The organism is Caldanaerobacter sp. (assembly GCF_049701115.1).
GTDB lineage: Bacteria > Bacillota > Thermoanaerobacteria > Thermoanaerobacterales > Thermoanaerobacteraceae > Thermoanaerobacter.
Window position 1 is genome coordinate 115,344 of the sequence record NZ_JBNATX010000002.1, and the last position, 57,671, is coordinate 173,014.

General features: G+C 37.7%; 64 protein-coding genes, 1 pseudogene and 1 other annotated feature (2 of these 66 cut by a window edge). Of the genes and pseudogenes, 10 read left to right on the forward strand and 55 right to left on the reverse strand.

The annotated features are described in order from the left end of the window. From ACPLVE_RS01885 to ACPLVE_RS01900, 4 genes are all read right to left on the reverse strand, one after another. Positions 1-303 carry the 5' portion of a PqqD family protein gene (locus ACPLVE_RS01885; RefSeq protein WP_424609322.1) on the reverse strand. 45 nt of this gene lie to the left of the window's left edge, so the window shows 303 of its 348 coding nt (coding positions 1-303); it begins with the start codon at positions 301-303; its stop codon lies off the left edge, out of view. 50 nt (positions 304-353) lie between these two features. Further along, positions 354-2,297, reverse strand: a complete 1,944-nt coding sequence (locus tag ACPLVE_RS01890; protein WP_424609324.1) for an OPT family oligopeptide transporter — start codon at positions 2,295-2,297, stop codon at positions 354-356. Positions 2,298-2,422: 125 nt separating this feature from the next. Further along, positions 2,423-3,670: a UDP-N-acetylglucosamine 1-carboxyvinyltransferase gene (gene murA, locus ACPLVE_RS01895; protein ID WP_424609325.1), complete on the reverse strand. Its 1,248-nt coding sequence runs from the start codon at positions 3,668-3,670 to the stop codon at positions 2,423-2,425. A gap of 9 nt (positions 3,671-3,679) precedes the next feature. Then, complete coding sequence (locus ACPLVE_RS01900) at positions 3,680-4,414, reverse strand: YwmB family TATA-box binding protein (RefSeq protein ID WP_424609326.1); 735 nt, start codon at positions 4,412-4,414, stop codon at positions 3,680-3,682. Between the two features lie 336 nt (positions 4,415-4,750). On the opposite strand from ACPLVE_RS01900, the gene ACPLVE_RS01905 reads away from it, so the two are divergent. Continuing rightward, positions 4,751-5,047: a hypothetical protein gene (locus tag ACPLVE_RS01905; RefSeq protein ID WP_424609328.1), complete on the forward strand. Its 297-nt coding sequence runs from the start codon at positions 4,751-4,753 to the stop codon at positions 5,045-5,047. Positions 5,048-5,062: 15 nt separating this feature from the next. Here the strand turns inward: ACPLVE_RS01905 and wecB are convergent, their stop codons facing one another. The 30 genes and pseudogenes from wecB to ACPLVE_RS02055 form a co-directional block, all read right to left on the reverse strand. Beyond that, on the reverse strand, positions 5,063-6,214 hold the full coding sequence (gene wecB / locus ACPLVE_RS01910; protein WP_424609329.1) for a non-hydrolyzing UDP-N-acetylglucosamine 2-epimerase: 1,152 nt from the start codon (positions 6,212-6,214) through the stop codon (positions 5,063-5,065). 21 nt (positions 6,215-6,235) lie between these two features. Further along, entirely contained in the window at positions 6,236-7,276 is a 1,041-nt protein-coding gene (locus ACPLVE_RS01915; RefSeq protein WP_424609331.1) for an MraY family glycosyltransferase, read from the reverse strand. Between the two features lie 54 nt (positions 7,277-7,330). After that, positions 7,331-7,774, reverse strand: a complete 444-nt coding sequence (locus ACPLVE_RS01920; protein ID WP_424609332.1) for a deoxycytidylate deaminase — start codon at positions 7,772-7,774, stop codon at positions 7,331-7,333. A 13-nt stretch (positions 7,775-7,787) separates the two neighbouring features. Beyond that, a complete protein-coding gene (gene upp / locus ACPLVE_RS01925; protein ID WP_424609334.1) occupies positions 7,788-8,420 on the reverse strand; it encodes a uracil phosphoribosyltransferase in 633 nt (210 codons plus the stop codon). Between the two features lie 21 nt (positions 8,421-8,441). Further along, on the reverse strand, positions 8,442-8,888 hold the full coding sequence (gene rpiB, locus ACPLVE_RS01930) for a ribose 5-phosphate isomerase B (protein WP_424609445.1): 447 nt from the start codon (positions 8,886-8,888) through the stop codon (positions 8,442-8,444). A 57-nt stretch (positions 8,889-8,945) separates the two neighbouring features. Continuing rightward, positions 8,946-9,350: pseudogene (locus ACPLVE_RS01935) on the reverse strand (low molecular weight protein arginine phosphatase); the annotation flags it as partial. A gap of 1 nt (position 9,351) precedes the next feature. Next, entirely contained in the window at positions 9,352-10,410 is a 1,059-nt protein-coding gene (locus ACPLVE_RS01940) for an L-threonylcarbamoyladenylate synthase (protein ID WP_424609336.1), read from the reverse strand. A 23-nt stretch (positions 10,411-10,433) separates the two neighbouring features. After that, a complete protein-coding gene (locus tag ACPLVE_RS01945; protein ID WP_424609338.1) occupies positions 10,434-11,153 on the reverse strand; it encodes a ZIP family metal transporter in 720 nt (239 codons plus the stop codon). Between the two features lie 228 nt (positions 11,154-11,381). After that, the gene (gene prfA / locus ACPLVE_RS01950; protein WP_424609340.1) at positions 11,382-12,452 is read right to left on the reverse strand and encodes a peptide chain release factor 1; all 1,071 of its coding nucleotides are present in this window, start codon (positions 12,450-12,452) and stop codon (positions 11,382-11,384) included. Positions 12,453-12,555: 103 nt separating this feature from the next. Continuing rightward, complete coding sequence (gene prmC / locus ACPLVE_RS01955) at positions 12,556-13,392, reverse strand: peptide chain release factor N(5)-glutamine methyltransferase (protein ID WP_424609342.1); 837 nt, start codon at positions 13,390-13,392, stop codon at positions 12,556-12,558. After that, positions 13,379-14,302, reverse strand: a complete 924-nt coding sequence (locus ACPLVE_RS01960; protein WP_424609344.1) for a DUF1385 domain-containing protein — start codon at positions 14,300-14,302, stop codon at positions 13,379-13,381. Before ACPLVE_RS01960 ends, prmC begins: the two co-directional genes overlap by 14 nt. Before the next feature lie 18 nt (positions 14,303-14,320). Beyond that, on the reverse strand, positions 14,321-14,899 hold the full coding sequence (locus ACPLVE_RS01965) for a thymidine kinase (protein WP_424609446.1): 579 nt from the start codon (positions 14,897-14,899) through the stop codon (positions 14,321-14,323). Between the two features lie 73 nt (positions 14,900-14,972). Next, the gene (gene rpmE, locus ACPLVE_RS01970) at positions 14,973-15,182 is read right to left on the reverse strand and encodes a 50S ribosomal protein L31 (RefSeq protein WP_011024645.1); all 210 of its coding nucleotides are present in this window, start codon (positions 15,180-15,182) and stop codon (positions 14,973-14,975) included. A 64-nt stretch (positions 15,183-15,246) separates the two neighbouring features. Continuing rightward, the gene (gene rho / locus ACPLVE_RS01975; protein ID WP_424609346.1) at positions 15,247-16,707 is read right to left on the reverse strand and encodes a transcription termination factor Rho; all 1,461 of its coding nucleotides are present in this window, start codon (positions 16,705-16,707) and stop codon (positions 15,247-15,249) included. 512 nt (positions 16,708-17,219) lie between these two features. Next, positions 17,220-18,071, reverse strand: a complete 852-nt coding sequence (locus ACPLVE_RS01980; protein ID WP_424609347.1) for a class II fructose-1,6-bisphosphate aldolase — start codon at positions 18,069-18,071, stop codon at positions 17,220-17,222. A 31-nt stretch (positions 18,072-18,102) separates the two neighbouring features. Then, positions 18,103-18,453 (reverse strand): response regulator, encoded by a 351-nt coding sequence (locus ACPLVE_RS01985; protein ID WP_424609349.1) that lies wholly within the window; start codon positions 18,451-18,453, stop codon positions 18,103-18,105. 217 nt (positions 18,454-18,670) lie between these two features. Then, a complete protein-coding gene (gene hypE, locus ACPLVE_RS01990) occupies positions 18,671-19,660 on the reverse strand; it encodes a hydrogenase expression/formation protein HypE (protein ID WP_424609350.1) in 990 nt (329 codons plus the stop codon). Between the two features lie 12 nt (positions 19,661-19,672). Beyond that, entirely contained in the window at positions 19,673-20,731 is a 1,059-nt protein-coding gene (gene hypD / locus ACPLVE_RS01995; protein ID WP_424609352.1) for a hydrogenase formation protein HypD, read from the reverse strand. Further along, entirely contained in the window at positions 20,709-20,951 is a 243-nt protein-coding gene (locus ACPLVE_RS02000; protein ID WP_424609354.1) for a HypC/HybG/HupF family hydrogenase formation chaperone, read from the reverse strand. The genes hypD and ACPLVE_RS02000 overlap by 23 nt, the downstream gene beginning before the upstream one ends. 3 nt (positions 20,952-20,954) lie before the next feature. Further along, positions 20,955-23,210, reverse strand: a complete 2,256-nt coding sequence (gene hypF / locus ACPLVE_RS02005) for a carbamoyltransferase HypF (protein ID WP_424609356.1) — start codon at positions 23,208-23,210, stop codon at positions 20,955-20,957. Next, a complete protein-coding gene (gene hypB / locus ACPLVE_RS02010; RefSeq protein WP_424609358.1) occupies positions 23,168-23,824 on the reverse strand; it encodes a hydrogenase nickel incorporation protein HypB in 657 nt (218 codons plus the stop codon). Before hypB ends, hypF begins: the two co-directional genes overlap by 43 nt. A 2-nt stretch (positions 23,825-23,826) precedes the next feature. Continuing rightward, positions 23,827-24,171, reverse strand: a complete 345-nt coding sequence (gene hypA, locus ACPLVE_RS02015) for a hydrogenase maturation nickel metallochaperone HypA (protein ID WP_424609360.1) — start codon at positions 24,169-24,171, stop codon at positions 23,827-23,829. Between the two features lies 1 nt (position 24,172). Next, entirely contained in the window at positions 24,173-24,544 is a 372-nt protein-coding gene (locus ACPLVE_RS02020) for a 4Fe-4S binding protein (protein WP_424609362.1), read from the reverse strand. A gap of 9 nt (positions 24,545-24,553) precedes the next feature. Next, complete coding sequence (locus ACPLVE_RS02025; protein ID WP_424609448.1) at positions 24,554-25,636, reverse strand: nickel-dependent hydrogenase large subunit; 1,083 nt, start codon at positions 25,634-25,636, stop codon at positions 24,554-24,556. Further along, complete coding sequence (locus ACPLVE_RS02030; RefSeq protein ID WP_424609363.1) at positions 25,629-26,006, reverse strand: NADH-quinone oxidoreductase subunit C; 378 nt, start codon at positions 26,004-26,006, stop codon at positions 25,629-25,631. Before ACPLVE_RS02030 ends, ACPLVE_RS02025 begins: the two co-directional genes overlap by 8 nt. After that, on the reverse strand, positions 26,003-26,470 hold the full coding sequence (locus ACPLVE_RS02035) for an NADH-quinone oxidoreductase subunit B family protein (RefSeq protein ID WP_424609365.1): 468 nt from the start codon (positions 26,468-26,470) through the stop codon (positions 26,003-26,005). Before ACPLVE_RS02035 ends, ACPLVE_RS02030 begins: the two co-directional genes overlap by 4 nt. 5 nt (positions 26,471-26,475) lie before the next feature. Continuing rightward, positions 26,476-27,327 carry a respiratory chain complex I subunit 1 family protein gene (locus ACPLVE_RS02040; protein ID WP_424609367.1) on the reverse strand — a complete coding sequence of 284 codons (852 nt, stop codon included), beginning with the start codon at positions 27,325-27,327 and terminating at the stop codon, positions 26,476-26,478. Then, positions 27,324-29,210, reverse strand: coding sequence for an NADH-quinone oxidoreductase subunit L (locus ACPLVE_RS02045; protein ID WP_424609368.1), 1,887 nt, complete (start codon positions 29,208-29,210; stop codon positions 27,324-27,326). Before ACPLVE_RS02045 ends, ACPLVE_RS02040 begins: the two co-directional genes overlap by 4 nt. A gap of 186 nt (positions 29,211-29,396) precedes the next feature. Continuing rightward, positions 29,397-30,887: an ATP-dependent metallopeptidase FtsH/Yme1/Tma family protein gene (locus ACPLVE_RS02050; protein WP_424609370.1), complete on the reverse strand. Its 1,491-nt coding sequence runs from the start codon at positions 30,885-30,887 to the stop codon at positions 29,397-29,399. Positions 30,888-30,915: 28 nt separating this feature from the next. Then, positions 30,916-31,422 carry a hypothetical protein gene (locus ACPLVE_RS02055; protein WP_424609372.1) on the reverse strand — a complete coding sequence of 169 codons (507 nt, stop codon included), beginning with the start codon at positions 31,420-31,422 and terminating at the stop codon, positions 30,916-30,918. Positions 31,423-31,544: 122 nt separating this feature from the next. Here ACPLVE_RS02055 and ACPLVE_RS02060 point away from each other — a divergent pair, with 122 nt between their 5' ends. Beyond that, on the forward strand, positions 31,545-31,781 hold the full coding sequence (locus ACPLVE_RS02060; RefSeq protein WP_424609374.1) for a hypothetical protein: 237 nt from the start codon (positions 31,545-31,547) through the stop codon (positions 31,779-31,781). A 264-nt stretch (positions 31,782-32,045) separates the two neighbouring features. On the opposite strand, the gene ACPLVE_RS02065 is transcribed toward ACPLVE_RS02060, so the two are convergent. Then, complete coding sequence (locus ACPLVE_RS02065) at positions 32,046-33,179, reverse strand: Mrp/NBP35 family ATP-binding protein (protein WP_424609376.1); 1,134 nt, start codon at positions 33,177-33,179, stop codon at positions 32,046-32,048. A 60-nt stretch (positions 33,180-33,239) separates the two neighbouring features. Between ACPLVE_RS02065 and sigI the strand changes: the two genes are divergently transcribed. From sigI to ACPLVE_RS02085, 4 genes are all read left to right on the forward strand, one after another. Continuing rightward, on the forward strand, positions 33,240-33,896 hold the full coding sequence (sigI, locus tag ACPLVE_RS02070) for an RNA polymerase sigma factor SigI (RefSeq protein WP_424609378.1): 657 nt from the start codon (positions 33,240-33,242) through the stop codon (positions 33,894-33,896). Continuing rightward, entirely contained in the window at positions 33,893-34,738 is an 846-nt protein-coding gene (locus ACPLVE_RS02075) for an anti-sigma factor domain-containing protein (RefSeq protein WP_424609379.1), read from the forward strand. The genes sigI and ACPLVE_RS02075 overlap by 4 nt, the downstream gene beginning before the upstream one ends. Positions 34,739-34,752: 14 nt before the next feature. Further along, complete coding sequence (locus tag ACPLVE_RS02080) at positions 34,753-35,979, forward strand: S-layer homology domain-containing protein (RefSeq protein WP_424609380.1); 1,227 nt, start codon at positions 34,753-34,755, stop codon at positions 35,977-35,979. 229 nt (positions 35,980-36,208) lie between these two features. Further along, on the forward strand, positions 36,209-36,451 hold the full coding sequence (locus ACPLVE_RS02085) for an HPr family phosphocarrier protein (RefSeq protein ID WP_424609382.1): 243 nt from the start codon (positions 36,209-36,211) through the stop codon (positions 36,449-36,451). 20 nt (positions 36,452-36,471) lie between these two features. Here ACPLVE_RS02085 and ACPLVE_RS02090 read toward each other — a convergent pair whose 3' ends face one another. The 8 genes from ACPLVE_RS02090 to ACPLVE_RS02125 form a co-directional block, all read right to left on the reverse strand. Continuing rightward, positions 36,472-37,452, reverse strand: a complete 981-nt coding sequence (locus tag ACPLVE_RS02090; protein ID WP_424609383.1) for a hypothetical protein — start codon at positions 37,450-37,452, stop codon at positions 36,472-36,474. A gap of 69 nt (positions 37,453-37,521) precedes the next feature. After that, positions 37,522-38,328: a 16S rRNA (adenine(1518)-N(6)/adenine(1519)-N(6))-dimethyltransferase RsmA gene (gene rsmA / locus ACPLVE_RS02095; protein ID WP_424609385.1), complete on the reverse strand. Its 807-nt coding sequence runs from the start codon at positions 38,326-38,328 to the stop codon at positions 37,522-37,524. Positions 38,329-38,366: 38 nt separating this feature from the next. Further along, positions 38,367-39,383, reverse strand: a complete 1,017-nt coding sequence (locus ACPLVE_RS02100) for a 3D domain-containing protein (protein ID WP_424609387.1) — start codon at positions 39,381-39,383, stop codon at positions 38,367-38,369. A gap of 136 nt (positions 39,384-39,519) precedes the next feature. Next, positions 39,520-40,284 (reverse strand): TatD family hydrolase, encoded by a 765-nt coding sequence (locus ACPLVE_RS02105; RefSeq protein ID WP_424609389.1) that lies wholly within the window; start codon positions 40,282-40,284, stop codon positions 39,520-39,522. Positions 40,285-40,294: 10 nt separating this feature from the next. Next, entirely contained in the window at positions 40,295-42,208 is a 1,914-nt protein-coding gene (metG, locus tag ACPLVE_RS02110; RefSeq protein WP_424609393.1) for a methionine--tRNA ligase, read from the reverse strand. 51 nt (positions 42,209-42,259) lie between these two features. Further along, positions 42,260-42,493 (reverse strand) — a binding site (T-box leader). 65 nt (positions 42,494-42,558) lie between these two features. Further along, positions 42,559-43,959 (reverse strand): CCA tRNA nucleotidyltransferase, encoded by a 1,401-nt coding sequence (locus ACPLVE_RS02115; RefSeq protein WP_424609394.1) that lies wholly within the window; start codon positions 43,957-43,959, stop codon positions 42,559-42,561. A 74-nt stretch (positions 43,960-44,033) separates the two neighbouring features. Then, on the reverse strand, positions 44,034-44,555 hold the full coding sequence (locus tag ACPLVE_RS02120) for a spore maturation protein (protein ID WP_424609396.1): 522 nt from the start codon (positions 44,553-44,555) through the stop codon (positions 44,034-44,036). Between the two features lie 5 nt (positions 44,556-44,560). Continuing rightward, the gene (locus ACPLVE_RS02125; protein WP_424609398.1) at positions 44,561-45,145 is read right to left on the reverse strand and encodes a nucleoside recognition domain-containing protein; all 585 of its coding nucleotides are present in this window, start codon (positions 45,143-45,145) and stop codon (positions 44,561-44,563) included. 178 nt (positions 45,146-45,323) lie between these two features. Between ACPLVE_RS02125 and ACPLVE_RS02130 the strand changes: the two genes are divergently transcribed. Continuing rightward, the gene (locus ACPLVE_RS02130) at positions 45,324-45,578 is read left to right on the forward strand and encodes an AbrB/MazE/SpoVT family DNA-binding domain-containing protein (RefSeq protein WP_424609400.1); all 255 of its coding nucleotides are present in this window, start codon (positions 45,324-45,326) and stop codon (positions 45,576-45,578) included. A gap of 33 nt (positions 45,579-45,611) precedes the next feature. Here ACPLVE_RS02130 and ACPLVE_RS02135 read toward each other — a convergent pair whose 3' ends face one another. From ACPLVE_RS02135 to ACPLVE_RS02145, 3 genes are all read right to left on the reverse strand, one after another. Further along, positions 45,612-46,478, reverse strand: a complete 867-nt coding sequence (locus ACPLVE_RS02135; protein ID WP_424609402.1) for a cation diffusion facilitator family transporter — start codon at positions 46,476-46,478, stop codon at positions 45,612-45,614. Positions 46,479-46,581: 103 nt separating this feature from the next. Continuing rightward, positions 46,582-47,409 carry a 16S rRNA (cytidine(1402)-2'-O)-methyltransferase gene (gene rsmI / locus ACPLVE_RS02140; protein ID WP_424609404.1) on the reverse strand — a complete coding sequence of 276 codons (828 nt, stop codon included), beginning with the start codon at positions 47,407-47,409 and terminating at the stop codon, positions 46,582-46,584. 2 nt (positions 47,410-47,411) lie between these two features. After that, on the reverse strand, positions 47,412-48,158 hold the full coding sequence (locus tag ACPLVE_RS02145; protein ID WP_424609405.1) for a tRNA1(Val) (adenine(37)-N6)-methyltransferase: 747 nt from the start codon (positions 48,156-48,158) through the stop codon (positions 47,412-47,414). 208 nt (positions 48,159-48,366) lie between these two features. On the opposite strand from ACPLVE_RS02145, the gene ACPLVE_RS02150 reads away from it, so the two are divergent. The 3 genes from ACPLVE_RS02150 (at position 48,367) to ACPLVE_RS02160 (ending at position 51,852) form a co-directional block, all read left to right on the forward strand. Next, positions 48,367-50,544 carry a hypothetical protein gene (locus ACPLVE_RS02150; protein ID WP_424609406.1) on the forward strand — a complete coding sequence of 726 codons (2,178 nt, stop codon included), beginning with the start codon at positions 48,367-48,369 and terminating at the stop codon, positions 50,542-50,544. An 81-nt stretch (positions 50,545-50,625) separates the two neighbouring features. After that, complete coding sequence (locus ACPLVE_RS02155) at positions 50,626-51,459, forward strand: sulfite exporter TauE/SafE family protein (RefSeq protein WP_424609408.1); 834 nt, start codon at positions 50,626-50,628, stop codon at positions 51,457-51,459. 57 nt (positions 51,460-51,516) lie between these two features. Then, on the forward strand, positions 51,517-51,852 hold the full coding sequence (locus ACPLVE_RS02160) for a DUF1634 domain-containing protein (RefSeq protein ID WP_424609449.1): 336 nt from the start codon (positions 51,517-51,519) through the stop codon (positions 51,850-51,852). A gap of 11 nt (positions 51,853-51,863) precedes the next feature. Here the strand turns inward: ACPLVE_RS02160 and ACPLVE_RS02165 are convergent, their stop codons facing one another. The 9 genes in view from ACPLVE_RS02165 to ACPLVE_RS02205 are tightly spaced (at most 57 nt apart) and all read right to left on the reverse strand, a layout consistent with a single transcriptional unit that may run on beyond the window. After that, positions 51,864-52,745, reverse strand: coding sequence for a PSP1 domain-containing protein (locus ACPLVE_RS02165; RefSeq protein ID WP_424609409.1), 882 nt, complete (start codon positions 52,743-52,745; stop codon positions 51,864-51,866). A 2-nt stretch (positions 52,746-52,747) separates the two neighbouring features. Then, positions 52,748-53,719, reverse strand: coding sequence for a DNA polymerase III subunit delta' (gene holB, locus ACPLVE_RS02170; RefSeq protein WP_424609411.1), 972 nt, complete (start codon positions 53,717-53,719; stop codon positions 52,748-52,750). Between the two features lie 11 nt (positions 53,720-53,730). Further along, positions 53,731-54,171: a YaaR family protein gene (locus tag ACPLVE_RS02175; protein WP_424609413.1), complete on the reverse strand. Its 441-nt coding sequence runs from the start codon at positions 54,169-54,171 to the stop codon at positions 53,731-53,733. Positions 54,172-54,184: 13 nt separating this feature from the next. Beyond that, positions 54,185-54,514, reverse strand: coding sequence for a cyclic-di-AMP receptor (locus ACPLVE_RS02180; protein WP_424609415.1), 330 nt, complete (start codon positions 54,512-54,514; stop codon positions 54,185-54,187). Between the two features lie 12 nt (positions 54,515-54,526). Beyond that, positions 54,527-55,138 (reverse strand): dTMP kinase, encoded by a 612-nt coding sequence (tmk, locus tag ACPLVE_RS02185; RefSeq protein WP_424609416.1) that lies wholly within the window; start codon positions 55,136-55,138, stop codon positions 54,527-54,529. Next, positions 55,135-56,556: an aminotransferase class I/II-fold pyridoxal phosphate-dependent enzyme gene (locus ACPLVE_RS02190; protein ID WP_424609417.1), complete on the reverse strand. Its 1,422-nt coding sequence runs from the start codon at positions 56,554-56,556 to the stop codon at positions 55,135-55,137. The genes tmk and ACPLVE_RS02190 overlap by 4 nt, the downstream gene beginning before the upstream one ends. Positions 56,557-56,613: 57 nt before the next feature. Further along, a complete protein-coding gene (locus tag ACPLVE_RS02195) occupies positions 56,614-56,838 on the reverse strand; it encodes a sigma factor G inhibitor Gin (protein ID WP_424609451.1) in 225 nt (74 codons plus the stop codon). A gap of 48 nt (positions 56,839-56,886) precedes the next feature. Continuing rightward, positions 56,887-57,453, reverse strand: a complete 567-nt coding sequence (locus ACPLVE_RS02200) for a DNA-3-methyladenine glycosylase I (protein WP_424609453.1) — start codon at positions 57,451-57,453, stop codon at positions 56,887-56,889. Between the two features lie 10 nt (positions 57,454-57,463). After that, on the reverse strand, positions 57,464-57,671 hold the end of the coding sequence (locus tag ACPLVE_RS02205; protein ID WP_424609419.1) for an ROK family protein. The gene runs 737 nt beyond the window's last position; only the last 208 of its 945 coding nucleotides appear in the window; its start codon lies beyond the right edge, outside the window; its stop codon occupies positions 57,464-57,466.

Sequence of the window (57,671 nt, forward strand, 5' to 3'; positions counted from 1 at the left end):
TTTATTTAAATAACCTAAAAAAAGAGACAACCTTTCATATAAAGGTTCTACCTTTTCTCCAAAACGTTCTTTCAATTCCTGTCCTATTTCATATACATTTTTTTCTCCATCTATAAGCTCCCACACTGCTGTACCAATATCATCTAACTCTAGAGTAGTAACTCTGGGCTTTTTAACAAAAAGCCTTGCTACCTTCTCAATCAATCTGTCGTGATAAAACAAAAAAACAATCTTTTCTTGTTTTTTCTCCCAATTTACCTTTTTACTTTTCTTGGGAATATAGAGCAAGAAATTATCCTTCATCTCATCACTCCTTTAAATCAAGCACCCCTTCTAGAAGGGGTGCTTGATTTCTATCTCTTATCATTTTTGACAGTGTAAAAGTAGAGGAAAAGTCCTACCAGCATAAACATGAAAAGTGAGAACCACGGAGCATAAGAGGAAGTATTCGTCGCCCAACCAGAAGCGAAGTCTATACTTATCTTTGCTCCTGCAAATATAGCTATGACAAGCCCCATGAGTGCATCTCCCGCTACAAGTCCAGAAGCTACTAATATTCCTCTTTCTACTTTCTCTTTGCGCAACTGCTCATCTTTTCTATACTGCTGGTCTACTATCCATCTTATAATTCCTCCAACAGCAATGGCCGCACTGAGCTCAAAGGGGAGGTATAGTCCTATAGCAAAGGGAAGAACTGGAACATGCATCATCTCAGCCATTATTCCCATAAATATACCAGCTATTATGAAAGTCCATGGAAGATCTCCTGTCATAATACCCTTTACCACCATTGACATTATAGTGGCTTGAGGTGCAGGGATATCCTTTGTCCCAAAACCGTAAGCATTGTTTAAGAGTATTAAGACCAATCCTGCAAACACAGAAGCCACCGCTATTCCAACATAGGTAAATACTTCAATATGTTTAGGAGTACCACCTATTATAAAGGTAGTCTTTAAAGACTGAGCGTTAGCACCTGCAATGGCTGCCGCTACACACACAATACCTCCAATAGTAATGGCAATTATCATACCCTCATTTCCCACGATCCCTGCAAGTTTTAGCACAGAAGTCACTATTAGCAAAGTCGCGATAGTCATACCAGAAATTGGATTGTTAGAAACACCGACGAGTCCTGTAATTCTAGCCGATACAACTGCAAAGAAAAATGCAAATAAAACAGCCATCAAGCTTCCCAAAGCAGTAACTCCAAAAGAAGGCATAAGCCATGCCACAAAGAACACGAATGCTGCTCCAAATATCACCCATGTTAAAGAAACATCTATATCGGTCCTTTTTACTTCCTTACCTTTCATTCCAAGACCTACTATTGACTCTCTAAAAGCTTTTATGATAGTCGGAAGAGCTTTTATAAGACTTATGAATCCTCCTGCCAACACTCCACCAGCACCTATGTATCTTATATACTTACTCCATATAGCGCCCGCCGACATGTCCCTTATAAGGTCAGTAGCTGGATAAACAGGGGTAGTAAGTCCTGCACCAAAGAATTTTATTAGAGGAATGAGTCCCAACCATGCCAAAACGCTGCCCGCCAGCATGTACATAGCTACATCCAATCCCACGATGAATCCTACACCCATCAAAGATGCAAGCACATTTACACCCACTTCTGTGCTTTCAAATCTCTTGATAACCCATGAAGGGCTTTCAGACCACATGCCAAAACCGCCAGATAAAAGTTTATAAATTCCCCCTACAATCATTCCAGAAAGCACTGTCATAAATCCTGTTCCGCCCTGATTGCTTGTAACAAGCACTTCCGCCGCCGCCATTCCTTCTGGATAAATAAGTTTACCATGTTCTTCCACAGTCAAATACCTTCTCAAAGGTATAACAAAAAGCGCTCCTAAAAGTCCACCTATTAGTATTACGAAAACAATCCTAGATAGAGTAAACTGGTCTTTCAACCCCCAAAGCACAATTGCCGGAAGAGTAAATATGATACCTCCTGCAAGGCTTTCTCCCGTGGCTGCAATAGCCATTACTAGGTTTGCCTCTAAAATACTGTTTCTTTTAAAAAGTCCTTTTAAAAGTGCAGTTGCTAAAACTGCTGCAGGAATAGCCGCACTTATGGTCATTCCTGCCTTAAGACCAAGATAAGCATTAGCTGCCGCAAAAATGATGGCAAATAAACTTCCCACTATTACAGCAACTACCGTGAGTTCTGGAAGCACTTTATCAGCTGGAATAAAAGGGATGTACTCGCTTCCGTGAACACCGCCATAAGCTTCATGCGAAAGCTTCCTATTATCAGACTCTTTGGCTTTTGCCATGATTTCCCTCCTTCTGTACTTGATTAAACGTTTATTTGAAAAGAAAGTCTTTAAAATAGGCCACAATAATTATTATTCTCCAAAAGCTAAAAAAATCCTTCTAATGTTTACAAAAAATTTTTAATCTATTCTCTGTATATTTTTGCACCCAAAGCCCTTAATTTTTCCTCCATTTTCACATACCCTCTATCCACATGATGTATATTATTGATAACCGTCTTACCTTCGGCTATTAGACCTGCCAGAACCAATGCCGCGCCTGCTCTTAAATCTGTGGCTTTCACTTCTGCTCCAGTCAGATGGTCTACTCCTGTCACCATCGCGCTCCTGCCTTCAATCTTTATATTCGCTCCCATCCTTTCTAACTCGCTTACATGCATAAATCTATTTTCAAAGACGGTTTCTATTATAACACTGGTTCCTTTCGCTACCGTCATCATTGCCATCATCTGAGCCTGCATATCCGTTGGAAATCCCGGATATGGCAAAGTCTTTATATCGACGGCCTTATAATTTTTCATTCCTTTTACTCTTATTCCTCCTTTTTCTTCCTTCACTTTAATCCCACATTCTACAAGCTTTGCAATTATAGCCCTTACATGATCTACTATCACATTTTCAATAAGTACATTTCCTCCTGTCATAGCTGCTGCTACCATAAAGGTCCCTGCCTCAATCCTATCAGGTATAACGGTATGTTCTGCCCCTTTCAATTTCTTTACCCCTTCTATCCTTATGACATCCGTTCCTGCCCCTTTTATATTCGCTCCCATTTTATTTAAAAAATTAGCCAAATCAACAATTTCAGGCTCTTCGGCAGCATTTTCAATCACAGTCACACCTTCAGCAAAAACCGCTGCCATCATTATATTTTCCGTTGCTCCAACGCTCGGAAAATCAAGATATATCTTTTTACCTATCAACTTTTTCGCTCTTGCCTCCACATAGCCATGCCCAACTGTAATATCCGCTCCTAGGCTCTTAAAACCCTTTAAATGAAGGTCAATGGGACGTGCCCCTATTGCACAACCTCCTGGCATCGAAATCCTTGCATGACCTAATTTTGCAAGTATGGGACCCATAACCAAAAAAGACGCTCTCATCTTTTTAACAAGTTCGTAAGGCGCCTCCACGTCTTTTATATCCACCCTTATTTTCAACTTCCCATTTTCAAACTCACAAAAGGCGCCAAAATTTTTTATAAGCTCCATCATTACATTTACATCTTCTAGAGGTGGTATATCCTCCAGCACGATCTCATCTGCAGAAAGCAAAGAAGCAGCAAGTATTGGCAAAACGGAATTCTTTGCCCCACTTATCTTAACCGTCCCCACAAGGGGCGGACTTTTTTCAACGACAAACCTCGTCTTCATCACCCTCTTTTAATATTCTGTTCCTATTAATGGAGTTGCTACCCATATATAAGTCTTATCCTCATAAGAGCTGTATCTTAAAGCTACCTGTAAGTTTATTTTTTCATTCCCTACTGCAATGTATTCCCCTAAATTCTTGATATACCCCGAAAGGCTTATTACCTCAATATCCTCTATCCCTTCTACTTTCTTTGCTTTTAATATCTTAAATACCTCTCTAACTATACCTCTTTTTTCTTCCAAACTCAAATCCCCTTTAAAACTCCCTACAATTGAAGTAGCAATAATAGGTTTAGTTTTCACCTTTTGAAAAGCTTTTTCTATAGCCTCTCTTTCTTTTGCAAGGTTATCAGCATTTTTTAAATATTCATCTATTAAGAGATAGGTCTCTGACCTGTCATCATTTTTTATCGATTGAACTACAACCGTAACATCCCTTTCGGCGTCTCTATATTCAAAGAGTACCTGCCTTAGATCTTTATCACATACTTGTCTAAAAGAATAATCTCTTATTCTCAAAGATTCCGAAACTACTCTCAGGTAATCTTCCATATCCTTTATTTCTACAAAATCCTTCTTGAGCTTTCCCCAACCATTTATGTTGGCATATTCATATTTCGCACCAGTTGCTTTAAAAGCTTTATAAAACTTGTTTACTTCACTCGCCCCTAAAATCGGCATTTCCATTCCAAAGATTAATATGAATCCTACTATTAGTGCTATCAAAACAGCTATTTTTTTCACCCAAATCCCTCCTTAGTCAAAACTAAAAATTGAGCGGTAAAAACTTCGCGAATCCACAAGGGGGAGAATGGACTCGCTTATTTTCACCGCCCTTCTATTTTTAATTATTGACAATTGTAAAAAGTTTTATTCATATAACATTATAAATTTTTCATTACCAATTGAGGAAAATTGGACAGTTATTAGAAATATTTAGATAAAAAGAGAAAAAGTCAGATAAAGTCAGAAAAAGCTTGATTTTTGGTCAAAAAAGGTCAAAAATCAGATTTGTTTTAAATCTCATACTGAATATAATTAAAAGTAGAAGGAAAAACCTCTAAAAAGGAGGTGTAGCCTATGTTTTGGTTGATGGTACTTATCGTAGGACTCATATCCAGTCTTGTATTCCATCCTTGGTTTAACGCAAAAGCAGGAGAAGGGTATTGGGACAAACTTAACAAGATATGGGGTACTTATTGGTCTGCATTAATCGCTCATCTAGTCGGCGCATGGTTAGGTGGAGCATATCTCGGCAAATGGGGATGGATGCTTTACGATTATAATGTAATAGGCGGCTTCATCGGAGCAATAGTGATTGGTTATATCTGGTACTTAATTGCAAAAAGCCAGACAAAACAAGAAGCAAGCAAATAACATACGAAGGGGGCATCAGCCCCCTTCATATTCTTCTGGTCTTTCTTTTGAAAGTCTAAAAAAATACTTTATTGCCTTTACTATCCTTTCAGATGCTCTTCCATCTCCGTAAGGATTCACTCTATTTGCCATTTTTTTATACTCATTCCCATCCTTTATGAGAGTAACAGCTTCCTCATAAATTCTTCTATAATCTGTACCAACCAACTTGACGGTCCCGGCTTCTACCGCTTCAGGTCTTTCTGTTACATCTCTTAAAACCAAGACTGGTTTACCCAATGAAGGAACTTCTTCCTGTAAGCCTCCTGAATCTGTCATAACCATATAGCACTGGGCTAAAAGGTTATGCATCTCGTCTGTCTCAAGAGGGTCCAAAAGAAGCACATTGTCAATATCTCCCAAAATTTGGTTGACTGTGTTTTTTACTACCGGATTCATATGAACAGGATACACGAAATATACTTCTTCTCTGTAACTTTTAGCTATATCTTTAATCGCATTGCATATGTTTTCTAAAGGCTTACCCCAATTTTCTCTCCTATGAGCCGTGACTACTATGACTTTTTTGTTTTTATAATCGATTCTATTTAATCTCTCATCTTTAAAAATATAATTTTTCTTTACTGTGTAGGACATAGCATCAATTACGGTGTTTCCTGTAACGAAAATGCCTTCTTCTTCTACTCCTTCTTTTATAAGATTTAATTTAGCTCTTTTAGTAGGGGCAAAATGCAAGTCTGCTAGCACCCCTGTCAATTTTCTGTTTATCTCCTCAGGATAAGGAAACCATTTGTTAAAAGACCTCAAACCCGCTTCCACGTGCCCCACTTTTATTTTGTTATAAAAAGCCACCAAAGCTGCCACAAAAGTAGTAGTGGTATCTCCGTGAACCAGAACAAGGTCCGGTTTTTCTTTAAGAAACACTCTATCAAGACCCTCTATAGCAGCAGTAGTAATGTCAGATAAAGTCTGCCTCTCTCTCATTATGCCAAGGTCATATTGGGGGACAATATTAAAAAGCCTCAGCACCTGATCAAGCATTTCACGGTGCTGGGCCGTTACACATACTAATGTTTCAAATTCTTTTTCTTCCTCTAAAGCCTTGATAAGTGGAGCCATTTTTATCGCTTCTGGCCTCGTGCCAAACACAGTGATGATTTTTATCATTCTCTCGCACTCCTTAAACAATCAACGAGTTTGTGTTCCTTTCTTATTGCTCCTTAACAGTTCTATTTTGTTTGCTCCCCAGAATATGAATACAAGAGAAAGGGCAAGAATAATAAGACTCTTTGATTCGCTGGTAAAAGATATAAGTATGGCGCTCACACCAAGTATCAAGCTTACCCCATATAGGATAAAGACTACCTGCCTTTGGTTTAACCCTTTATCTAGAAGCCGGTGATGCAAATGCCCTCTATCCGCCTCCATAATGGGCTTTTTGTTTAAGATCCTCCTGATTATCGCAAAAAGAGTATCAAATATAGGCACACCTAACACTAAAACAGGCACCACAATAGCAATCGCCGTAGCGGACTTTATCGCTCCTTGTATCGAAATAGCCGAAAGCAAAAATCCCAAAAACATAGCACCGGTGTCACCCATAAAAATCTTGGCGGGATTAAAATTATACGGTAAAAATCCCAAGCTTGCCCCTGCGATCGCTATTGAGATAATAGCCGTCGCATACCTGCCATTCAAGAGAGAAATTATAAAAAGCGAGGTAGAAGATATAAAGGCGATTCCAGCTGCCAAACCATCCAAACCGTCAATCAAATTTATAGTGTTTGTTACTCCCACAACCCAAAGAAGAGTGAGAGAGATCGCCATCCAACTTTTAAGATAGATTACGCCATCACCAAAAGGGTTAGAGACCCAATCTATTCTGACACCACTCGATATGAGGATAAAAGCAGCGACAATCTGCCCTATAAGCTTTATTTTGGAATTTAAAGAATACTTATCATCCAACACGCCTAAAAAAACGATCGCCAAAGCACCCCATATTATACCCATCGTCTCATGAGACTTCGGTAAAAGGAGAAGTATACTAATCATAGTGCCCGCAAAAATAGCTAGTCCACCTAATCGCGGTATTGGCTTTGTATGTATACGCCTCTCATCCTTCGGAATGTCAATTGCTCCTATTACAAAAGCCAATTTTTGAGCTAATGGAGTAGTAAGAAATGCCACAACAAAAGCCAACAAGAAGGACAAAATATAAACTTTCATTTTTAAACACTCCTTTTCAAGGGCACCCCTTGTTCACCTTTACCATTAATTATTTTACCTTTTAAATCTTACTAATTCAATACCTGCCTCCCTTAAAAGTTGAAAAGCAAGTTCATCGGGGTACTCTTCTTCATAAACAATTCTTTTTACTCCCGCATTTATAAGCATTTTAGCACATATCACACAAGGGCTTGCGCTTACATAAAGAGTAGCACCTTTTGTACTCACTCCATGTAAAGCCGCCTGTATTATAGCATTTTGTTCCGCATGAACCCCTCTGCAAAGCTCAGGCCTTTCTCCCGGAGGTATACCCAGTTGTTCTCTAAGACAACCCGTTTCCTCACAATGGGGTAACCCCGTAGGAGGTCCATTGTAGCCTGTAGAAATTATGTGTTTGTCCACTACTAAAATAGCTCCTACCTGCCTTCTTATGCATGTGGACCTTGTCTTTACTACATCCACAATTTGCATAAAATATTCGTCCCAAGAGGGTCTCATTTCTATCCTCTCCTTACTTGGTCCCAAACAACCTATCTCCAGCGTCTCCTAATCCCGGAACAATGTAGCCGTGTTCATTAAGTCCCTGATCTATGCTAGCTACATAAATGGGTACCTCTGGGTGGTCTTTGTGGACTGCTCTTATGCCTTCAGGAGCAGCAATCAAGTTCACAAGCTTTATACTTTGAGCTCCCCTCTCTTTCAAAAAATGAATTGCAGCAGAAGCAGAACCTCCCGTCGCAAGCATAGGATCCACTACTATTAAGTCCCTTTCTGCAATATCAGAAGGAAGTTTGCAATAATATTCAACTGGTTTTAAGGTCTCGGGATCTCTATATATACCTATATGGCCTACTTTCGCAGTAGGTATTAACTTGAGCATCCCATCCGCCATAACCAACCCCGCTCTCAAAATGGGAATTATCCCTAACTTTTTACCTGCAATCACTTTTGTTCGAGCCACAGCTATAGGTGTCTTTACTTCTATCTCCTCCAAAGGCAGGTCTCGTGTTACCTCATAAGCCATTAACATTGCTATTTCTCCAACCAGCTCCCTAAATTCTTTTGAGCCGGTATTTTCGTCTCTTATTAAGCTTATCTTATGCTGTATAAGAGGATGGTCTATAACAAAAACATTCTCATACATAAAATAAAAACCTCCTATTTATCATTTCATGTATTTTTTCTCTATCTCGCTTATTTTTTCAATCCTCTTCTGATGCCGCCCTCCCTGGAAAGTAGCATTTAGCCATTCTTCTACCATCATTACTGCAAGCCCAGGTCCCGTAACTCTTCCGCCCATACAGAGGATATTTGCATTGTTATGCTCTTTCGCAGCTCTTGCTGAAAAAACATCCTCTACATGTGCAGCCCTGATCCCCGGCACTTTGTTTGCGGTAATCGACATACCTATACCGGTACCGCATACTAAAATTCCTTCCGTACACTCACCGGATGCGACTGCTTCTGCTACCTTAAGGGCATAATCAGGATAATCAACAGATTCCTCACTGAAGGTACCAAAATCCTTATAAGGTATCCCCTTTTCTTCTAAATACTTTTTTATAACCTCTTTAAGTGCATATCCTGCATGGTCGGAACCCAAAGCGATCATCTTCTTTACCATCCTTTCTTCAGAGAGTTTTTCAATCACTTTGTCTATCAAATCGGAAAGCTCCTTTGCCGTTTCTCTGTAGACCTCTATCGGCATGCCATAAGGGTCTTCTACATCTCCCTCTAATCCCACAAACTCTTTTATGGTGTAAATTTTGGAAGCATATTCCGGATATTGAGAAGCCAAAGTTCTCTTGTGCGAAGAAGCCATAGCAAGAATAAGATTTGCTTCTTTCAAATCTTTCTCCTTCAAGCTCTTTGACCTATGACTCGATATATCCAGACCGTAATCCCTTTTTAAGACTTCTATAGCCTCATCAGAAGGCGGAAAACCCTCAGGAGCAAATACTCCTGCCGAACTTGCTTTCCAATCCTTCCCTAATGCCTTTGCCTTAGCATTAAAAAGCCCTTCAGCCATAGGGCTTCTACAGGTATTCCCTGTACATACAAATAAAACCTTCATGTCAACTCCCCTCAGCCTCTATTTCTTTATAGCCAGCAGCCTTTTCTAACCTATTCATAATGGCAAGTCCAATTTCATCGTAGTCGAAACTCTCAGCAAATACGACATCTACTTCTCTTCTGTCGAATTCTCGCAGAACCTCAAACAAATTTTTTGCAATGCTTTCCGGTTTTTCTCTATCTCCAACGACAATAACTTCTCCTTCTTCATATTGTGTCGAAGTTTGCACTGTCGCCATTATACCAACTTTTTTGCCAATTTTCAATTGATTTTTTGCCAATTGCTTAATTTTTTTTACAACTTTATCAAGCGGACCTTTTACAATGTAAACCTCTGCCCTGGGAGAATAATGCTTGTATTTCATCCCTGGAGATTTAGGCTTTATATCCATGTCTGGCTTTTTTAAAAGAAAAGGGTCCAGCCTTACTTCTCCTAATACTTCTTGGAGCATGTTAAGCGTCACGGCTCCAGGCCTTAATATGACTGGGATTTCATCAGTAAGGTCTACCACAGTTGATTCCAAACCCACATCACACTTTCCACCATCTATTATGACATCCACTTTACCATAAAGGTCTTCAATAACATGGGAAGCATCCGTAGGACTAGGCCTTCCTGAGACATTGGCACTTGGAGCAGATATAGGTACTCCCGCTCTTTTTATGAGGAGATGAGCTATAGAATTTGAAGGCATTCTTATTGCAACAGTATCCATACCGGCAGTGTTTATATAAGGAACTTTAGAGGATTTCTTTAATACAATAGTCAAAGGCCCCGGCCAAAATTTTTGTACAAGTTTCTTGGCTTTTTCAGGAAACTCCACTGTAAGGTCGTAAACCTGATCTATAGAAGCTATGTGTAAAATTAAGGGATTATCTTGGGGCCTTCCCTTAGCAATGAAGATTCTTTTCACTGCTTCCTCATCAAAGGAATTCGCCCCTATTCCGTATACCGTTTCCGTCGGAAATGCCACAAGACCCCCTTTTTTTATGACTTCGGCTGCATAATCAATAAGCTCTATTTCTGGGTTATATCTATCAATCCTTATCACTTTTGTCATTAAAGGCACTCCTCACAAATTATTTACAAATATCTCGTTATTATTATACCACCTATGACCCCCAATATCATCCCCAAAACAGAAATTTTCCCTTTATAAATACTTCTGGCTTCGGGTATTATCTCACCACAGGTCACATAAAGCATAGCCCCTCCAGCCAAAGCAAGATCAAGTCCAATAAAGGTATCGGATATGCCGCCACTTAAAATACCTATAAAAGTACCGAAAACAGTCGGCAAACCTGTTAAAAATGTATACAGCAATACTTTGCAAGGGGAAACTCCTCCCGCAGAAAGAGGCACTGCTACCGCTATTCCTTCGGGGAAATCGTGTATCGCAATCACTAAAGCAATATCAATACCTAAAGAAGAAGAAACCATAAAACCGGACCCTACAGCAAGCCCTTCAGGAAAATTATGTAAAGCAATTGCAGCCCCAAGAAGCATTCCGCCTTTTATAAAACTTCTGTTGAATTTAGTGTTTTCTATATATTCGTCCATAAAAGAAATTACCAAGGCTCCAACGATAACCCCCATAATCCCTACAAAAATCCCGGATACCTCAAAAGCATGAGGCAAAAGGTCAAACATAACTACAGAAAGCATAAGACCTGCAACTAATCCCATTATTCCGCTAAAGAACCTGGGCTTTGGTTTTTTTAAAAAATAGGCAAAAACTCCTCCACATCCTGTCCCTATAACTCCTGCAAAAGCCCCCACTAGCATTATCTCCGAATTAGACATACAAACATCTCCTTTATTCTATAAAACAACACTCAATTTTACTTTATTAAGTCTCCTACAAAGTTATTACAAATAAAAAGTTCGCTCGACGGTAGGAGGACCATCGAGCGATCTAAAGTGTCCTCTATAGAGGACAGCTGGGGGGCTAATTTTTTAGTTTACTGCAATAAAGTATTTTTTATAAATTATACTTTATAAAATTAGTTTAGTCAAGTAGTACAAAAGAAATCAATTAAAAGCCATGGTCTTCAGCTTCTCAGCCTGGTCGTTCAAAATTAAGGCATCAATTATCTCATCTAACTCGCCATCTAAAACTTCCTGAAGTTTATAAAGAGTAAGCCCTATCCTGTGGTCTGTTACTCTTCCCTGTGGGAAATTATAAGTCCTTATTCTTTCGCTTCTTTCCCCTGTACCAACCTGTGACTTTCTAGCCTCAGCTATTTCTTTTTGCTGCTCTTTTAAAGCCATTTCATAAAGTTTTGCCCTCAAAATCTTCAAAGCCCTTTCCCTGTTTTGAATCTGAGACCTCTCATCTTGACAGGTAACTACTATCCCCGTAGGAATATGAGTAACTCTCACAGCTGAATCAGTAGTATTGACACTTTGGCCTCCATGCCCACTCGACCTAAATACATCTATTTTTATGTCGTTAGGGTTTATTTCTACATCGACTTCCTCCGCTTCTGGAAGAACCGCTACTGTAGCTGTAGAAGTGTGAATTCGACCTCCAGCTTCTGTCGTAGGGATCCTTTGCACCCTGTGAACACCACTCTCATACTTGAGCCTGCTGTAAGCTCCCTTACCCGAAATACTAAAAATTACCTCTTTAAAACCTCCAATATCCGTCTTATTTGCACTCATTATCTCAACTTTCCAGCCCTTTTTCTCTGCATACATAGTATACATTCTGAAAAGGTCAGCAGCAAAAAGCGCAGCTTCTTCCCCACCAGCACCGGCTCTTATCTCCATTATGACGTTTTTTTCATCATTAGGGTCCTTTGGCAACAGCAAAATTTTTATCTCTTCTTCAAGCTTCTCTTTTTTTTCTTCCAAATTTGAAAGCTCTTCCTCTGCCATCTCTTTGAGTTCCTCATCCTGTGAAGATAAAAGCTCTTCTGTAGCTTTTATTTCTTCTAGAACTTTTTTATACTCTCTGTATTTCAATACTATGTCCTCAATGGCCGCATGCTCTTTCACATATTTTCTCCATTCTTCGACATTGGAGATGACAGCAGGGTCACTTATCTTCTGACTGAGTTCTACATACCTATCCTCTATCGCCTGCAACTTCTCTATCATTATCTCACCTCAGAAAAAAATTATATCACATCCATAAAAAAGTGAAAACTAAAAGTTAACTCCCTTCGCCAATGAAGTTTTATTTATAATTTGTGTAATTACTTTAACCATAATATTCTCCTATTACTACCCTATCTATTCCAGCTAAATCTTTTGCTACCTGAATATTTTTAAACCCATTTTCAAGAAGAATTCCTTTCACTTCATCCCTTTGGTCATAACCTATCTCAAAGAAAATTTTACTACCCTTTTTCAAAAAAGGTCTGGCACCATAGGCAATTTCCCTGAAGAAAAAAAGCCCATCTTCTCCACCATCCAGAGCTAAAACAGGTTCTTTTTTAACTTCTTCCTGCAAAGATTCGATTTCACTCCTCTTGATATAAGGTGGATTAGAAACAATCACATCAAATTTCAAACTGTCAGGAACGTTCGAAAAAATATCACTTTTTAAAAACAGTATATTACCTACTCCAAATCTCTTCGCATTGTACATAGCAACCTCCAAAGCCTCTTCGCTTATATCTAAAGCATATACCTTGCATTCGGGAAAATGTTTGGCTATGCTAACAGCTATAGCTCCGCTTCCCGTTCCGATGTCTAATACTATGTCACCTTTTTTTATTCTCTTTAAAACCTCTTCTACCAGAATTTCTGTCTCAGGCCTTGGAATCAAAACTCTTTCATCCACATAAAATTCAAGCCCCATAAAATACTGCTTTTTCACAATATATTGATATGGAACACGAGCCTTTCTCTTTTCTATATATTCGAAAAATCGAACTATTTCCTGTTCATTCAAAGTCTCATCTCTTTTGATTGCAAGCCAAACTCTGTCAACTCCAAGAGCGTGAGAAAGCAAAAGTTCGGATTCAAGACGCGGGTTTTCACACACTCCTTCCAGTTCCCTTGCCCCTGAAGCTATTGCCTCATATACTCTCAAACTCTTTTCCTCCTTCGTCTTCAAGGACACTCTTCAAAGATGCAATCGCTACCTCTAACTGGCTATCATCTGGCTCTCTTGTAGTTATCTTCTGAAGAAGAAGACCAGGATATACAAAAAGAGATAGTATTTTATCATCGCTTTTACCAGCCAGTTTTATAACCTCATAGGAAATACCTGCTACTATCGGCAATAAGAGAACTCTGCTTGCTATCCTCACATAAAAAGAGGGCCACTTTAAAAAGGAAAAAACTATTATTGAAACTATCATGACTATAAAGAGAAAGTTGGTACCGCAGCGCGGATGTAAAGTGGTATATTTTCTGGCGTTTTCCACCGTCAATTCCTCTCCATGCTCAAGACAGTGGATAACCTTGTGTTCAGCACCGTGATATTCAAATATTCTTTTTATATCTTTCATCTGGGCAATGAATAAAAGGTATGCTATAAAAATCAGAACCCTAACAAGGCCTTCGACAAAATTTATCATTATAGCATTTTGTGTAAAAATTCTCGCATAATCTGCTACATATGTCGGTCCTACAAAGAATACAATGATCGACAAAACAAGAGAAACTATTATTGAAAAATACATCAACACATCTTCGAGTCTTTCACCGAAGATTTTTTTTAGAAAAATGTCAAATTTTGTTTCATAAGATTCACTGTCTTCAAAAACTTCTGCAGAGTAGGTCAGGCTTTTTATACCTATGACAAGGGAATCTAACAAAGCAAAAGTTCCTCTTATAAAAGGAAGAGAAAAGAATTTGTTTTTCCTGGTCAAAGGAACAGCATATTCTTTTTTTATTACTATATCTTCCCCTTTTCTTAAGGCTATGGCATAGCTTCTATGCCCCCTCATCATTACTCCTTCAATTACTGCTTGTCCGCCTATATCTGTTTTTTTCATCACTGCACCCCCATTTAGCTACTCCCGAGGAACTTCATGGCATTTTCTGCATCTCGCCTCGTAGGTCTCATGAGCACCTACCAGGATAATTGGGTCGTCATATTTAGCCGGTTTCCCGTTTATCAATCTTTGAGTTCTTGTCGCAGGATTGCCGCACTTAACACATATAGCAGTCAGCTTGTCTACAGATTCAGCAATAGCCATTATGTAAGGCGTAGGTCCAAAAGGTTCACCTCTAAAATCCATATCAAGTCCGGCACATATAACCCTTTTGCCCATATCGGCTATTTCCCTGACTACATCTACTAAAGATTGGTCAAAAAACTGTATTTCATCTATAGCCACTACCTGAGTATCTTCTTCCAAAAGTTTTAGTATTTCTGAGGAGTCTGCAACAGAAATAGCGCTTATACTGCTTCCGTTGTGAGATACTACCTTGTCAATAGAATACCTATCATCAATTGCCGGCTTAAACACTTGAACCTTTTGTTTTGCTATTTGAGCCCTCCTAATCCTCCTTATAAGCTCTTCACTTTTCCCACTGAACATCGGCCCTACTATGACTTCTATAAAACCATGATCAAGAGACCCGTATATCATAAAAACCACCCTTCTTTTAATGTCAAATTAAAAACAAAAGGTTAGAGTCTTTTTCACTCTAACCCCCAAATCATTTTTCCTCTAAATTAAACCTCTTTCTAAATCTCTCGACTCTTCCACCTGTATCCACAATCTTCTGTTGACCTGTGAAGAAAGGATGGCATTTTGAACATATTTCTACTCTAATCTCTTTCTTAGTAGAACCTGTTATAAAAGTATTTCCACAGGCACATTTCACAACAGCATCGTGATAATAGGTGGGATGTATACCTGGCTTCATATGTCTTCACCTCACTCAAGCACAAACTCATACGGTGAAATTATAACACAAGTTTCAGACAATATCAAGATTTATAAAACTGGGACCGTATCATATTCACAAACTCGGCATTTGACTTTGTCCTTATAAGCTTTTCAATAACCATCTCTGTAACTTCCTGTGGGGGTAAATTAGACATGGCCTTTCTCAAAATCCACATTGCCTCAAGCTCTTCTTGCGTGAGGAGTAATTCCTCTTTTCGAGTACCAGACTTATATATATCAATAGCAGGAAATATTCTCCTTTCTTGAAGCTTTCTATCTAGGTGCAATTCCATATTGCCCGTTCCTTTAAATTCTTCGAAAATAACCTCATCCATTCGGCTCCCCGTTTCAACTAAAGCCGTCGCCAGGATGGTTAGGCTCCCTCCTTCTTCAATATTCCTCGCTGCGCCAAAAAACCTTTTAGGTGGATGCAAAGCGGCAGGATCGATTCCTCCTGACAAAGTCCTACCCGATGGAGGTGTAACTAAGTTATAAGCTCTTGCCAGTCGTGTAATGCTGTCTAACAAAATCACCACATCTCTTTTATATTCCACCAACCTCTTAGCATGTTCCAAAACCATCTCTGCAACTTTAATATGGTGCTCCGGCAATTCATCGAAGGTAGAATACACCACTTCTCCTTTTATAGACCTTTTCATATCGGTCACTTCTTCAGGCCTTTCATCTATCAGCAACACTATCAAAACTACTTCGGGATGATTTTGAGAAATACTGTTAGCAATCTGTTTTAAAAGGGTGGTCTTGCCTGCCTTAGGAGGGGCTACAATCATACCTCTTTGTCCTTTCCCGATAGGAGCAATGAGGTCTACAAGCCTCATAGAAAATTCCCTAGGAGACGTCTCCAGTCTTAACTTTTGATTGGGGAAAATAGGAGTAAGGTCATCAAAAGGAATCCTTTTTTTAGCCTTTTCCGGATCTTCGTCGTTTATAGCCTCTACATACAAAATAGCAGAGTATTTTTCTCCTTCTCTAGGAATCCGTGTAATCCCTCTTACCTTATCGCCGACCTTTAATCCGAATCTTCTTATCTGGGATTGAGAAATATATATGTCTTTAGGACCTTGAGTGAAATTTTCTACTCTTAAAAAACCAAATCCGTCAGGCAGTATATCCAAAATACCTTCTGCTACAACATCCCCTTGAGTCTGTATAAGCTCTTTTAGCGGGTCAGAAAGCTCTTTTACTACGGGTAAATTCTCTTTCACGGGAACTTGTGGCGTTTTTACACCATCGTTACTATTGTAAAATGTAGAAGCATCCTTTCCCTCGGTCACCTTTACTTCATTCATTTTTAAACTTTCCTCGATTTGTGTATCTGTTTTTCTCTCATTTTCAATTTCTCTTTCTTTCAACTTTTCAATGATTTTCTCTTTAAGTTGCTGTTTTCTATACTTCGTAATGCTTTTAATCCCCAATTCTTTTGCAATTTCCCTCAGTACCATTAAACCTAAATTTTCCAGATTGTTAATATCAATCTCCAAAAGCGCACCTCCCAAGATATAAATTTAAAAAATTCGCCTTCCAAAACTTGGGGATAACTGAGAACGGAAACTTCACGAAGAAACAAAAAAGCTGAGAAATGAAGACGTATAATCTTCTTTTATTTTATTGTTATTTTCTCAACATGTCAAGCACTTTTTTAGCGAATATATTGATATTTTTAACAGTTTATAAAAATTTTATACAATCAAATTAAAAAGCGGGAATTAAATCCCGCTTACAGTGTGTTGACAAAGTCCTTCTTTATTTAAGTGGCATTTTGTGTTAATGCTCCAGAGTTGCAAAGCGACTAAACTAAGGCTCACTTTTCGGGCTCCGGCGGGGTGCCGGCCAATTCGCCCTTCTGGCTCAGATGGCCGCTCGCTTTGCTCGCCCCGCCTTCGCTCCTCAAGTTCGCCAAGTTTAGTTACCGCTTTGGCAACAAGTCGCATTTACACACAAAATGCCACTTCTTTATTTTGTCAACAATCTGAAAGCGGGAATTAAATCCCGCTTACGCTCTCCCAGAAGATCCAAATAAAATCATCTTCTTCTTTATAACTTCCTTCATAGCATCTTTGCAAGGCCCCAGGATTTTTCTCGGGTCATAAACCTCCTTATCCTCTTCAAGAAGACTTCTTAACCTTCCTGCAAAGGCCTGCCTTATATCCGTATCTATATTTATCTTGTTAATTCCTAGACTTACCGCTCTTTTTATGGCTTCTTCCGGAACCCCTGAAGCTCCGTGTAAAACCAAAGGTATGTTCAAAAGCTCTTTTATCCTTTTAAGCCTGTCAAAATCCAGTTTTGGCTCACCTTTGTAAGGTCCATGGGCTGTACCAATAGCTATCGCTAAATAATCAACCCCTGTTTCTCTGACAAACTGCAACGCCTCTTCTGGATCAGTCATCAACGCCTCTTTTTCATCCACAGTTATGTGGTCTTCTGTACCGCCAATTTTCCCTATCTCAGCTTCTACCGAAACCCCCATACTGTGAGCAATCTCGACAATTGCTTTTGTCCTTTTTATATTTTCTTCTAGAGGAAATTTAGAAGCATCAATCATAACAGAAGTCCAGCCGTTTCTCAAACATTTCATTATGGTAGCAAAATCTGTACCATGGTCCAGGTGAAGAGCGATAGGTATCGAAGCTTTTTCAGCCAACGTCCTTACAATGGCTGAGATTGTCTCTATTCCGGCATATTTAAGCCCTGATTCGCTCACTTGGATTATTACAGGAGATCTAGTTTCCTCTGCAGCTTCCACAATAGCTTGGGTAATCTCCAAATTACTGGTATTAAAAGCCCCAACTGCATATCCTTCCTTGTGAGCTCTTTCGAGTATTTCAATCCCTGTAACCAGCATTTCCCACAACTCCTTTAGCTTATAAAAGTATTTATACCGCCATCTCTTGTTTTAAACTTTCATATACTAATTTTTTTAACTCAAGTATATCAAAGGGTTTGGAAATAAAAGATAAGTTGATTAAAGGTTGCTCTGGTTCGTCAGCGGACATAATTATCACTTTCATATTAGGGTAAAATTTTTTTATCTTGTTTATAATTTTTATCATGTCTTTTGACATAGTTAGATCAAATATTCCTACATCAGGCGCAAAATTCTCGATCTCCTGCATAAAATGAGAGACATCCGTGTAACTCCTTACTTCGTGCCCCTCCATCCTAAAAATCTCTTCTATTAAGTTGCAAACTCCCCTATTATCATCTAATACTAAAATCTTACTCATATTTGTCACCTTTAAAATCCTTTTTAAAAGCACGCACACGATTAATAATATTCTACACAAAAATTAATATTCCTCTTTCAATTTGAAAATTTCTTATCACATTTTTATAATACCATAAAAATCAACAAATTTCTATAAAATATTGCAAAAACTTATACTATAAATTTAACTCGAGTTTTTCTTTTCATTTTATCACAAAATGACTTGCAATTCAATTTTAACATATTCTTGGAAGTAATTCTCCAATAGGTCTATCTACAATGCGAGAAGTTCCGTATACAGTCTCGATTGTCACAAGATTTGTATCAGTAACTTCTCCTATTATTTCAGCTTCCCTCCCATACTCATGAGACCTCATGATTTCCAAAGCTTCTTCAGCATAATCTCTTTCTACGATAGCCACCAGTTTACCTTCATTAGCCAGATGTAAAAAATCAATACCCATGAACTCACAAGCAGACCTCACGCTTTCTTTTACAGGAAGCTTTTCCTCATATATTTTTATACCTACTTTGCTCATCTTGGAAATTTCATATAAAACCTCCGCAACCCCGCCCCTGGTTGGGTCTCTTAGGACTTTTACAGCCTTCCCCAATGTCATAAGCTTTTCAACAAGGCCATTTAAAGGAGCAACATCGGATAAAATAGAACTATCAAACTGAAGACCTTCTCTAGCGTTCATTATTGCCATGCCGTGGTCACCTATAGTTCCTGAAATTAAAACTATATCTCCCGGACGGGCATTTTTTATAGATACATCTGCTCCTTCATAAAGCATTCCTACTCCTGAAGTATTTATAAACACTCCATCTATGCTTCCCTTTTCAACTACCTTCGTATCTCCTGCCACAATATTGACCCCGGCTTCTTTAGCTGTCTCTCCCATAGACTTTACAATTTTTTTTAAATCATCTAAAGGAAACCCTTCTTCTATTATGAAAGCAGCAGTTAAAAAGAGAGGTTTTGCTCCTCTCATAGAAGCGTCATTTACAGTTCCACATATCGCAAGTCTCCCTATGTCCCCCCCAGGGAAAAAAAGGGGCTTTACTGTGAAGCTGTCAGTCGTAAATGTAAGATTACCAAAAACAAGAGCCGCATCTTCCATCGCTCTTATATACTCATTATCAAAGGCTTCAAGGAACACCTCTTCTATTAGTTTTTCCATCATCGTTCCCCCGCCACCGTGGGGCAAAAGTATTTTATCCATCCCATTCACCTCTTAAGCACCATACTTGTAAAAAGCTGCACAAGACCCCTCTGAGGAAACCATGCACGGGCCTACAGGATTATCTGGAGTACAGACTCTACCAAAAAGAGGACATTCATTTGGGTATATATGACCTTTTAGCACATCTCCACACCTACATCCTTTTATTTCGATTTCATCTCCTATAGGTTTTATATCAAACTTCAAAGCCGCATCAAAATCCCTGTACTTATCTCTTATCCTAAGACCCGATCCTTTTATCTCTCCCAGCCCTCTCCACGTACTATCACAAGGCTCAAAGATCTCGTCGATGAGCTTTTGTGCCTCTACATTTCCTTCTTTTTTTACAACCCTTTTATACTGAATTTCTATCACCGGATTTTTGTAATTTTTAAGGAGCATTATTATGCTCATCAAGATATCTTCTGCTTCAAACCCAGACACTACCCCTCCTACTCCAAATTCCCTGGGCAAAAACTCATATATCAAGCTTCCTGTAATCGCACTGACATGCCCTGGTAAGATAAAACCGTGAATATTAGAGCCCCCTAACATGAGCGCTTTCAAAGCCTCTGGCATCGTCTTGTGAAGAGAATATACGCTATAGTTTTTGATATTTCTCTCTTTTGCTTCTTTTATCGTTAAAGCAACGGTAGGAACCGTCGTTTCAAAACCTATTCCTATAAAAACAACCTCTTTTTCTGGATTATTCTCTGCATACCTCAAGGCATCTAAGGGAGAATAAAATACCCTTACCTCTTTTCCCTTAGCTCGTTCTTTCTGTAAAGAAGATTTGTTGCCGGGAACTCTTATCAAATCACCAAAAGTGGCTATTACTACCCCTTTATTTGAAAGGTCTATCACAGCATCTATTTCATTCTGCGCCGTAACACATACAGGACATCCAGGACCGGATATAAGCCTTATATTCTCCGGCAAAATCTGCCTTAATCCAAATTTTGATATGGCCATTGTATGAGAACCACATACTTCCATTATGTTAAAAGGAACTTTAGGATTTAACTTTTCAATAATTTTTTTTGCCTTTTCAACCATTTCCTTCTGCTGCATCGTTTAAAACCTCCATAAGCTCATTCCATAACTCTCTTTGCGCCTCTGCCTCTTCCTTGTCCACTATGCTTATAGCAACACCTGCATGTACCATAACATAATCTCCCACTTTAACTTCGGGAACCATTTCAATAGAAACTCTTCTTATAACTCCTCCCAGCTCTGTTTCTGCAATTTTGCCTTCAATTTTTAAAACTTTTGACGGAACTGCAATACACACTCTCTATCCCTCCAGTATTTTATTAGCAATAATAGCTTGTCCCAGTGAAAGCCCTCCATCATTACAGGGAATTTTGCTGTTGGAATACACTTCAAAGCCAGATAGCGAAAGTTTTTCCATAAGTTTCCCAAGAAGGTATCTGTTTTGAAAGCTTCCACCGCTCAATACTACTTTATTTATTCCCGTTTCTCTTTTTGCAAGATTGACCAAGTCATGAGTAAATTTCACAACGGTGTTGTGAAATTTTGTGGATATAAGCCTTTTATCCAAATCTTTAGCATAGTCCTCGTAAATCTGCCTCAAAACAAGTTCGGGATCTATTACATACCCATCCTCTTTTAAAATTTCATAATAGTAATACTCTTCATTTTGGATAATCAAGCTTTCAAGCTCCATCGCAGCTTGCCCTTCAAACAAAACTTCTTCCCTTAAGCCAATAAGTGCCGCCACTGCATCAAAAAATCTACCCATGCTGGACACATAGGCAGTATTTATTTTTTTATCTATCTGCTTCAAAATTATGTCAAACTCTCTGGGGTCAACTTTTTCGACAAAATCCTTGTAAAAATTCATGTTGTCGAAAATAAATCCTAAAGCTGCCCTGTATATCTTCTTTATTGCCAGTTCATTCCCAGGAAGCGGCTTGTACTTTAAGTGGGCAAACCTCTCAAAATCCTTTAAATCACATACTAAAATTTCTGCTCCCCATATATTTCCATCGGTACCGTAGCCTGTACCATCATAGGCTACGCCAATTACTTTTTCATCTAACCCGTACTCTGCCATGCAACTTGCAATATGAGCATGGTGGTGCTGAACTTCAACCCTATAAAGCCCGAGGGATTGGGCGTATTGTGTTGACAAATATCCTTTGTGCATATCATGAGCTACAACTTCAGGTTCTATTCTAAAAAGCTTTTTATATCTTTCTATCTGCTCAAGATAATAATTAAAAGCCTTCTCATTGTCCAGATCTCCAATGTGATGGCTTATAAAAGCATAATGTCCCTTTGTCATGCAAAAAGTGTTTTTATAGAAACCCCCAGCAGCTAGAATACTGGTTTTTGTTTCTTTCTTTAGAAGAATGGGTTGGGGAGCATACCCTCTAGCCCTTCTTATTATTCTTTCTGCACCCGCATTAAACGAAGTAACAGAATCGTCTATTCTGTTCACTATGTCTCTATTGTTCAAAAGAAACACATCGGCAATCCCTTTTAGCTTTTCTAAAGCTTCTTCGTTATCCTTACATATAGGTTCTTCACTTACGTTTCCACTGGTCATCACTATAGGAAAATCGATCTCCTCCATTAAGAGGTAGTGAATAGGAGCATACGGAAGCATAACACCTAAAGTATCTACGCCATCTGCTATACCTTTCGCAAGATTTTCACCTTTTTTCTTTAAAAGCACAATAGGTCTTCTCTGGCTCAAAAGGAGTTTCTCTTCTGCTGAAGAAACTATACAGTATTTCTTGACTTCCTCGATATCCCTCATCATGAGAGCAAAGGGCTTACCATACCTTTTCTTTCGCTCTCTTAAAGTAGCAACAGCCTTGTCATCCAGTGCATTAACTGCCAGATGAAAGCCGCCAATTCCCTTGATCGCAACAATTTTGCCCTCTCTTAAAGCTTTTGCAACGCATTTTATCTCATCATCGAAGCATTTTTCCCCAACAAAAGAAAGCGTAGGACCGCACTCAAAACACGCAACAGGTTGGGCATGAAACCTCCGGTCATGAGGGTCATGATATTCCCTACTGCACTTCTCACACATAGGAAAAACTTTCATGGAAGTTCTCGACCTATCATAAGGAATATCTTCAACTATAGAAAACCTCGGTCCACAATTGGTACAGTTTATAAAAGGATACCTATACCTTCTATCTTTCGGGTCTTTTAGTTCTTTTAAGCAGTCCTCACATACTCCCATGTCAGGAGAGATAGGAACAAAACCTTCGTCTTCTTTGCTTTCCAGAATCTTAAAGGTTTTATATCCCTTCACATTTTTTCTCTTAACCTTTATCTCGTCAATAACAGCAAGAGAAGGCGGATTTTCCTTTATCTCTTTTATAAAAGCTTCTATATCCTCTTCTTTCCCTTCTACTTCAATGTAAAGACCGGAGGAATTGTTATAAACTATCCCTCTTAAATTGTATTTTTGGGCAATATTAAAGACAAAAGGGCGAAAACCTACGCCCTGTACAATACCAAATATATTTATTTCCCTTGCCTGAATTTGTGATACTCTTCTTCTAACCATTTTGCAAATTCACCAAATCCTTCCCCTGTCCTCGCTGATACCTCAAAGATAGGAGCATCTTGATTTAATGCTCTCACACCATCATAGAAAAATTTTCTATCGAATTCAAAGTAGGGAAGCATATCAATCTTATTAAGCACCACAGCCTTTGCTTTGCTGAAAAGAGCTGGATATTTGTACGGCTTATCATCCCCTTCTGGAACATTGGCCATGGCAAGTTTAAAATCTTCCCCTAATTCAAAAGCAGAAGGGCATATTAAATTCCCAACATTTTCGATAAAAACTATGCCATTGTCAAAGTTTAAAGCTTGAAGAGCTTTATTAACTGATGCCGCGTTTAAGTGGCAAGCTCCTCCCGTATTTATCTGTACAACGGGAATATTCCTTTCAGCCATTTTTCTTGCATCGATGTCTGATGTAACATCCCCTTCGATTACTGCACAAGGAACTTTTATATGCTCTATTGCTTTTATTATAAAGCTGGTCTTACCCGCACCTGGTGAACCTATTAAATTTACCATTAAAATATTTCTCTCGTCCTTAATAGCCTTATTTTCAGAAGCTATATTTTTATTTGTCTCCAAAACATCTCTTATTATTACTATTTCCTCCATAGCTACTCCACCTCTATACTTTCAATGTAAAATTCTTTCCCCCTTTTATCTACCAGTACTCCCTGTCCTCCACATACCGGACACTTAAAGGTGAAATTAGACCTTTCAAAAATGTTACCGCACTCGGTACACTTGAACTGAGCCCTTACTATCTTAAAATCCAACTCAGCACCTTCTGCAACAGTGTTCTCTGTAAGTATATCAAAATAAAACTTGACACTTTCACTTTCTATGCCAGTCAGTTCTCCTATTACGACTGTGACTTTTGTGACCCTTTTTACATTTCTTTTTTCTGCTTCTTCTACAAGCATGTCAACCAAACCCTGAGTCACAGACAGCTCATGCACTTTATATTCCTTCCTTCTCCTCTTTTTCAGATGAAGTTTTCATCTCTTTTTTCTGAACTATTACATATTTTTCGTGAGCAATAGGCCTGTATTCCTTTAGCATGACTAACGACTTAGTGGGGCAAGCATCCACACAAGCCCCACAAACTATGCAAGCGAAGGGCTCAAACTTCCATGTACCGTTCTTCCTGTCTACTTCTATGCAATTAGAAGGACACACTCTCTGGCATATACCACAAAGAATGCACTTTTCTATGTCGTTTTCTATATGTCCTCTTGTCCCTTCAAAAGGTTCCCTTTTCTCAAAGGGGTACTTTCTTGTAGCAGGCTTATGGGTCAGATTATACACCACATTTTTTAACATGGAAAGCATTCTTCTTCCCTACCTTTCTGTACAGCTGATACATGGGTCGATAGTCAAAACTAAAACAGGCACATCTGCCAAAGTACAGCCTGGTAGCATGTGCAAAAGCGGAGCCAAATTCGCGAAAGTGGGGGTCCTTATTCTCAATCTATCCAGATACTTGCCTCCATTTGATTTAATATAGTAAAACACTTCTCCCCTAGGCTGTTCAGCCCTTTCTATAACCTCTCCCGCCGGTAAATTTGGCTTTACTTTAACGCTTATTTCCCCTTCCGGCATCTTGCTTATAGCCTGCCTCACAAGGTCAATAGACTGGAACATCTCTCTTAACCTGACAAGAGTCCTTGCATAGGTATCGCCATCCTTTTCAACAACTGGCTCAAAGTCCAGATACTTATAAGCAGCATACCCCAAGGTTCTAGTATCTATTGCAACACCACTTCCCCTAAGGGTAGGGCCTACTGCGCCTAACATATAAGCTTCTTCTTTTGAAAGAACGCCTATCCCAACAGTCCTCTTTTTCAAAGTGTAGTTATCTCTTACTATCTTTTCAATCTCTTTTAGCCCTTCCTCTACCTCTTTAAGCTGGGCAAGCACCCATTTGGCCTGCTCACTGTCAATGTCTCTTCTCACACCGCCTACAATATTGACAGAAATCACAACTCTATTGCCAGCCGTAGCCTCCAATATGTCCATTACTTTTTCCCTTATTCTCCAGGAAAGCATGAATAAATTCTCGAAGCCAAAGGCGTCCGCTAAAAGCCCAAACCATAAAAGGTGGCTGTGAATTCTGTGGATTTCAGCCCAAATAACCCTCAAAAACTTGGCCCTTTCAGGAACATCGATGCCAATCAACTTTTCAACAGCTTGACAGTAAGTCTCTCCATGTATGGCACTGCAAATACCGCATATGTGGTCAACCACATACACCATTTGATTGAAATCTCTTTTCTTTACAAGAAGTTCAAGCCCTCTGTGGACATATCCAAAAGCAGGATACGCTTCTACTACTTTTTCATCTTCCACTATCAATCTAAGATGTATAGGCTCCGGCAAAACAGGATGCTGTGGCCCAAAAGGTATTGTGCTCTTCTCACTCATTCTTATCACCTTTGTCCCTTCTCATAATTTCTATACTAGCTTGAGGAGATATTGGAGCAAATTCTCCCAAAAACAAAAGCCCCTGAAAATCTAAAGCCAAATTCTTAAACCTCAAGCCAAACATCTCATGTATCTCATTTTCAACTGGTATTGCGGCAAAGTACACTTTTGAAATACTTGGCACCTCTTCTTCAGGAGAAACATAGGTATGAAAACTGTCAAGTTCACTGTCTTTCTCAAAAGTGTAAATTATCCTGAACTTCCCATCTTCCTCAAGACATGTCTCCGTAACAAACCTATAACCATTGTCATAATAATATTTTGCCTCTTTTTCAACATCTTCTAACTTTACTTCCCTTGTCCTAATCATTTTAACACCTCTTCAGCCTTACCCATTTTTTTGTATTTTTCTTTTAAAATTTCCGTAGCCTTATAAAGACCATCTATTATGGCTTCTGGCTTAGCCGGACAGCCAGGCACATAAACGTCGACCGGGATTACTTTGTCAACCCCTCCTAAAACATTGTAAGTGTCTCTAAAAACTCCTCCTGTCGCCGCACAAACCCCAACTGCTACTACCACTTTAGGCTCTGGCATTTGCTCATATATGTTTTTTAGCACATCTTTATTCCTTGTGTTTACAGAACCAGTAACAACTAAAATATCTGCATGTTTAGGATTGCCCACATTAACCATCCCGAATCTCTCCATATCGTAGAGTGGAGTCATGCAGGCCAGAATTTCAATGTCACAGCCGTTGCAGCTGCTGGCATTGTAGTGTAAAACCCATGGAGATTTTTTGAAAGATTTCTCTATAAATTCCTTTAAACCCATACCAATCATCTCCTAAAATAGATATAAGCTATATTTGCAATAGTAAAGAGTATCGTTATGCTCCAGCTGAAAGCTAGCATCCACTTTACCGTCATTCTAGCAGTAATATTATCGAGTACTATGTCTAAGAAGTAGGTTAGTAAAGCTATTAAAGCACCTATAAGCAAGTTTTCAGACCATAATATAGCTATCATCATGAGTATAAGGACCATCTCGTACCAATCGGCAATGTGTATTAGCGCAAGATAAGGTCCCGAATAATCCGTTAGAATACCTCTTACCAGCTCTTGATGAGCATGTTCTGATGTCGAAAGGTCAAAAGGAGATTTTTTAAGCTTTATTGTCAAAACAAGAGCTAAAAGTATAAACATAAAAGGTACATCCAAAAGGAGTCTGCCATGCTCCATTATCTTGCCTATGTTAAAACTTCCTGTCGCATTATACAATACTATGACAAAAAGTATAAGCATAGGCTCATACGCTAACATCTGCATAAGCTCCCTTTGAGCTCCTACTTGACTGTAAGGCGATTTTGTAGAAAGAGCTCCTGCTATATAAAACACTAAACCTGCCGACATCACAAACAAAATCATCAAGAGATCTGCCTTTATCACAAAAAGTCCTACTGATAACATTGCCGTTAAAAGATACATGTATGCAGAGAAAACCTGGAAATTATTTACGAGTATTTTCTGTTTGTACAACAGTTTAATTATATCGTAAAAAGGCTGCCATATGGGAGGCCCATATCTTCCCTGTATAAAGGCAGTGAGTTTTCTGTCGATACCGCTTAAAAAACCGCCTACTATGGGAGTCAAAATTAAAGCTATGATGAATATAATCACGTCTTTAATCATAAAACAGCACCTCCCAGAATAACCGCAATCAAAACAACAGACACGTAGTTGAAGTATTTTGTCAGATCTTTTTCAGTAGCAAAACTGGTCAAATAGTAATTTTTAACATCATAGCTCTTCTCTTCTAAATAGTTGAGTCCTGCATTGTAAGGTGTCACTTTTACAACCTCTCTATAGGACTTGCTTAAAGACATCAATCCAAGGATTACACCCAAAATTATTGTCAAGAAAATCGGGTAGACCATGAAACCGCCAAAGGAAGTATACAAAGTCCCCTTTGCAGCCTTAAGCGCCACATCCATCTTCATATTCACGATCTGGGGCATCACCAGCATGTTATAAAGGCTTCCAATCATAAGGCTCAAAAACACTGCTAAACCTGCCAGACCATAAAGTGATATTCCCACTGGCGCTTCCATTTTTTCCTGTTCTTTCTTTGTAAAGTAGGTACCTGAAAGGATATTACCTATCCACCGAGTATAGTAAAGCACCGTAAGAGCACTTCCTATAGCTAATATAATCGAGATGGCTATACTGCCTGCGGCTACTTCTAAAATGAGCCACTTTGACACAAGCATTCCAAAGGGGGCCGCCATAAGAGTCAGTATACCCACAAAAGTTATAGAAGTAGTAACTGGCATTTTATTTATCAAACCTTTCATATCTTCTATGTCTCTGCTTCCGATATGTTGCTCAATAGTTCCAACGCTCAAGAAAAGGAGTGCTTTGGATATAGCGTGGAATATGAGCAAAAGTATCGCCGCAGCAATAGCACTGGAAGTATTTATTCCTATGCTAGCAATCATAAGCCCCAAATTAGAAATTGTAGAATATGCCAAAATCCTTTTTGCATTGCTCTGACTCACCGCCAAAAATGCTGTGGCTAAAAAGGTAAAAGCTCCGTATAAAGCTATAAAATCGCTGAGCAATGTCCCTTTGAAAAGTGGTGAAAATCTGAGTAAAACATATATACCCGCCTTAACCATCGTACTAGAATGCAAAAGAGCAGACACAGGCGTAGGTGCCACCATCGCCCCTAAAAGCCAACTTTGGAAAGGCATCTGTGCTGACTTTGTAAATGCCGCAAAAGCTATGAAAAACATGGGGAGAAGTATATAAGTTGCCTCCTTGATTTTTAAAACCTCTGCCAGGGATATGGTACCGTAGTCTGCGTATATCAACATTATCCCTAAAAGCAGTGCAAATCCACCCATCATATTTATCCACAAAGCTCTTGCCGCATTTCTGATGGCTTCTTCAGTTTGGTCATGCCCTATGAGCAAGAAGGAAGAAAGTGTGGTAACTTCCCAGAAGAAGTACATCCACATCAGGTTATTTGAAAATACAAGTCCGTTCATTGCTCCTAAAAATACCAGTATTATCGCAAAAAATCTAGGCTGTCTAGTAGGAGATACGTGAAGGTGTTCCTCATGGTGGTCCATATAACTAAAAGCATAAAGCGCAATCAATGAACCCACAATTGAAATAATCAAGTTCATTATGATGGCTAACTCGTCAACAAAAAACATCTCCATCTCGTGTTCTTTTAACATAAAAAACTCAAAATAAATGAGGGGTACAAGCTGTAATACCGCAAAAAACGTGGCTTTCCATTCCTTGATTTTGAAGGAAATGTAGATCACATAAAGCAAAAGAACAAAATCCGCTATCTTAATAGCCACGTCCAGCATTTCATAATATCTCGGCACGGTAAACATGTCTGGAACTTTCAGCATTCCCAACATCATAAGGGAGGATAAAACGATTACAGTTAAGACTACAGCAATAAAACCTTTTCTGAGAATAGATTGTCTCAAAAAGAGTACCACTATTCCAGCCACAATAGGAAACAAAATGCTCAATAAAAGCAGACTCGAATGCATACAAACACCTCACCTATTCTTACACATTGTATACAAGCTTCTAATTAATTGATAAACCTTCTACAATGATTATAAAGTTTTAAAACCATGAAGTCAATAATAAAAAGAATTTTTATCACAAAATAATTGTTATTATTTTAACAAACTCTTGTAAAAATGAGGCTATTTGTGAAGAAATAGCTCACCTCATGCTGAAACCTCTTCTAAAACTCCTTTTCTACTTAAAATTTCCCTCAATTTATCTCCCGAAATTGTCTCTTCTCTCTTTAAAATTTCGGCTACTTCTTTAAGTTTTTCAATATTTTCTTTCAAAATTTTTGTCACCTCTTCCTCTAAATCTTTGACAATCCTATTGATTTCATCGCTTACTTTTTCTTTCGATATATCCTCCTTACTCACAACTCCTAGGTTAGAAAGCCCTGTAAACACGATTTTTTTTGCAATATCCACCGCCTGTTCGAAATCATTAGCAGATCCTGTACTTCTTCCTCCCAAAAGCAATACCTCAGCCACCGTACCACCTAATGCCACCATTATATTCTTTTCAAGCTCTTCCTTTGTATATATAAGCAGATCATCCTTTTCTTTTTGCCTGACAAAACCAAGGGCCCTACCTCTTGGAACAATGGTCACCACGGCGACGGAACCGGGATTTATTTTCTCGCCTACTATAGCATGCCCCGCTTCATGCACCGCAATCCTGTAAATTTCTTCTTCAGAAGGCTTTCTATCAATCCTTTCACCCAATATTACTTTATCTATCGCTTCTTTAAAATGCCTCTGAGATATAAAGGAAGATCCTTCTCTCAAAGCAAGTATAGCAGCTTCATTACATAAATTTTCTAAATGGGCCCCTGAAAATCCAAAAGTACTTTCTGCGATCTCCTCCAAATTGACATCTTCTCCTAATGGTTTATTTTTCGTATGGATTTTCAAAATTTGAAGCCTACCGTTTTTATCAGGCAGATCCACCAACACCTGTCTGTCAAAACGCCCGGGCCTTAAAAGCGCAGGGTCCAGAAGGTCTGGTCTATTAGTGGCTCCTATGACAAGTATATTGACCTCTTCCTCTTCCTTTATTCCATCCATCTCAACTAAAAGCTGGTTTAAAGTCTGGTCATACTCATGGTGACTCTCATGAGCACCTCTTTTTGTCCCCAAAATGTCGATTTCGTCAATAAAAATTATGGCGCTGTTTTTCCCTTCTTTTTTGGCTAAATTCCTCGCCCTTTCGAAAAGATGTCTCACCCTTTGGGCTCCAACTCCTGCATACATCTCTATAAATTCGCTTCCGGAAGTGGCTATAAAACTGGAATTAGTGTACTTCGCAGCAGCTTTAGCAAGCAATGTTTTCCCTGTGCCTGGAGGTCCAACGAGCAATATCCCCTTTATAGGGCGTATCCCCATTTGAGCGATTTTTTCTCTGTTTACAACAAAATCCAAAGCCTCCTTCAGTTCAGAAATGGCTGTATTCTGGCCTCCGATATCCTCAAATGAAACTTCGGAACTTGGGTTTATAATGCTTTTACCAGTTTTATAAAACCCTTTATTTTCCATGATGTAGCTCAAAAGCAAGAAGGCACCTATCAAAAATACAACCGGCGCCACATTGATACCTAAAAGAGCAGCGAAAATCGTAAAAGCAATAGCTATCCCCAGCAAAATCTCTTTTACCATAGCATTTCCCCCTTCAGTCATAAAAAAGTTACCTTGGTATTACCTTATAAAGATAATGAATACCATCTCTCAAATCAATGTAAATACCATATTGATCTATATAGACACGAGAAACTATCCCCGTTCTAATCGAGAGATCATTAACAAAATTTTGTAACTTAAGGTAATCTCCCTTTTGAAGAGCTTCATATACTGCAAATTGAAGGTCATAGTAAACATTATTAAGCTTTTCATTAGGATTGTCAAGAATAAAAAAATTTATCTTAACAGGGTACTTTTGTACTGCCTCCTGTATTTCTTTGTAGGTTTGCATCAAATTTTCGACCCTATCCAATCTAATTTTGACATCGTAAGCCTTATCGCCGGCAGTAATTGTTACATCTTTAACAAATTTTATTGACTTTAAATCCTTTGCAATCTTTTCAGGAATCAGCTTATGTTGATACGTTTGAAAACCTATAAACAATCCTCCAAAAACCACTGCAAAGGTCAATATTACAACATGCCATTTTATCCCTCTCAACAACCGTCTCACTCCTCTGAAGATATATTTGTATTATATCATAGAAGATATACCAAGACAATATTTAAAAATTGCCTTTATCATTTTGTTTTTTTTGTAAAAAGTGCTACAATGAAAAGGGAGGTAATTTTATCATGAGGATAGCTGCTACAATTACAGAAAAAGGATATATTGAAAAGCTGCCAGATGGACCCCATATAGTCATTTTTGACACAGAAAAAAATCAAACGGAAAAATACGACAACCCGGGATACCATTTGGAAGAAAACAGGCGAAGTACAATAGTAGATTTTCTATTTGAAAAAAACGTGGATGTAGTAATAACTATACCGGAAGCTTTTTGCAGCATCTCCTATGAAAAAGCAAGGTAAAAGGGCTTAAAATTTATAAGACTTAAAAAAAGCATGCCTTACGAAGAAGTCGTAAAAGATTTATCCTCTCATTTAGAAAAATTGACAGATAGTATACCTGAAGATGAGCTTTACAGAAATATACAAAAATCTTAATAAATTCTTTATAAGTCGCCTATTTATAAAAACCTATATTAATTTAAGTGGCATTTTGTGCTAATGCTTATGAATCGCATTTACACACAAAATGCCACTTTTTCATTTCATCAACAAACTAAAAACCCATCACTTTAAGAACTCTTTTTCATGCCTTAAGGGCCTTACCTTCTCTACAATTTTTTCTGCTAGCTCAATATATATTGCTCCTTCTTCAGTATCATCAAGAGCAGGCGGAATACCCTCATCGCTTAACTCCCTTATTTTTACCACTATCGGAATCCTCGCCAGTATCTCTGTCTGCAAAGACTCTGCCAGCTTTTCTGTCTCTCCCTCTCCAAAAATGTGGTACCTTTCTCCACATTTAGGGCACTCAAAATAAGACATATTTTCTACAATACCTACGACCTCTACATTGACCTTTTTGGCCATATGTCCTATTCTCCCTGCAACATGGGAGGCAGAAGCTTGGGGAGTAGTGACAAGAATAAATTTAGCCTCTGGTAATTTTTGCATAACGGTGAGAGGTATGTCTCCCGTCCCCGGCGGCAGGTCTAAAACTAGATAATCTAAGTCTCCCCATACAACGTCGGTGAAAAATTGATCTATTACGCCAGTCAAAAGGGGCCCCCTCCATATTAGAGGCGTATCTTCATCAACAAAATTCCCCATAGATATGATTTTTAATCCAAATCTTTCAATAGGCAAAACCGTATGCTCGTCCAAAGCATATGGTTTCTCTCCTACGATGCCCAAAAGCCTTGGTACGCTGGAACCCAAAATATCAGCATCCAAAAGCCCCACCTCAAAACCCAGCCTTGAAAGTCCAACAGCCAAATTTACTGCAACGGTTGATTTCCCCACACCTCCCTTTCCACTACCTACCACTATGACTCTAGTATTCTCAAAAAGGTTTTTCTTTTCTTCTTTGAGCCTTCTTGCTAAATCCTGCCTTTCCTCCTCCGTCATGGCTCCAATATTTACTACCACTTCTGAAACTCCTTCTATTTTTGATATCTCTTTGATAGCATTGTTTTTTATCTGGTCACGAAGAGGACAGCCTTTTACAGTCAAATTTATATCAACAGTAACCTTATCCCCTTCTATTTCAATATTTTTAACCATTCCCAAATCTACCACATTTCTTCTAAGTTCCGGGTCATACACTTTTTTTAGCGCGGACAATACTTGTTCTCTTGTAATCAATTTTATACCCCCTATTGGTACTTTTTTGTTGACAATTATATTATAATATATAATCATTACTAATAGAATACCCCCAAAAATTTTCTTCCATTCGAATAATATAGTGGGGTGGTTGATTTGGACATAAATGAAAGAGTGTACATAGCTAAAAAAGACCCCTCTGAAAGAGAAAAGCTGATAGAAGAATATACCCCTTTTGTAATAAAGCAGGTCGCCTACTTCACAAATAAATATATTGAAGAAGAAAATAGCGATGAATTGAGTATTGGTCTACTAGCTTTTAATGAAGCAATAGACAGCTATGACATCTCAAAAGGTTCCTTTTTAAATTTTTCCAGCTTAATCATAAAAAGACGAGTAATTGATTATTTGCGTCAAAATCAAAATACTTACTATCCTCTCGATGCATACCAAGAAAAAGAAATAGACCTTGAATTTGAAAACAGAAAACTTGAGATTATATCTTTTGAAACATTGTTAAGACTTTATGACATTGAAATAAAAGACCTGGTAAAGCATTCTCCAAAACATAAGGAAACTAGAAAACTCGCTTTAAAAATTGCTCGCACAATATGTGAAAATGAACATCTTCTGACATATCTCAAAAAGACGAAAACCTTACCCGTAAAAGAATTAATAGACCTCTTGAAAATAAGTCGTAAATCCATTGAAAAGTATAGAAAATATATAATAGCTCTTGTCATAATACTTTCCGAAGACCTGCCTATCCTCAAAGAATACATAAACTTTGAAAGCGAGGTGGCGAAAACGTGAAAGCCATAGTAATAAAAAAAGAACGGAACAAAGCATATCTTTTGACAGAAGAGGGACAGTTCATAACCTCTAAAAAATTCCAAAAAGCAGAAGTAGGTGAAACAGTAGAAATAGTTTCTACCTCAATCGTTTCTCCCTCCATGGTAAAACTTTTATTAGCCGCCTCTATAATAATAGCTCTTATTGCATCCTTGCTAACCTTTAAAGCTTCAGAAGTATACGCATATGTCTACATGAAAAATCCCAATATAAAAGCAGCTATCGACAAAAATGGAAAAATTATTTCTATTACACCAATGGATGACGAATCCAAAAAAATTTTGAATAAAATATCCTATAAAGGATTAGATATTTCGACTTTTATACAAAAAACCATAGAAGAGTCAGAAAAAATGGGGTTTTTGCAAGAAAATGATAAAATAGTCATCACCACAATACCTATAAAAGATACAAAAAATGTAAACGAGGTAGAAAAAAAGGTAAAAGAGGCTGTACAGAACATTCAAAAATCTCAAAAAGCTTTAAAGTTTGAAATCAATGAAAAAGAAACAAAAGAACAGTTAAAAGAAAATAAAGATAAAAAGCAAATAAAAAATTCTGACCTTCCCGTCAAAATAACCAACACAGCACCTGAAGACAAACAGAAAAAAAATGAAGAAAAACAGAAGATAAAGATAGAAAAACCTGCAAAAGTAACTATCCCTGATAAAGAACTTCAAGAGAAAAATGAGAAAAAAACTCAAGAAAAAATTAAAGACAAACAAAAGAACAAATCGGAAGATGAAGACAATGAACATCAAAATGAAAATAAAGCGAAAAAGGATAAGAAAAATAATGATTAAAGAGGTGAAAAACCATGTCAAAATACTTAAAAATCCTTGTGTTCACCATGGTAGTATCTCTTATCTTCCCCGTATTTGGCTTTGCAAAAGTTCAGCCTTCTTTCTCCTTTGATGACATAAAGGAGTATCAATGGGCAATAAAAGCAGTTGAAAAAATGCACGCCAAAGGCGTAATAAAAGGAGTAGGGGATAAGAAATTTGCTCCCTCAAAGCCGGTCACCCATTTGGAAGCCCTTGCCCTTATTCTGCGCACTTTGGGATATGAAGGAAAAACAGCAACACTTCCCAAAGAATATAAAGGCAACATACCATCGTGGGGAAAAGATTTTATAGGATTAGCCTATGAAAAAGGGTTATTGACTACAGAGGACTTAAAAACTTTTAACCCGAATAAAGATGCAAAAAGATATGAAATAGCAAAATATCTGATAAGGGCTCTGGGATTTGAAAAGGAAGCAATGCTTAATATGGATAAGGACCTTCCTTATAAAGATTGGAAAGCTGTTCCAAAGAGTGCAAAAGGATACATGTACATTGCTGTCAAGGAAGGCCTAATCGTAGGCGATGGCAAAAATTTGAAGCCAAATGACCCTGTAAAAAGAATAGAAATGGCTGTAATACTAGAAAGGCTGGACGAAAAAATAGGAAAAGATGCTTATTCTGGCAAAGAAGTTATAGGCACGGTATATCAAGTAGACCAGAATTCAATTACAGTAAAGGTAGGAACTACACTTAAAACCTATACTGTGATTAAAAATGCTCCTGTATTTGATGGAAATGAATATCTGACAATTAACTCTTTAAAAGAGGGCTATAGAGTGAGATTGATATTAGATGAAAAAAACAATATAATATTCATAGAGATATTAGACAAAAATGGTGAGGAAGTGATTGCCATTCAATTAGAGAAGCCTTCACCTATTCCGCAAAGCATTTTAAACATTATTGAAACCATAAAAGAGACCCAAAGCGTGAAACTAGTAGAAGATAATGGCATCTATTATTTAATTGCAACACGCGGTATGATGCGAACTGGCGGCTACAGCATCTTTATAGACAAGGCAGAGATAATAAAAGACGCCGGTAAAACTGTCCTTAAGGTAGAGATAAAATATCAAAATCCCCCTGAAAATGCTATTGTTACTCAGGTAATTACCTACCCTTATGACGTAAAGATGTTTAAATACGAAGGAAAAATCGACAAAATAGATACTTCCATAAAATATTCCATAGCTCCTTAGAAAAGGGCTGTAGTTTGTTGACAAAATTTTTTCTTAATTTAAGTGGCATTTTGTGTTAAAGCTTGTAAGCCACATTTACGCACAAAATGCCACTTCGTTTTTTGTCAACATGCATTAAGCTCTTAGAAAAAGGCTAAATTTTTGATAAAAATTTTGTGGAAATAGCCGATTGATTAAATCGTTTAATTGATGTACTATGGTTACTAGATTGAAAGGGGAGGAATTACATATGAAAGAAATAAAAGTAAAACTTACTACTATCGAAAGTGTAAAGCGGTTTGTAGAAAAAACTTCAAAATATCCATTTGAAATTGACGTAGTTTCTGGAAGATATGTAATTGATGCCAAATCCATAATGGGGCTTTTTAGCTTAAATTTAGAACATACACTCACAGTCGTAGCTCACACTGACAACCAAGAAGAACTAAAAAAATTAGAAGAGGATTTAAAGGAATTTTCAGTACAAAACTAAAAAAGGGGGATAACCCCTTTTTAATGTATTATAGGCGGTGGAGTTGGCTCTATAGGCACTGCAATTTGGCCCGTTTTTGCATCTATGTGCATAAGCCAATAGCCTTCATCTTTCGGACCTCTAAAGCCTTCTTTAACCGGTTTCCATACTACAAAACCTGTCATACCAGCAAAAGGTTGATCAGAAAGGGTAAAAAAGCCTGGCATCCCGTAAACTATGTACTTTAAATCCCCTTTTTCATCTTTTACAAAACCAACAAGATAGTGATCAAAGCTTCCCTCTTTGTAACCAGTCTTTACCTTCCACCACCTGTAACCTTCCAGATTCCTTTCAAAGGGTTGTATTTCTTCTAAGAAATTTACTATGTTGTTTACATATTCTTTTAAGTATTTTATATAATCGACCTCTTCCGATATAGTTTCCCCTTCATCTTTTTTTACTTCTAATACTTCTTTACTAACTTCAACTTCTTTATCTTCTCCAATTTCTTTGTAATCAATTTCCGAATCTGGGAAAACCTTAACTTCTTTACCCTCAATTGTTCCCTCTTCATGGGTTTCATTTTCTTCAATCCCCTTTTTGATCAAATGTTTCCTATAGGCACTCTTCCAGCTGGAGTTTTTCCTGTTGATTTGTGAAGCAAGGGGCACTAAAAATTTTTCTCCATCATATGCCTCCACCAGAATAACAGCAAACTCCTCCCATTTAATTCCACTACCTTTTACATCTTCCACTTCAAAGGACCACTCCCCTCCACCTCTCCCCTTGTCATCTACTTTTAGTGCCCCGAAATCTACTAAAACTGTATCTCCATTTAATTTCAATAGCTTTAGGTTGTAAGAAAAAGCGGGATTCAAGTTTTGGAGAGCAGCAGTTATTCTCCCTCTATTACCTTTAAATTCTAACTTTACATACCCCGATACTTCCTTTCCCCCAAAAGAACAGCCCTTATCTTCCGGATTCAATACCACATAAGACCTTTTATATATGTTCACTGGCATTTTCAAATCCCCCTCATTTTCACTAAAATACCTCTGGCACTACATATTATGAAATGAGGGAAAATATTATTACTTTTTCGTAAGAAAGTAAAGAGCATTTGCTAAATCTGCAAACTGCTCTATTGAGAGGATTTCTCCTCTTACTTGAGGAGAAATTTTTGCTACTAGAAAAGCCTTATCTAAAATCTCTTTTGGAAATCCAAGGACTTTTAAAGAATTAGATAAAAATTTTCTCCTCTGTCCAAAAGCGGCTCTAACCACATTAGAAAAGAGTTTTTCATCCTTTACATCTACCAATGGCTTGTCATATATTTTTAATTTCAAAAGAGTAGACTCTACTTTTGGAGGAGGAACAAAGACCTTCGGCGAAAGATTAAACAGTATCTCTGGTTTGGCTTTGAAATTTACAAAAATAGTAAGCATCCCATAATCCTTCGTACCGGGCTTAGCGCATATTCTCTCTGCTACTTCTTTCTGAACGAGTATAGTCATCTCTTTTACTAATTTGCATTCAATCATTTTCATTATTATAGGGGAAGTTATGTAATAAGGGAGGTTAGCCACTACTTTAAAAGGCTTCCCTTCAAAATGCTCTTCGGAAACCTTATAAAGGTCTACTTCAAGTATATCCTCATTTATTATGACCAGGTTTTCATACATTTTCAATTTTTCTTTTGTCAATTCAAATAATTCCTTATCTATCTCGAAAGATACTACTTTTTTAACCTTTCTTGCAAGCTCTTCCGTTAAGCCTCCGTGGCCGGTACCCACTTCTAAAACAAAATCCTGCTCTCCTACCCCTGAAGCTTTTACAATTTTAGAAAGCAGATTTCTGTCAAATATGAAATTTTGTCCCCATTTCTTCTTTGCCTTCATATCTCCACCTCAAAAAATTAGGCAGGGGAATCCCTGCCTTATTGAAGAATGTAGACTTTGACGTATCTCCTACCCCAATTCCTAACTTCTTCTCGAGTAGGGAAATACACGTCAATTCGATTGCCCTTTATAGCCCCTCCAGTATCAGCTGCAATGCAAAAACCATATCCTTCCACGTATAATCTTGTTCCCAATGGTATGACCCTGGGGTCCACAGCGACTACTCCCCTTTTAGCCACCATCCCACTCGCCGTAATGCCATAATCGGGGTCTCCAGGTCTTTTACCCGTACTCTCTTCACTGCTATCATAAGCTGTTGCTAGCATTGTCTTGACTTCCCTGTATCTTATTACTTCTCCTCTAGAAGTAGTAAAAACCCCTATGGTCCCGACGCGCACAATTTGGGGAACGGGGTTTTTTATCACTTTTTCCTCTATTACGTTTCTCGCCACTTCTTTCCCATTTTCATATGTTACCTTAATGAATCTTAGCTTTTTCCCCATTTCCCCTTGCTGTGCTATTCTGGTCTGGCCCCTTTCCATAGTATAGTCTTTTTCTGTCTTTGTATCATAAGGTATGTCTATTTCTTCAGTTATGACCTTTTCTGTAACTTTCGTTATGTCGATATACATGTAAGCGAACACCGGAGTATCCAAATCCATATTGATTTTATCTTGTGGCCCCAGTATTATCCCTTTTTCAAAAAGCAAGTCTTTTATCGTGGAAGCTGCTGAATATACATTTTCAAGTTTGCCACCAATATTTAACGTAACAGGTACTGCTCTTTTGATTGTAACTGTCATTCCATTTTTAAGCGGTGTATCAAGCGAAGGCATAACTACATCTTCTTGTCTAAGTTCAATCCCTTTTTCCTTAAGCAAATCTCCAACCGTAGACGCAAATGTAGTTACAACTGTTTTTCTATTCTCATCCTGAAGGGTTATTTGCTTCCTCAAATTCCCATAGGCCAAAATGCCAAAGGCCCCAAAAGCGACTGCTACCAGTGTTACAAGGGCAACCGGCTTAAGTCGCCTTCTAAGGTCATCTGTCTCCATCCCATACCCTCCTGTTAAAAATTTGGTTTAGGGGAGTCGTAAGTAATTTTAATTCAATTAAATCGATTTGTCAAATTTTTATACATGATTTTTCAGTTATGTAATTATTATACGCAATTTTCTCATTTTTGATACGTCAGGAGGGTAAATTAAAAAGCCTTATGGCATTTTGTGAGGTCCTCTCACATACTTCTTCATAGCTTATTTCTTTGATTTCAGCAATTTTTTGTGCAACAAACTTAACATAGCAGGGCTTGTTTCTTTTTCCTCTATAAGGCTCTGGGGTTAAATAGGGGCTATCTGTTTCAATCAAAAGCCATTCAAGAGGAGCCTCCTTTGCCACTTCTCTCACTTTTTTGGCATTCTTGAAAGTGACAGTCCCTGAAAGAGAAATATAAAAATTCATTTCTATAATTTCTTTAATCATCTGAGCATCTCCAGAATAACTGTGAAATACCCCCTTTAAATCCTTGGTCCACTCTTTTTTAAGGATAGCAAGGATATCTTGGTGTGCATCTCTATCATGAATTACAATCGGAAGTTTAAGCTTTTTGGCAAGTTGTATCTGTTTTACAAAAGCTTGAATTTGAAAATCTCTTGGAGGATCGTCATAATAATAATCCAATCCAATTTCTCCTATCGCCACCACTTTCTTCTCTAAGACTAATTTTTCTATTTCATCTATTTTATCTATCTCTTTTTTTGCATCGTGAGGGTGAATTCCTACAGTCGCATATATAAAGTCGTAGTTTTGAGCGAGCTCAATGGATTTTTTAGAAGTCAATATATTGGACCCCACATTTATCAAAAATGTGAGGTCCCTCTTACACTCCTCAATTACTTTCTCCCTGTCACTCTCATACTTTTCATCTTCAAGATGAGCGTGAGAATCTATAAGCAATTTAATCACCTCAGCTAATTTTAGATCCACTTTCTATGTCCTTGTCCACTGTTAAAAGAGCCATTTTACCTTCGTTAGTAGCAGCTAAAAGCATTCCTTGAGATTCAAGTCCCATAAGCTTTTTCGGCTGTAAGTTATATACGATTATTATCTTTTTACCTATAAGCTCTTCTGGACTGTAGTGTTTCCCTATACCTCCTACAATTTGCCTTATTTCATCTCCGACTTTAAGCTTCATTTTTATAAGCTTGTCTGAACCCTCTACTTTTTCTGCTTCCAGGACCTCGGCAACTCTTAATTGAATTTTTGAAAAATCTTCTATCGTAATGTAATCCATCTTTTCTTCACCCTCTTTCGCTTTTTCTTCTGGCTTATTTCCAAGGGAAGCTAACTCTTTTTCAACATCTATTCTTGGGAAAAGAATCTCTCCTCTTTTAACTTTTATCCCTTCTTTTAATAACCCAAATTTCAGGCTTTCCCATTTCGTCAAATCCTCTGGAACCCCTAATTGCTCAAACATCTTCTTAGGAGTGTTAGGCATAAAAGGAGATATCAACACACCTATAAATCTTAAGGATTCTGCAAGGTTATATAAAACAGTGGCAAGTCTGCCCTTTTTGGATTCATCCTTTGCCAGTACCCAAGGCATGGTCTCATCAATATACTTATTAGCCCTTGATACCAGTTTCCATATCTCCACTAACGCATTAGAAAACTGCAATTTGTCCATATATTCTTCTACTTTTTTAGGCAGGCCTTGAGCTAAACCTATGAGTTCCTCGTCTATTTGCTCTTTTACAGATGGACCAGGGAGTATGCCATCAAAATATTTTTCAATCATCGTAACAGTTCGACTCAAAAGATTCCCTAAGTCATTGGCTAAATCAGAATTTATCCTGTTTATTAAGGCCTCGTTTGAAAACACACCATCAGCTCCAAAAGGAACTTCCCTTAAGAGGAAATACCTGACCGCATCAACTCCATACCTTGCCACCAGCTCCTTGGGGTCTACCACATTCCCTTTGGACTTTGACATCTTTCCTCCTTCTAGAATTAGCCATCCATGCCCAAACACTTTTTTAGGAAGGGGCAGACCCAAAGCCATAAGCATAGCAGGCCATATTATAGTGTGAAATCTCACAATCTCCTTCCCAACAAGGTGCACATCGGCAGGCCAGTACTTTCTAAATTTCTCATCGTTATCCGTCATGTACCCTAAAGCAGTGATATAGTTAGAAAGGGCATCTATCCATACGTATATCACGTGCTTAGGATCAAAAGGCACTTTTATCCCCCAGTCAAATGTACTCCTTGATACAAATAAGTCCTCTAATCCCGCTTTTATGAAGTTTATCATCTCATTTCGCCTAGATTCTGGCTGTATAAAATCCGGATGCTCCTCATAGTATTTCAAAAGCTTGTCCCCATAGGCCGAAAGCCTAAAGAAATATCCTTCCTCTGTTACTCTCTCAACTGGTCTACCACAATCGGGACATTTTCCATCTACAAGCTGGCTTTCCGTCCAGAAAGATTCACAAGGGGTACAATACCATCCCTCGTATTCCCCCTTATATATATCACCTTGTTCGTAAAGCTTAGTAAATATCTTCTGCACTATTTCCTCATGGTAAGGGTCTGTGGTCCTTATGAAATGGTCGTAACTTATGTCCATTACCTTCCACAAATCTTTTATCCATTCCACTATCCCATCCACATACTCTTTTGGAGCCATTCCCTTTTCTTTCGCGATTCTTTGAATCTTTTGGCCATGTTCGTCTGTACCTGTCAAGAACATTACATCATATCCTGTCAATCTTTTAAACCTCGCCATTGCATCGGCCGCTACCGTCGTATAAGAATGACCTATATGTAGTTTGTCACTCGGATAATATATGGGGGTGGTGATATAAAAAGTCTTTTTCATCATTACCTCCTCCTCAGATCTTATGGTAATTAAATAAAAAACTCGCCTCCGGCAAGGGGCGAGATTTTCGCGGTACCACCCTTTTTCACATGAACCTCACGGTTCATGCCTCACAGAGTGCAAATAACACTCTTCCTCTTTAACGGGAGTCCCCGGTAAAGCCTACTAACCTTCGACAATACGGCTCCGGAGCCATCTTCAGAAGCCAGAACTTTATCGGTTCTCACCTTGCCCGACTCTCTGTCAAAGTCCTCGGCTTCCTACTCTTTCCTTCATTGCCTTTTCCAAATATTCTTTTATCCTTTAATATACCCTTTATAATGATTATTGTCAACACCCTTTTTTATTATTCATATCTTCTCCACCCTCATCCTTTCCTTTATAAATTCTATGGCGTCCTCTTTCGTTTTTATCTCACCGTAAAACCTGTTTTTCCTTATTTCATAAAGTATTTGCCCAAGTTTTTTCCCATCTTTTACGTCAAAGTTTAAAATTATATCCAAAGGAGAAAGTAGTGGTTTTTCCGTTTCTTTAAACTCCACATATCGCCTTAAAAGTTTTATTATAAAATTCTCATAGCGGGGAATATCCTCTACCTTACCAAAACTTAAACGGGCGGCAGTGTAATCAGCAAGAGATACTAGCAAGATACCTATCACATTATCTTTCAAATGATAAAAGAATCTGAAAAGGGTCTTATTGTTCACCCCTTCTAAATAATAATCAAGGGGTTTTTTGTGGTAAAGTATCAGTTTCTTTAAAAGATTTATCTCTTTTCTGGGAATTTTCATGCGAGTCCCCATCTTTTTTATCATTTCGGCTCCTTTTATCTCATGATTATAAAAATGAAGTCGATTTTCTATGTCTATGTAGATAGACTCCACTTTCCCTATATCGTGAAACAAAATTGCTAACTTTATGATATCCTTGACCTTATTCTCTGAAGAAAGTGGCCTTTCTAAATAATCCCTCAAGAGGTCCGTCACATCTTTGGGAAATCTCATGGTATTTATGATATTTTCATATTCCTCTACCGCCCTTATGGAATGAATCCAAGAATTTACAAGCTGATAATAGCATTTCCCTACTTCTTTAAGTCTTGCCACTTCTTCGAATATATTTTCCATCAACCCCATCTCTTCCATAATCCTTAAGTATTTGTGGGAATCCTTCTCTTTTATTATGATGAAAATCTCATTCATTATTCTTTCGGGCGCAACATTCTTTAGTAAATGAGCTTCTTCCTTTATCTTTTTTTTAGTTTCTTCTTCTATATCGAACTTGTATGTAGCAGCAAACCTAACAGCCCGCAAGGCTCTTAGCGGATCTTCGCGGAAGGTGTAGTCTGCCACATGCTTTATTTTCCTACTTTTTATGTCTTCTAACCCTCCAAAAGGGTCTATTATGTATTCAAATTCGAAATAATCCTTTAACCTTAAAGCCATAGCATTCATAGTAAAGTCTCTATGAGCCAGATCTTGCTGTATGTTTTCGCCTCTTAGATTAGTAAAATCAAGTATTTCCTCTCCTACCAGCACTCTATATGTCCCTTTTTCTGCCATAAAAGGCACTATCTTACCTCCTAATACCTCTGCAGCCAATTTTGCAACTTCTTCCGCATCACCTAAAACCGCAAAATCATAATCTTTTGCTTCTCTCCCTAGCACCCTATCTCTTATGTAACCTCCTACAATATAGACATCATAAGCTTTTTTTCCCAACTTCCTCATTAGTCTGGGTATTGTAGCCACAGAAATCCTTCCTTTCAAAAAGGAAAATTATACTTCAATTAAAAGTATAACAAAAGGGAAAAAGTATACAAGACCTAAAAAAACACATGGCTAAAAAAAACACAGGAAATGATGGCAACTACATCGGTAAAAATTCCTGAGATAACTGCATGTCTAACATTTTTCACCCCAACAGCTCCAAAATAAACTGCAAGTACATAAAAAGTGGTCTCTGTAGACCCATACATGGCAGAAGCCATTTTGCCAATGAAAGAATCTGCTCCATGAGTTTTAATGATTTCCGTAACAATTCCTAATGCTCCACTCCCCGAAAGAGGCCTTATCAATGCAAGGGGAACAAGGTCTTCGGGCATCCCAATTATTTGTGTAAAAGGCATCAAAAAATGAGCAAAAATTTCCAGTGCCCCTGAAGCCCTCAAAACTCCGACAGCGACAAGCATCGCCAAAAGAGAAGGGAAAATCCTTATAATGACATCTATCCCTTCTCTTGCTCCTTCTACAAATACTTCGTATACCTTAGCTTTTTTTATAAGCCCATAAAAAGGAACAATAACGAGGATTAATGGAACAAGCCACTGCGCAAAAATCTCTGCCATCTTCATCACTCCTTAAACATTGGAAACCTCTCCATTAAATTATTGAAAATCAGCCCCAAAAAAAGAGCTGTAGTAGTAGAAAAAATGCTCACAATAACAAAATCCGCTGGATTTTTCGATCCAAGGGAAGCTCTTATTCCTATCATCACTGCGGGAATAAGTTGAATAGAAGCAGTGTTTATAACCAAAAATCTACACATGGCATTTGAAGCACTTTCTTTTTTGTTGAGGTCCTGTAGGTATTCCATAGCCTTGATCCCAAAGGGAGTAGCGGCATTGCCAAGCCCCAACATGTTTGCTGATATATTCATGATCATCGCAGAAATAGCAGGATGTTCTTTGGGGATCTCAGGAAAAATTCTGGTAACTACAGGTTTTAATATAATAGCAACAATATCTATCAATCCGGATTTCTCTGCGATCTTCATTATCCCAAGCCAGAGAGCCATCACTCCCAAGAGTCCTATAGAGATGCTAACAGCACTTTCCGTTGAATCGATTATAGCTTTCGAAACTTCTGCTATCCTTCCGTTTGCAATTCCGACAAATGTCCCTAAAATTATCATAAAAAACCATATATAATTCATCATAAAAAAACCTCCCATATTGCCAAAAAGTCTACTATTTTTCGCTTTTTCTTCTTATCTAATAAAATTTATGTTATTATCCTAAAAAAATTCCAAAAAGGTATTGACTTATTTTTCAAAACTTGGTATTATTATAAGTGAAGTGGAACTGTCGAAATTTGTAACTCAGGAGGGGAGAAATATGTTGAAATCCACGGGTATTGTAAGAAAAGTAGACGAATTGGGAAGGGTAGTAATACCAATTGAGCTCAGGAGGACACTGAATATCGCTGAAAGAGACGCATTAGAAATCTACGTAGACGGCGAGCAGATAGTCCTCAAAAAGTATGAGCCAGCATGCATTTTCTGCGGCAATGCTGAAAATGTGATCAACTACAAAGGCAAAAATATCTGCAAAAACTGCCTTGAAGAACTCAAAAAGACTCCAATAGAATAATCGCAGAAAAATAATGGGAGGTAAATCCTCCCATTATTTTTCTTTCCTTTCTTCCTCCGGCTCTATGTGAACTGTGACATTAGAACCGGGGAATCTCTCTATTATTTCCCTTGAAACCTTGTGGGAAAGTTCATGAGCTTCTACGATATTTGCATCTCGTCTAACTCGCAAGTGAACATTAATTTCTCTCCTCTGACCAGATTTTCTTGTCTTTAACTTGTGAAAACTTGTGACTTCAGGATTTGACCTTATAATATCTTCTATTTCTCTTATCTCTTCTTCAGGAAGACTCGTATCTGTCAAGTCTTTTAAAGCCTCTTTAGTAAGGCCAAATGAAGCTTTTATAATCAAAAAAGCTACTAAAATAGCTATCAAAGGGTCTAAAATAGCTATACCCGTAAGTCTTATCACTACCAGTCCTACAGCCACTCCTAATGATGTAAAAACATCCGTTAAAAGGTGCATGGCATCAGCTTTTAGAGCTATAGAGTCCTCTCTTTTAGCAATTTTAAATAGATATAGTGAAACTATACTGTTTATAAAAGCAGCAAAAAACATCACGGCTATGCCTATTCCAAGATTTTCTACGAACGAACCTGTAATTATTCTTTTTAAAGCTTCATATATTATTAAAAGAGCCGCAAAAAAAATTAAAATAGCCTCCACAAAACCTGAAACATTTTCATATTTATCATGACCAAAAGGGTGATCTTCATCGGGAGGCTTTGACGCTTTTCTTATAGAGAAAAAGGCAATTAAACTCGCTACAAGGTCAATAAGAGAGTGAATAGCTTCTGAAATTACGCTTATAGAGTGCATCAAAACCCCTGCCACTAATTTTACAATTATCAAAAAACTATTGGAAGCGACAGATAACAAAGCCGCTTTTTCCCTTTTCATAGTGACCTCCAAATATCAATTGAAATTAATCCGTCGTAATATATTATAAAGCATTGGCATAAATTATGCAAATATTTTACATAAAAGGCATTGAAAATCATCTTCAATTATCATTTTCATCCAACGCTATCTTATAAATTTCTCTTTTGGGAATCCCTAATTCCCTTGCTACTTTTTTCACTGCTTCCCTTTTGTCCATTCCCAATCTAAGATATTCATGTAACAATTCCTTAGGATCTTCCTTCAAGAACTCAGTCTTAGCACCTTCTATCACTATTACAATCTCGCCTTTTACTTCATCCCCAATTTTTTCTAAGATTTCTTGTGCCGTTCCTCTTATAAACTCCTCGTGGATTTTTGTGAGTTCTCTTGCTACTACTACTCGTCTATTTCCTATATAGTGAGTGAGTTCTTCCAATGTCTCTTTTAAGCGATGAGGCGATTCATATATTATCGTTGTCCTCTCTTCCTTCGAAATTTTTTCTAACTGCTTCTTTCTCTCTTTTTTCTTTTTTGGCAAAAATCCTTCAAAGACAAAAGAAGAGGTATCAAGTCCTGAAGCAATAAGGGCTGTAATCGCCGCAGTAGGCCCCGGGAGAGGTACTACTCTTATTCCTTCTTTTATGGAAAGACTCACCAATTCCTCACCAGGGTCAGAAATAGAAGGGGTCCCTGCATCGCTGACCAGGGCAATGGACTTGCCATTTTTAAGTTTTTCTATAAGCTTAGGGCCCATAGCAGCTTTATTGTGTTCGTGATAACTAACAAGAGGTTTTTTTATTTCGTAATGATTCAGCAATTTTAAAGTTTGCCTTGTATCTTCTGCCGCAATGAGGTCCACCTCATTTAAAACTCTCAAAGCCCTTAAGGTTATATCTTCCAAATTACCAATAGGTGTGGGACATAAATAAAGCGTTCCATATTTCTCCATTTCTATTCCTCCTCTAGACTTTCCTTTGAATATATGGCTTTAACTTCTTCCGTATATTCTCCCGTCTTTTCGTATACAAAAAGAGGGGGAAGTACGGTCAAAGAAGGTTGTGCACCTTTTTTAGCCTCCAAAAGCAATAAATTAGGCTTGCTGTCGACATAGGGCTGAACAAATCTAAGTTTTTTAGGTTCTAGACTGTATTTTCTTAAAAAATATATAATATCTGCCAGCCTGTCGGGGCGATGTACTAAGAAAAATTTGCCACCAAACTTTAGAAGCTTATATGCTGTTTTAACAAAATCTTCAATTCCTCCATATAATTCGTACCTTGCAATATTCTCTGCCACCAGTTTTTTTTCAAATCCTGCATAAGGGGGCATGTAAGGAGGATTAGAAGTCACAATGTCAAATTTCTCATGCCCTAAAATCTTTTCTATCCCCCTCACATCCCCTTCTACTATCTTTATTCTGTCTTCTAAATGATTTACTCTTACGCTCCTTTCAGCCATATCTACCATTTCCTTTTGGATCTCGACTCCGTAAATAATGGTATCTTTCGTCTTTGCCGCTATCAAAATAGGGATTATGCCATTTCCGCAACCCAAATCCACGATTTTATCTCCTCTTTTTGCAGTAACAAAGTTAGCCAACAGCACTGCATCCATCCCAAACTTAAATTTGTCTTTATGTTGAATTATCACCATATTCTTTATGTTTAACTCATCAAATCTTTCCCCTTCTTTTAGCACATGCCTCACCTCTTCTATATTCTACCTTTCAGACCGCCTTTTTTCAACAAAAACTGCTTTTCCGATTATTGAAAATCACTTCAGTGAAAAGTATACTATTCATTAAGGGAATAAACTCACTGGAACTTTTTAAAAAATTTTTAACAATTTTATGTTATAATCAAAAGGCTATATCCGAGATTAATTTTTAGGGAAGGAATGTAATATCATGAAAAAATTTATTGCTTTTTCCCTAGCAGTTGTATTTATTATTCTTTTTTCAATTTCATATTCCTTTGCTTCCAGTTCACAGTCTACAAACAAACTAGCAGTGCTTTTCATCATAGACAGAACAGGTATTGAAGAATTAAAAAAATATGACCTACCCAATATAAAGTGGTTAATGGAACATGGCTCGCTTGCCCTCATGAATACGAGAACTGCAGGAAGTTATTCAGAACCGGCTTCTTACCTAACAATAGGCACAGGGACACGAGCAGCCGTAGGAGATATGGGAGGATTGTGTTTCAACAAAAGCGAAGCCTACGCTTATACCAGTGCAGAAAATCTGTATCGCCTTTACACAGGTAAAGAGGTTGGAGAAAACGACATAGTAAACATAGGCATACAAGACTTAATTTCACAGGCTTCAAACTTAAACTACACAGTAACACCAGGACTTTTAGCTCAAATTTTGAAAGACCACGGAATAAAAGTATACGTATTTGGAAATGGAGATATAAAAACTCCCTATGGAACTTCCTATAACAGATACGTAGCTTTAATAGGCATGGACAAAGAAGGCTTAGCAAAAGGAGATGTCAGTGAGTCTTTACTCATAAGAGATGAAAACAGCCCCTATATGACAAAGGCAAATTACAAAAAGCTTTATGAAAACTTTCTAAATACCAGCAAAGAAGGTGGACTTATAATAATAGACCCCGGGGACACTCTTAGAGCAGATTCATTTTCCAAATATACCACTCCATCTCTGGCAAATCATTATAAGGAAAAAGCTTTAAAAAGTGCAGATGAGTTAATTGGTAAAATCCTTAATCATATAGACCTGTCAAAGGATTTATTTATAGTTTTGTCTCCATATCCTTCTACTTCAGATATTTCTAAAAATAATCTGATTACTCCTGTTATTGTAGCTGGCCCTTCTTTTTCCAAAGGTTTTGCTACTTCAGATACCACAAAGAGAAAGGGTATAGTCACAAATCTAGACATAGCACCTACGATCTTGAGATATTTCGATATAACCCCCCCTGTAGAAATGTTGGGCCATCCCCTTAAAACTATACCAGGCAGCAATGCTCTTAATGGACTTATCAAAGAGGATGAAATGATAGTATCTGTTCACAATGCAAGAACTCCTGTGCTAAAAGGCTATGCATCAATTTTTATTATTCTGTTGATTCTTTATATAGGATTATTTTTGATGAAAAAAGAATATTTAAATTACATCTCTCCACTTTTACTGGGAGTCGTCACTGTACCATTGACTTTCTTGATTCTGCCGCTCTTTGGAGCCTTAGACCTTTACTCTAACATCATAGCTATTCTCCTCATAACAGTAGCTGTTGACTTTATAGTAATGCTTTTTTCAAAAGAAGATTTGGATAGGGTCATGATAATAAGCCTTATCACTGCTTTAGCTTTGCTAGTAGATTTGGTTCTTCATTCTCCTTTAATGAAAAATTCTCTTTTAGGTTATGATGTGATAAGCGGTGCAAGATATTATGGAATAGGCAATGAATACATGGGGGTACTCATAGGCTCCTTAATCATGGGAACCTCCTTGCTCATAGAAAAATACCCCAAAAAGATTGTAAAAACTATAACGATTATAGCCTTTATCATCGCTTTCTCTTTAATGGTATTGCCCCAATTCGGTGCCAAAGTTGGTGCCTTTATTACCGCATTTATGGCATTTGGAACAGTAGTTTTGATGATTTTTGGCGTAAAAATCACTAAAAAACAGCTTATTTTGATGTTCATTTTGATGACAGTATTATTGACAATCATGTTTATAGTGTCTATTTTCTGGAATACAACGACTCATATGGCACAAACCACACTAATTGTGAAGGCTGAGGGGATAAATTCTTTAGTCCAAATTTTTGCAAGAAAACTTCAGATGGAGCTAAAACTGATGAAGTATACCATATGGTCTTGGGTACTTGCAATATCCATTGTAGCTCTTTTCGTTGTATCCTACAAACCTACAGGAATGCTTCAAGAGGCTTTTAAAAATCACAAATACATCTATGCAGGCTTCTTTGGAAGCATAGTTGGAATGCTCTTTGCATTGGGATTTAACGATGCGGGCATTGTAGCCGCTGCCACCATGTGTATTTATGCTATTCCTTCCATCCTGCTTTTGCTATTGAAAAACAGGAATTGAAGTAATTTGGCTAAAAGACAAATGTATGCTATAATCTTTCATGCGAAAAATTTTAGCAAAAACTGAGGAGATGATGAAATAGTGGTTACAACTTCTCTGGAGATACTTATTTTTTCTGTGATCGCAGGTATCTTTGGGGCTCTTTTGGGGCTGGGCGGAGGAATAATCGTAATACCCGCTCTTACACTGCTTCTGGGAGTAGACATAAGATATGCAATAGGCGCAAGTATAGTTTCTGTAATAGCCACCTCCAGCGGAGCAGCTATAGCATACGTGAGGGACAACATAACAAATCTTCGAATCGGTATGTTTCTGGAGATCGCCACTACACTGGGAGCTATAACCGGAGCTTACATTGCAGGTTTGATAAGCTCAAAGTACCTTTACATTATTTTTGGCTTAGTTTTATTGTACTCTGCTTTAGCAATGCTCAAAAAAAGAAAGGAAGAAATACCTCAAAACGTAACCTCTCATCCTTTGGCCAAAAAACTGAATTTAGAAGGGTCTTATTTTGATAAAGTTTTGAACAAGGAAATAAAATACAAGGTAGCTGGTGTATATGAGGCCTTCAGCACAATGTACTTAGCAGGCATCCTCTCTGGACTCCTAGGAATTGGAAGTGGAGCCTTTAAAGTACTGGCAATGGACCTTTTCATGAAACTACCGATGAAAGTATCAACAGCCACCAGCAACTTCATGATAGGAGTCACTGCTGCTGCAAGCGCAGGAGTGTATTTAATGAGGGGCACAATAAATCCAGAAATTGCAGGCCCTGTAGCAATAGGAGTTTTAATAGGCGCTACATTAGGCACAAAAATCATGGAACGTCTAAAAAATACTACAATAAGAAAAATATTTATACCTGTTTTAATCTATATTTCTCTGCAAATGCTTATCAAAGGTCTGGGGGTGTAAAAAGTGGAAGAAAACAAGGAAAAAACTCTAGAAAAGGAAAATGAAGATTTAAGGAAAATGGAGCTTATAATAAGCAGGGCTCTCAACATAGGCGTAACAACAAGCGCTATAGTGATCTTTTTGGGGATTTTAATGCTCATAATAACAGGAAAAAGTGGTTATGCCCCCGGATACTACCCTACTACGCCTATTCTGATAATAAAGGGATTTCTTGCTTTAAAGCCATATGCAGTGATACTGACAGGCCTCCTTCTCCTTATACTCACTCCTGTTTTCCGGGTTGCCGTGTCAATAATTACTTTTCTATATGAAAAAGACTATACTTATACTTTTATCACTACGCTTGTATTTATCATCCTCATAATAAGCTTTATACTTGGCAAAGTAGAATAAAATAGAGGAGCTCATTCCTCTATTTTTTCTAAATCTTCTTTGAAGAGCTCCTCCTCGTAACTCTTTTCCTCTTCTTCTACCTCCTCTATAACCTCTACTTCTTCAGGGTCATACTCTTTTATTATCTCAATTCCCTCTACGTTTTTCATCTTTACCTTGAGTTTGCGCCTTATTACATCGACTTCTGCTATTTTCATCTCTTTATCTCCTACTCTTATTATGCTACCGACCTTTGGAAGTTCAGCCCTCAATTTCTCATACATTTCCTGCTCGTACTTAAGGCAACACATCAAACGTCCGCACAAACCCGATATTTTGGCGGGATTTAAAGAAAGATTCTGGTCTTTTGCCATTTTTATCGAAACAGGTTCGAATTCTCCAAGAAAAGTAGTACAACAAAGAGGTCTACCACATGGCCCTAAGCCTCCTATTATTTTTGCTTCATCCCTTACACCTATCTGTCTTAATTCTATTCTCATCCTGAATACAGAAGCCAGATCTTTTACCAGTTCTCTGAAGTCCACTCTTCCATCTGCAGTAAAGTAAAATATTACCTTTGTATTGTCAAAAGTGTACTCTACATCTACAAGATTCATCTCAAGGCCATGCTCTTCTATCTTTTTAAGACATATTTCAAAAGCTTGAGCTTCTTTCTTTTTATTTTCATGATAATGCTCTATATCTTCTGGAGTTGCGATTCGTATAACTTTCTTAAGAGGCGCCACAATCTCTTCTTCAGGGACCTCTTTGATTCCTACTACAACTTCCCCAAATTCTATGCCTCTTATGGTCTCCACAATCACCTTATCGCCAACTTTTATAGGCAAATCTCCCGGGTCAAAATAGTATATCTTGCCTGCTTTTTTAAATCTAACTCCAACAACTGTTACCAAGGTTACTGACCCCCTAAAATATCCAAAAGTAAATTCTCCACAGCCAATTGATAATTAATATTGCTATCAAGCTGCAAATTAAGTTGCTCTATTTTGTTGATTATATTACTTAATCTCTCAAAGGTCAATTCCTCTGACAATTTTTTTATAAAATTAGAAAAATCTACGTTTCTTATAAATCGCAAATCTTCTGTAGTTTTATAAACCAGAACATCTCTTAAGAGAGAGATAAAAATCCTTAAAATTTCTTCTATATGCTCTTTGTTCTGCTCAAAAAACTCATATTCATCCAGTACTTCAAATCCTTTTTTCTGAAAAATCCTTTCAAGTTCAGAAAGCGTATTGCTGCGCAATTTTTTATATTCCTCCTCCACAAGCCTATTAGCTTCACCAAAATTTCCATCCGCAAGGTGGGCTAAAATCGCAGCTTCTTCCTCTTTTACACCTTTTTCATCTACCAGATATTCTTTTATTACTTCTTCCCTTTCCTTTTTAAATCTTATTATATTGCATCGAGATACTACAGTAGGCAAAAGCAATTCCGCACGAGGGGAAATCAAGATAAAAAGTCCATAGGAAGGAGGCTCTTCTAAAGTTTTAAGAAAGGCATTTTGAGCCGCAGTAGTCATTTTATCGGCCCTGTCAATTATAAATATTTTTTTAAAAGACTCATAAGGCTTTATGTTTATCTCCCCATTTATATACCTTATAGTATCTACCTTTATGGCATCACCTTCTGGCTCTATTACAAAGACATCTGGATGGCTCTTTTTCATCATCTTAAGACAGGAACTGCAAGCAAAACAAGGTTTTTTGTCACTTTTGCAATTTACCATCATTGCAAAGTACTCCGCCAAAAACCTTTTTCCAAGGCCCTCTTCACCAACAAATAAATAGGCGTTAGAGATTTTACCTTTACTTACTATATTGTTAAACACTTTCAACACATCTTCGTGCCCATATACCTTAACCAATTTTCATCACCTTACGAGTAAATGTCGACAAGAAGACCCCTTATATCATCTATCATCTTTAAAAGTTCTATCTTCTTGGATTCCTTTAAAAATTCCTCTGTTAATTTTTCAAGTTCTTCATCCACCTTTTCTACCAATGAATATATCCTTTTTCTTCCTCTTAAATCTACATGTTCTTTTTTAGTATATTTTAGCATATTTGATGTCGCTTCCTGTAAAAACTTTTTTACGAGTTTTTTGTACCTAAGGAGGTCCTTCAAATTTAGATTTTCTTTTAACTTGTCTGCAGCCTCATCTATCTCGGACAAAATTTCAGATAACCTCTCCTTATAGACCTTATCAAGTTCTTTTTCAAAAGCTTCATTGAATTTTCGACCTACCTTATACGTCTTTGAAACCTCATTTTTCACTTCACTAATTACTTTTGAAGGTCTTACTTCATTAACCCTCATGGCAAACACCCTTTTATATCCTGAAAAATTTTTCTACATCTAAAACAAACACTGTAGCACCACCAATCGTCACCTCAACTGCCTGTGGAAGGAATATGTCAGTAGCACCTCCCATGGGAGTAGGAGAAGTTATTATTCTATCACGAGTCTTACACTTTTTTTCTATTATGCTTATGACATCCTCTAGTTTGTCGTCCTCCACCCCTATTATTAAAGTGGTGTTGCCGGACCTCAGAAATCCACCCGTTGAGGCAATTCTCGTAAAACTAAATCCTCCCTCTGTAAGCCCATCCATGAGCCTTCTTACATCTTCATCTTGCACAATTGCAAGAACCAGCTTCATGATATCGCCCCCTTAAAGATATTTTTCTAACACATGTAGTATCATTTTGTGAACTTCTTGTACTTCTTTCATCCCGTCTATTAAAATAAAACGGTCTGGAAACTCTTTTACAAGTTCAAGGTATCCTTCTCTTACCTTCTTGTGAAATTCATAGTCTTCACCTTCAAGCCTATCTGCTTTTTTACCCCTGCGCCTTTTTATAGCTTCCTCCGGAGTTATATCTATATACAGTGTGATGTCAGGAAAAATCCCCTTAGTGGCTATTTCATTAACAATCCTAACCTTATTCAATTCCAATCCTCTGGCATACCCTTGATACACATATGAACTATCTACAAATCTATCTACTATAACTATTTGCCCCTTAGAAAGAGCAGGTATTATTTTTTCTTCCACCAACTGTGCTCTGGAAGATGCATAAAGAAGCATCTCTGTCACCGGAAAAATCAGATTTTCCCTATCAAGCAAGATCTCTCGAATCTTTTCTCCTACTCTTGTACCTCCTGGCTCTCTTAAGACAAGCAAGTCATATCCTTTTTTATTAAGATGTTCCTCTAGAAGTTTTACTTGTGTAGTTTTACCACACCCATCTATTCCCTCAAAACTTATGAATTTACCCTTCATATTTCACACACCGAAAGTAAATTATTCTGTATACCTAAAATCTTAATACCTTTATTATACAATACTTCTATATATTTTACCACATCTTTTTCTATCCTCTCCCCTGGTGACAAAATAGGCACTCCTGGAGGATACGGTATGACAAAGTCTCCTGCAACAAATCCTTCTGCCTCCATAAAATTAACTTTTTTCTTGCTTTTTATAATTGCTTCTGATGGTATAAAAACCATCTCTGGAAGAGAAGGAAAACCCTCCATCCTTTTAATAGAAACTTCCTTTCTTTTATTTTTAGAAAGCCTTTTTAGACCCTCTAAAAGTCTGCCTATGCTTCTCTCATCATCTCCTACTGTAATCATGGCTAATATGTTAAACATATCGAACATTTCAATCTGTATATTGCATTCTTCTCTCAAGAATTCTTCAGCTTCAGCGCCATTTATACCAAGATTTTTCACACTTATCGTAAGCTTCGTCACATCAAAATCCACAACTCCATATTTCCCTACAATATCCTCCCCTAAACATCTAATTCCTTCTATATTGTCAATCTCCTTCCTAACATAAGAAGCCAGCTGGATTACCTTTTGAAGCTGCTCCTTTCCTTCTTTTTCCATGTATTCCCTTGCAAGATCGATGGAAGACATTAGTATATAAGAAGGAGAGGTGGATTGAAAAAGACTTAAAGAGTATCTCAACCTGTCTACATCTACTCTCTCGGAATTTAGGTGTAACACAGAAGTCTGTGTAAAAGAGGTAAGGGTCTTATGGAGGCTTTGAATGACAATATCGGCTCCCGCTTTTATAGAAGAGAGTGGCAAATCCTCTGAAAAAGGAAAATGAGCCCCATGAGCTTCATCCACAATTAAAATTTTCCCATACTTATGCACAATATCCACAATTTTTTGAATATCACTGCAAAACCCATAATAATTGGGATACGTAACAACAACAGCTTTTACATCCCTTTCCTTTTGCAAAACATCTTCCAATTTCCTCACATCAATACCCATCGCAATCCCATTCTCATAATCTATCTCAGGCAATAAATAGAAAGGAATGGAATGAGTAAGCACAATCCCATTATACACAGCCTTGTGAGAATTCCTCATTACAAGCACTCTGTCTCCTGGATTTAGCACTGCATACATAGATGCATATATCCCAGCAGTACTTCCGTTCACCAAAAAGAAAGCTTCTTTTGACCCAAAAGCCTGAGCTAAAAGTCTTTCAGCTTCGAGAATTGGCCCCTCCGGGTTGTGAAGATTGTCAAGTCCTGGCAACTCCGTTAAATCGATTTTCGCCAAGTTTTCAACATACTTTTTAGGCAGAACTTTCCCCTGTTTATGCCCAGGCATGTGAAAAGGAACTGTCCCTCTTTTCACATATTTTAAAAGAGCATCGTATAAAGGAGCGGTCATAGTATACCTCCAAAAATATTTTTCATTTTCATTATACCATAAAAAAAAAGGCCGGTTTTACGTCCAGCCTTCATATCCAATCTCTTTTATGTAGTCTTCCCATATGTCAATCATCTTCTGTCTGTAAAACTCGTACTCTTCATCAAAAGGAGATAAATTAACTAACTTCTTTTGACAATCTTCACATATAAACTTCCCCAGCACATCTATACCTTCTGAGACCTCTTTATTGCACACAAAACACTTCTGCTTGCTAGCTATAACCTCCATCTGGCACACCACTTTCAATATTATTCTAATAGAATTATTCCCTATTTATTGAAAAATATTCTATTTCTGCAATAATTCTTTATACCTAAAACAGCTAACCAGATGGTCATTTACAAGTCCTGCCGCTTGCATATAAGAGTAAACTATTATAGACCCCATAAATACAAAACCCCTTTTCCTGAGGTCTTCACTTATAACATCCGATAGGTCAGTCCTCGATGGAAGGTCCTCTACCTTCTCCCAGCTGTTTATTATAGGTTTGTAATTAACAAATCTCCATATATATTCGTCAAAACTTCCGAATTCCCTTTGAATTTCTATAAATTTCCTTGCATTGTGAATAGAAGCTTCTATCTTTCTTTTATTCCGTATAATGCCATCATTTTTTAAAAGCCTCTGTACATCCTTATCATCGTATTTAGAAACCTTTTCAGGGTCAAAATCGCTGTAAGCCCTTCTAAAATTCTCTCTTTTCTTAAGTATAGTAAGCCAACTAAGCCCTGCCTGAAAAGATTCCAAAATTAAAAGCTCGAAATGTTTTCTATCATCATGAATAGGAACACCCCATTCCTCATCATGATACTTTATGTAGATTGGGTCTAAAAGGCACCACGGACATCTTTCCATCTCCATTCCCTCACAGAAGAAGAGCAGCAGCTCCTAATACCCCTATATTATCGCCCAATTCAGCCTTTACTACTTCACAAACCTCTGCATTCGGCTTTAAGGCTTTTTGAGCTACAGTTTCCATCATTTTATCGTATAACATATCCCATTGAGCAGAAACTCCTCCCCCTATGGCTATCTTACGAGGATTATAGAAAGCCATTATATTAGCAATTCCT

What these genes read in the sequence shown, in the direction of transcription:
- ACPLVE_RS02045 (WP_424609368.1), bottom strand. Translation starts at nt 29,210, where the DNA reads ATGCATTCGAGTCTGCTTTTATTGAGCATTTTGTTTCCTATTGTGGCT.
- ACPLVE_RS01945 (WP_424609338.1), bottom strand. Translation starts at nt 11,153, where the DNA reads ATGTCTAATTCGGAGATAATGCTAGTGGGGGCTTTTGCAGGAGTTATA.
- ACPLVE_RS02100 (WP_424609387.1), bottom strand. Translation starts at nt 39,383, where the DNA reads ATGGAGACAGATGACCTTAGAAGGCGACTTAAGCCGGTTGCCCTTGTA.
- ACPLVE_RS01940 (WP_424609336.1), bottom strand. Translation starts at nt 10,410, where the DNA reads ATGACAAAAGTGATAAGGATTGATAGATATAACCCAGAAATAGAGCTT.
- ACPLVE_RS02085 (WP_424609382.1), top strand. Translation starts at nt 36,209, where the DNA reads ATGAAAGAAATAAAAGTAAAACTTACTACTATCGAAAGTGTAAAGCGG.
- ACPLVE_RS02135 (WP_424609402.1), bottom strand. Translation starts at nt 46,478, where the DNA reads ATGAAAAGGGAAAAAGCGGCTTTGTTATCTGTCGCTTCCAATAGTTTT.
- ACPLVE_RS02080 (WP_424609380.1), top strand. Translation starts at nt 34,753, where the DNA reads ATGTCAAAATACTTAAAAATCCTTGTGTTCACCATGGTAGTATCTCTT.
- rsmA (WP_424609385.1), bottom strand. Translation starts at nt 38,328, where the DNA reads ATGAAGGCAAAGAAGAAATGGGGACAAAATTTCATATTTGACAGAAAT.
- hypD (WP_424609352.1), bottom strand. Translation starts at nt 20,731, where the DNA reads ATGCAGCAGAAGGAAATGGTTGAAAAGGCAAAAAAAATTATTGAAAAG.
- ACPLVE_RS02130 (WP_424609400.1), top strand. Translation starts at nt 45,324, where the DNA reads ATGTTGAAATCCACGGGTATTGTAAGAAAAGTAGACGAATTGGGAAGG.
- ACPLVE_RS02060 (WP_424609374.1), top strand. Translation starts at nt 31,545, where the DNA reads ATGAGGATAGCTGCTACAATTACAGAAAAAGGATATATTGAAAAGCTG.
- ACPLVE_RS02050 (WP_424609370.1), bottom strand. Translation starts at nt 30,887, where the DNA reads ATGGTAAAAGAGATTTTGCTGGGGATAGCTATTGCTTTTACGATTTTC.
- ACPLVE_RS01920 (WP_424609332.1), bottom strand. Translation starts at nt 7,774, where the DNA reads ATGAGACCCTCTTGGGACGAATATTTTATGCAAATTGTGGATGTAGTA.
- ACPLVE_RS02190 (WP_424609417.1), bottom strand. Translation starts at nt 56,556, where the DNA reads ATGACCGCTCCTTTATACGATGCTCTTTTAAAATATGTGAAAAGAGGG.
- upp (WP_424609334.1), bottom strand. Translation starts at nt 8,420, where the DNA reads ATGTATGAGAATGTTTTTGTTATAGACCATCCTCTTATACAGCATAAG.
- ACPLVE_RS02200 (WP_424609453.1), bottom strand. Translation starts at nt 57,453, where the DNA reads ATGGAAAGATGTCCGTGGTGCCTTTTAGACCCAATCTACATAAAGTAT.
- tmk (WP_424609416.1), bottom strand. Translation starts at nt 55,138, where the DNA reads ATGAAGGGTAAATTCATAAGTTTTGAGGGAATAGATGGGTGTGGTAAA.
- hypF (WP_424609356.1), bottom strand. Translation starts at nt 23,210, where the DNA reads ATGGTTAGAAGAAGAGTATCACAAATTCAGGCAAGGGAAATAAATATA.
- prfA (WP_424609340.1), bottom strand. Translation starts at nt 12,452, where the DNA reads ATGATAGAGAAGTTGCAGGCGATAGAGGATAGGTATGTAGAACTCAGT.
- ACPLVE_RS02175 (WP_424609413.1), bottom strand. Translation starts at nt 54,171, where the DNA reads ATGAGGGTTAATGAAGTAAGACCTTCAAAAGTAATTAGTGAAGTGAAA.
- rpmE (WP_011024645.1), bottom strand. Translation starts at nt 15,182, where the DNA reads ATGAAGCCAGGTATACATCCCACCTATTATCACGATGCTGTTGTGAAA.
- ACPLVE_RS02025 (WP_424609448.1), bottom strand. Translation starts at nt 25,636, where the DNA reads ATGAGTGAGAAGAGCACAATACCTTTTGGGCCACAGCATCCTGTTTTG.
- ACPLVE_RS01980 (WP_424609347.1), bottom strand. Translation starts at nt 18,071, where the DNA reads ATGCTGGTTACAGGGATTGAAATACTCGAAAGAGCTCACAAGGAAGGA.
- ACPLVE_RS02035 (WP_424609365.1), bottom strand. Translation starts at nt 26,470, where the DNA reads ATGGGTTTAAAGGAATTTATAGAGAAATCTTTCAAAAAATCTCCATGG.
- ACPLVE_RS01890 (WP_424609324.1), bottom strand. Translation starts at nt 2,297, where the DNA reads ATGGCAAAAGCCAAAGAGTCTGATAATAGGAAGCTTTCGCATGAAGCT.
- ACPLVE_RS02030 (WP_424609363.1), bottom strand. Translation starts at nt 26,006, where the DNA reads ATGATTAGGACAAGGGAAGTAAAGTTAGAAGATGTTGAAAAAGAGGCA.
- ACPLVE_RS02150 (WP_424609406.1), top strand. Translation starts at nt 48,367, where the DNA reads ATGAAAAAATTTATTGCTTTTTCCCTAGCAGTTGTATTTATTATTCTT.
- ACPLVE_RS02065 (WP_424609376.1), bottom strand. Translation starts at nt 33,179, where the DNA reads ATGATTATATATTATAATATAATTGTCAACAAAAAAGTACCAATAGGG.
- ACPLVE_RS01915 (WP_424609331.1), bottom strand. Translation starts at nt 7,276, where the DNA reads ATGAAAGTTTATATTTTGTCCTTCTTGTTGGCTTTTGTTGTGGCATTT.
- ACPLVE_RS02125 (WP_424609398.1), bottom strand. Translation starts at nt 45,145, where the DNA reads ATGATGAATTATATATGGTTTTTTATGATAATTTTAGGGACATTTGTC.
- wecB (WP_424609329.1), bottom strand. Translation starts at nt 6,214, where the DNA reads ATGATAAAAATCATCACTGTGTTTGGCACGAGGCCAGAAGCGATAAAA.
- rsmI (WP_424609404.1), bottom strand. Translation starts at nt 47,409, where the DNA reads ATGGAGAAATATGGAACGCTTTATTTATGTCCCACACCTATTGGTAAT.
- ACPLVE_RS02160 (WP_424609449.1), top strand. Translation starts at nt 51,517, where the DNA reads ATGGAGCTTATAATAAGCAGGGCTCTCAACATAGGCGTAACAACAAGC.
- ACPLVE_RS01905 (WP_424609328.1), top strand. Translation starts at nt 4,751, where the DNA reads ATGTTTTGGTTGATGGTACTTATCGTAGGACTCATATCCAGTCTTGTA.
- ACPLVE_RS02120 (WP_424609396.1), bottom strand. Translation starts at nt 44,555, where the DNA reads ATGGCAGAGATTTTTGCGCAGTGGCTTGTTCCATTAATCCTCGTTATT.
- metG (WP_424609393.1), bottom strand. Translation starts at nt 42,208, where the DNA reads ATGAAAAAGACTTTTTATATCACCACCCCCATATATTATCCGAGTGAC.
- rpiB (WP_424609445.1), bottom strand. Translation starts at nt 8,888, where the DNA reads ATGATCGCTTTGGGTTCCGACCATGCAGGATATGCACTTAAAGAGGTT.
- ACPLVE_RS02180 (WP_424609415.1), bottom strand. Translation starts at nt 54,514, where the DNA reads ATGAAGCTGGTTCTTGCAATTGTGCAAGATGAAGATGTAAGAAGGCTC.
- ACPLVE_RS02040 (WP_424609367.1), bottom strand. Translation starts at nt 27,327, where the DNA reads ATGATTAAAGACGTGATTATATTCATCATAGCTTTAATTTTGACTCCC.
- ACPLVE_RS01985 (WP_424609349.1), bottom strand. Translation starts at nt 18,453, where the DNA reads ATGAGTAAGATTTTAGTATTAGATGATAATAGGGGAGTTTGCAACTTA.
- ACPLVE_RS01960 (WP_424609344.1), bottom strand. Translation starts at nt 14,302, where the DNA reads ATGAAAAAAACAGATATAGGCGGACAAGCAGTAATTGAAGGAGTAATG.
- murA (WP_424609325.1), bottom strand. Translation starts at nt 3,670, where the DNA reads ATGAAGACGAGGTTTGTCGTTGAAAAAAGTCCGCCCCTTGTGGGGACG.
- ACPLVE_RS02020 (WP_424609362.1), bottom strand. Translation starts at nt 24,544, where the DNA reads ATGCTTTCCATGTTAAAAAATGTGGTGTATAATCTGACCCATAAGCCT.
- ACPLVE_RS02090 (WP_424609383.1), bottom strand. Translation starts at nt 37,452, where the DNA reads ATGCCAGTGAACATATATAAAAGGTCTTATGTGGTATTGAATCCGGAA.
- hypB (WP_424609358.1), bottom strand. Translation starts at nt 23,824, where the DNA reads ATGGAGGAAATAGTAATAATAAGAGATGTTTTGGAGACAAATAAAAAT.
- hypE (WP_424609350.1), bottom strand. Translation starts at nt 19,660, where the DNA reads ATGGATAAAATACTTTTGCCCCACGGTGGCGGGGGAACGATGATGGAA.